Source organism: Clostridium sp. AF34-10BH (assembly GCF_003478095.1).
GTDB lineage: Bacteria > Bacillota > Clostridia > Lachnospirales > Lachnospiraceae > Acetatifactor > Acetatifactor acetigignens.
On the sequence record NZ_QUEC01000003.1, the window covers coordinates 173,015 to 229,887 of the forward strand.

The following is a 56,873-nucleotide window of genomic DNA, read 5'->3' on the forward strand; positions in this document are numbered from 1 at the left end:
GTGGTGACGGTGACGCAGTATCGGATTTGAATACAATGACTTCCGGCGTATAGATGCAGTCATCATTGTGGATCGGATCCTGCGCATATCTGTGTGGAGAATAAAAGCCTGCCCACATTTCCTTCGTATTCAGACAAAAATACAGGGTGGAACAACGGCACAGGCATTCCTCCTGGGCAGAGCTTCCCTTGGTCACGCCGCCTCCGGGATTCGTCGCTGATGCAAAATTGTGCACACACACCCGTTCTCCCGGATATCCCGCAGCCGCTTCATAGCTTCGCTTCTTCGACACTATAATTTCCGCATCCTGCTCATATCTGTCACGATTCTGTATAAGCTCCGGCATCAGATCCATGACTTCCATCATCTCCGGGATCAGCACCTGTTCTGCCACAGAGCGCTTCACTGCCTCCTGCAGTCCCGGATCTTCCTTTACCCGTTTTTCTGTATCCTGAAAAATTTTTACATTCTCATCTCTTGCCATGATCCGTTTCTCCTCCCATCTGTCCCGGTACCGGCACCGCATTCGCATTTTCCTTCTGTTCCAACGGCAGTATCGCATAGTATACCAGAGTGTGCCTGTCATCCGGCTGACAGTCCCGATGATAATGTCCAAAATACCAATGCTGATAATGCAGCTTCTATTCCAAAGTCTCCAGATAATCTGTCAGCAGATCCGGTGCGCCGGAGCGCCCCGTCCCGGCATTGAGCCGTTCCTGCAGCGAGCTGCCACAACAGTGAGTGATCACATAATCTACCTCATAGTGATACCGCTCCAGATTACGCAGCCCCTCCTGTAATTCTCCTTCTGTCGGCAGCTCCTGAGGCCACCAGCTTTCCCGCCATGCCATTCTTCCAGCGGATATTCCCCGATCATATCATAATTCTCATGGTTCCCCTATACCCACAGAATCGTGTAGGGCTTCTCCGCAAAATTTTTACAATAATACTCAAAGGTTTTATCCTTCGCCCAGCACAGTCCAAAATCTCCGCAGATAATGATGTAATCTTCTATTGTCAGTTCCATACCGGTTCTCCGTAATCTTTTCGCGGAAAATCTTGTGAAATCCCCGTGGGTATCTCCCGTTATGTAAATCATACTGCTCTCCCTGTGCACCTTCTCTTCCATTCCGCACTATGCGACATTTCCCCAGATATGACTAGAAGAGGGCACCAGGTCCTCTTCTACCAAAAGCTCCATCGGGCTTACACGATACAAAATAGCTAAAGCAATCAAATTGTCGGCCTGGGGAAAGCACTTTCCGGCTTCCCATTTATACACGGCCTGCGTGGATTCAAATCCCATGTATTCCATGACCTGCTTCACGGAGATCTTCCGCTCCTGACGGATTGCTCTCATCCGTGCGCCGCTGGCCACAATGTCAAAATGCGGTCTTTCCATCATACGCCTCCTTCCGATGCCGTACAGCATCCAGTTGCATATCAGTCTTTCCGTAGACTTTTACTATAACACAAAGAATCTCTTTTGCCTATTAACCGTTGGTTAAATTATCACAAAATTTCCTACCAGTACTGTTCTCCCCAGTATCTGGCCAGAATCCTCTCCATGTTGGCTCTCCCCACCGGGTTGGCCGTATGGATCTCCACCGGATAAAAGGTCTCACGTTCTGCCAGCCAGTCCAGCAGCCGGATGGCATCGCCGCCCTGATCCGCATAATCTCCCAGATCATGATCCAGATCCAGAGCCTCTATTTCGATCCCATTGTGCTCCGCTTCCGGGATCAACTGTTTTGCCTCGTTTACCGATCTTGCACCTTCGTACCCGTAGGGCACCGGGCGAAGGTCATCCAGCCATAGTTTCATAGTCCTCTCTCCCACATCATTTCCAGGTTATCTTCCGTTCCGGGCAACACTGCGCGTATCCTGTCCGGTAACAATATCACGCGTTTCCCGCACTGAGGGCATACCGCCGTATGGAATGTCTCTCCGGTCTCTACAGACCGGTATTTTTTGATCGTCGGTCCCTCTTCGACATCCATCCACATGAAACGATGGCTGCAGGAAGGACAAATCACTTCACATACCTACATTTTTGTTCCTCATCCTATGGGCTCTCTTGCTCTCTCCTTGCTGTAGGATAATATTAGCATACTGCATGGAAAGAAATACTGTTTCAGGTAAAGTTTACAGGAGTTATTCTATCATCCCCTGCTTTTTCAACCGGGCCCGTATGGCACCATAGGTCCTGTCATGCTGTCTTGCAATTTCTGCTATTTTCATCCCGAAACCAAATTCCCGCTTAAGTTCCTCGTCTTCCGCAGCATCCCAGGTGCGGCTGGCTCCCTCCGGTCTATTGTGGGCTCGGTTATATTCTGTGCGATCGAAGGTACCTTTCTGCGATTCTGCTTCTGGTAATCCTGCAGCCTCTTCTGCCGTCTCACAGATCTCCATGTCTCCTTGTTTCTCCCGGTATTCCCTGATTGCTGTAAGAAAACGCTGTCCATATTTCTCATATTTTGCCTGTCCCACACCGGATACGTCCAACATGGTTCCGCGGTCTTCGGGCAATTTTACACACATATCTATTAACGTTTTATCACTGAATATAATGTAGGGAGGCACTGCCTCTTCTCTCGCGATCTCAAGCCGTAGTCCCCGCAGAAGTTCAAACAATTCAAAACCCTCCCCGGTAAGCATATCTGTGTTTCTACGTCTGCTGCCTCTCTGCTGTCTACGGGAAGGTTCTTTTTCCTCATACATTTTCACCAAAATTGTGGCATTTTCAAGCTCTGCTAAGGTCTTGTTGCCGATTTTCAGGACACTGTACTGGTCGTCTGTCTGATATAAATATCCCTCCACGATCATCTGATGGATCAGCGACTTGATTTCTTTTTCGCCCAGATCTTTAAGACTTCCGTAAGATTTGTAATGTATCGTCCCCAGTTCTTTCAGCCGTGCCCTGTTCGCTCCCAACAGTGTCCCGACGACTACCGCCTGCCCGTATCTTCCCTTCGTCTCGCTGACGCAATCGAGTACCGCCTTTGCCTCCGCAGTCATATCCACCTCGTGATACTCTCTATGGCAGTTTCCACAGTTATCACAGGGGGACGTCACCTTTTCTCCGAAGTAGGTGAGAATATAATTTCTAAAACAGGAAGTGGTCTGGCAATATCCCTCCATGATCTGAAGGCGTCTGGCATCCCTCTGCCGGATCGGCTCGATATCCTCCGGTGGAACTTCCGAGAAATCCTTATGTTCCAACAGAAACTTATCGATCATAACATCCCTGGCCGAGAACAGCAAAATGCATTGAGGAGGCTCCCCATCTCTTCCGGCACGCCCGGCCTCCTGATAGTAATTCTCCATACTCTGGGGCATATTGTAGTGAATGACATATCGGACATTGGATTTATCGATTCCCATACCAAAGGCATTCGTGGCCACGATCACCGGAAGTCTGTCATAGATAAAATCCTCCTGACTTTTCTTCCTTGCCTCTGTGTCCATTCCCGCATGGTATTTTGCTACCGGAACCCCTCTCTTCCACAGAAGTTCATACACTTCGTCCACATTCTTTCTTGTGGCACAATAGATGATCCCACTCTCCTCCGCATGCTTTTCCACATATTCTATGATAAAATTATCTTTCTTCCGAATACTTTCGACCCTGTAATACAGGTTTTCCCTGTCAAATCCCGTCACAACGATCTCCGGGTTCTGCAGTCCTAAGACACAGACAATATCCTCCTTGACTTCTTCCGTAGCCGTAGCTGTAAATGCACTGAGGATCGGCCGGGGCTCCAGTCTGTTCACAAAGTCAACTATCTTCAGATAGCTTGGGCGGAAATCCTGTCCCCATTGGGAAATACAATGAGCTTCATCCACCGTGACCATGGAAATCTCTGCTCTTGCTGCAAACTGCCCAAACTCCCATGTTTCCAATCGCTCCGGTGCCACGTAGACAATCTTATATGCCCCTTGTGCCGCATAATTCAATGCCTTGGAAATCTGCGATTCCGTAAGGGAGGAATTGATATATGCAGCCCGGATTCCTGCCGCATTCAATGCTTTTACCTGATCCTGCATCAACGAGATCAGCGGGGAGACCACAATCGTAATCCCCGGCAGCATCAATGCCGGCAGCTGGTAACAGATGGACTTGCCCGCACCGGTGGGCATAATCGCCAGAGCATCCCGCCCACTCAGGATCGTATTCACAATGCGCTCCTGCCCTTCCCGGAAGGACGCATAGCCAAAGTATTTTTTTAAGGTCTCTAATGTATTTTTATTCATTAAACCTCTCAATCATTTTCTATTTCCGTATCGGATAAATAGTCCCGCAATCGTTCATGCACACATTCCTGAATCTTTGCTGCCGTTTTTCTTGCCTTTGCCATTCCAATGCCTATCTTTTTCGCTACCGAAAGAAGATCCTCCATTCCAGGATCTACACCATTTCCATTTACTGTTGTTGCATGCTCTCCACCAATAGAATTGGAATACGTGAGATCATATGCTGGAGAAAGTATCCATCGCTTCTCCCTATCCCTGTATATATAGGAAAAATTCTTGGAATGATCATCTCTGTTATGTGCGAAAACATTGAAACACATAAGACGGTAAAGTTTCTCGCACTCCTCCATGGATTTCGTAAGCTGAAGAGTTAGTTTCATAAGAATATCATAGTCCAGATTGGGAATTCTGTGAGACGTCTCAAGAATTGCCGCTGCCGAAAGGAAGAGAAAATGGGCTGATCGAGAATCCCTCCTGTAACCATTCATCACTATACGCAAACGCCGCAAGCCGGTTTTGATATAATGCCATTGTTCCGACCTTCCGGTCATGATAATATACATCCAGCTTATTCAGTCTGTCCATGAAGTATCTCCTCTATGGAATCAAATGGTACCTCCTCAAATAAAGCTTCCAGCTCTCCCTCCACTCCAAGAGCTATTGCAAGTTTTGTAAAAGACTGCAGTGAAATCTCTCCGGTCTGCTCAAAACGCTTCAACGATCCGAGACTTACACCTGATCTGACCGCAAATTCCTTTTGGGAAATTTTCTTTCTCTTTCGAAGCTGTACTATTCGCTTTGCAAGTTCCATATTTATTTCTGCCCATGTTTTTTGATATAAATTAACCATGCTAATATTTTATCCATTTTCCATCAAAATAGCAAGAAATAGATAAAATATTATCCCTTTTATATAACGATTCCGTTGCAGTGATCTACTTCATGCTGGATGATCTGGGCTGTCCAGCCGGTGTATTTGCCATGCTGTTTCCTGAAATTGCTATCCAGGTAATCCACTTCAATCTCTTCGTATCTCGTGCAGGGTCTCACACCTTCCAGTGACAGACATCCTTCCTCTGTCTGGTACGGACGCAGCTTTTTCGTGATCACCGGATTGATCATGGCAAACTGAAACGGGCCTGCTGCCACTGCAATAATATTTTTCCGAACCCCTATCATATTTGCCGCCATTCCGACACAATGATCCAGATTCGCTCTCAGAGTATCCAGCAGATCTGTCACTACCTGTGCGTCCGCCTCCATGGCATTCTCGGATTTCTGTGCAAGAAACATCGGGTCTCTCATAATTGTTCTAATCATCGTCATATTCCTTCACGTTTCCTCAGTTCCAGCCCTTCCATACCTCCGGGCAGTAACCAATCGTAGACTGTTTTCCGTTTCTGACAATCGGTGTGCGGATCACCGATGGATTCTCCAACACCTTTGCCAGCTTGTCCTCTTCCGCAATGTACTTAATAAGCGCCAAGGTGTCCTGATCCTTCCCTTCCCAGTTGACCATGTTCTCCAGGCCGCCGTTCGCCTGCGCAACGGAAGTAAACTCTCCCTTGCTCATGCCTTTTTCCTTCATGTCGATGAATTGGTATTTGATGCCGCGCTCCTTGAAAAAACGCTCGGCCTTCTTTGTATCGTTGCACTTTTTTGTGCCAAAAATCTGGATGTTCATTTGAATCTCCTGCTATCTTATTCCATACTTCTCCTGCATTGCATTCATTACTTCCGGATCATCTAATGTTGCAATCTTGTCTGCGTCCCCTCCGGCATGGTGATCTTTTCCTTTTTGTTCCAGTATTGAGCTGCCTGTTCAAATTGTTCGTGGGTCATAATGCCATCTCCATACTCCTGAAATTCACACTTTTATTCCAGAAAAACTTAATAAAAACCTGTTCTGTATATTCTTTTAAACTTTTGCGTCAAGTCTTCGCCTTCCGTCTCGAAAGCATGCCTTACGGCCTTATTATATACCAGTTTCCCCGTTTCGACATCATATTTTCGGATTCTGCTGTTATATACGAAGACCAGCCGATTGCCCCTCAATAATATTTTTTGCAAGCGTTTGGTAATCACTCCCTGATGTGGAATAGGTTCCAATTCCCCTCTATATTGCCACTCTCCGTTGGCGAACCGAAATAAAAATACCCCGGCCCTCAGTCCTCTTGCCACCAAAACTAACACCATACCGCTGCAGTCAAAAACAGCCCCGCTCATGTATGTCAAAAACATTCTGGAACAGCTGCAACTGTTTGCTGTTCTATCAATAATATTGACCTTCCTGCCCTCGCGGACAACCTGCCACTTTCCATCCTCAGAGGAAGCCAGTACCTTCCGATGCTTAACATTTGCCTTGGGCTTTTCCCCCTTATTATCCGCCAATAATGTTACAGGAATCGTATCCGTCCGAAAAATCATGACTTGATCTTTATTTATCCCAAAGGTATTGATAAAAGTCTGTACCCGCTCCAGATCTCCGGTTCCATAACAGCCAAAGAACCATTGCATCCGGTTCCTGTCTTTATTACACTTTATGATCTCTGCAAAATAATCCCAGTCCACCGGATACAGCGAATGCCCTATGGTGACTATCTGCCGGATATCCGCTAATCCATCAAAAAAAGGCTGATTGCTCTGAATGATCTCCTTACATTTTTTCGTCAATGTATCATCAGCCTCCACGACCATCTGCAAAGCGATCTGCTGCACATCGTATAATAGCTGGGCATGCTCATCCAGATTATCGACTGCAGAGTAATCATCTTCAAATTCATAGGCCGCATCATTAGCTCCCGGAATATGCCCCAGAATCAACCTTTGCCGTCCCCTTCCGGTCTTCTTCCGACAGCCATGGATATAGCAAATATTCCCGGCATCCGCGCCATACAAATCTTCCACGAATCCCGTATAATTAAAATTTAATACTTTCCCGTCTTTGATCACATTGCATAACGGTCTGTCATTCGTATTGGTATGCAGACTGCCGATCCATTTACGGAACCGGTCCATTAATTCCGTTGACATGGAAATAATCGGCTCCACCACCATTTCTGCGGACATATAGATCTCGGCCGCACCTGCATCCTCATCGTATGCCCCATTTATGTCCAGAAAATTATCTATGATATACGGCTGACACATAGCCTCTATGTTGATTTTCCCCAATGCCCCTTCAAAATCCGCCCACAGGTCATCGGTTTTCAGATATTTTTCCAGATAAAACCGGACCGTACTTCTTTTTCCCAGAGTCCTGCTGAAATCGTAATAGCTGGATCTGACGCCATGTAGCATATCAAATCCGTTGCCAATCACATAAAGAGAACCCTCCTTAACAGATTCCCCCATCTCTTCCAGAGATAACAGATTCCATTCTTTCAGATTCTCTTCAAAATTTTGACTGCTTTGAAATTCTTCGTTGGTCATATATAATTCTTCTTATCCTCAAGACATACAGCTTTTGATCTTATCAATCAGTGTCACATCCGCCGGAAGCCACTGTACGGAATCCAGTTCTTCCTTCGTCAGCCACCTGGCGGCTTCCGCCTCAAAAAAAGTAAATGTCAAATTTTACGCCTTGACTAACTTTTTATGAGTAAGCGCCAAATATTCCCGCGGCTAGCCCAGAACCACCTCTAAATCCATAATTATAGTTAGACTATTTCACTACAACAACTACAATTATGGAGGACAACATCATGGCAAATATCCGTAAACCCCGTGTTCCCAAAGAGGAACAGCTGAAACTTATCAATGAATGCCGCTCCAGCGGCATGACAGATATCGACTGGTGTCGTGAGCACGGCATCGCTGTCAGCACCTTTTATTACTGGATAAAACAGCTTCGCAAGGAATCAGCTCAGATCCCGGAACCAGCTTATGGTCATTCTGAGAATCCCCGTCCCAGACTGGATGTGGTTCCCATTGATATCATACCGGAACACTTTTCGCTGCAATACAACGATCCGTTCCCTGATACTTACCATACTTTAGAGATAATTCTTGGCTCTGCTACGATCCGGGTCTCTGATAAGACGGATCCGGAACTGCTGTCCCGAACCCTGCAGATCCTGAAGGCAGTTGTATGTTAGGCGATATCTCCGGACTGGAACGGATCTACATTGTCTGCGGCTATACCGATATGCGCAAATCCATTGACGGCCTCTGTGCCGTGGTGGAAGATCAGCTGAAACTGGATCCGGCATCCAGTGCGCTGTTTCTGTTCTGCGGCAGGCGCAGAGACCGGATCAAAGCCCTGTTCCGTGATGCTGACGGTTTTGTACTGATCTATAAAAAGCTGACGGTACATGGAGGATACCAGTGGCCAAGGAAACAGTCCGAAGTCAGAAATCTGACCTGGAGAGAGTTTGACTGGCTCATGTCCGGTATCGATATCGACCAGCCAAAGGCTCTGAAACCGGAATAAAAACATGCACAGAAAAATGCCTGTAAACAGCATATTTTCAGCATTTTTCAGGGGTGATTATCCTTTAGGAAAACTGCTTTTTCTGGTATAATAAAGGTATCAGAACCAAGGAGAAAAAGCATGGCTTCCAGTGCAAAGGACATTCAGCTGCGAGAGCTGATGGATACCGTTTCACAACTGAAGACAATGATGGCTGAACAGACAGAGCTGATCCGTTCCCTCAGAACAGTCATTGATGAAAAGACTGCCCATGAAGCAGTGCTGCAGGAACAGGTGGACTATCTGACGAAGAAGCTTTTCGGCACCTCCAGTGAAAAGACACACTCTGACATCCCGGGACAGCTCAATCTGTTCAACGAGGCAGAGGCAGAACAGGACCCTTCCCTTCCGGAAGAAGACTGCATTGAGGAACCCAGCCCCAGAAAGAAAAAGGCGACCCATGCAGAACTTTTCAAAGGTCTTACGGTACATAAACAGGTGATACCTCTGGCAAAGGAAGATAAGATCTGTCCGGTATGCGGTACACCCATGGAACGCATCGGGGAAGAATACGTCCGCAGGGAGCTGGTATTCACACCTGCCAGATGTGAGATCTATGAGTACTATACGGAAAGCTATGGCTGTCCCAACTGCAAGGATGGAAAAGGTGATACCGAAAAAGCTGTGATCATCAAATCCAAAGCAGCACCGGCACTCATTGGGAAAGGTCCTGCTTCCCTTTCTACAGTTGCATGGACGATCTACCAGAAGTATGCGAACGGCATGCCACTTTACCGTCAGGAGAAGGACTGGAAGGAATACGGGGCAGCCATCAGCCGTACGACCCTTGCAAACTGGATCATCTACAGTGCGGAACATTATTTCCGTCCACTGTACGATTACTTCCATCGTCAGCTTCTACAGAGGGAGTTCCTCATGGCAGACGAGACCCGGGTACAGGTCCTGAAGGAACCCGGGCGGAGTGCTGAAAGCCAGTCATTCATGTGGCTGTTCCGCACCGGGGAAGATGGTCAGCCTGTCATTCTTCTATACGGATACACTCCGACAAGAAGCGGAAACAATGCGGCAGACTTCCTGGATGGCTTTCAGGGTTATCTGGAAACCGATGGCTACCAGGGCTACAATAAAGTGTCCGGCATAAAGCGCTGTTCCTGCTGGGCACATATCCGCAGATACTTCGTGGATGCCATTCCGAAAGGAAAACAGCTGGATTACAACCAGCCGGCAGTACAGGGTGTCCACTACTGCGACCGTCTGGCAAGACTGGAAAGCACCATTACCAGCAAATGCGGGACGGATTATGAAAAACGCAAACAGATGAGTCTCGAGAAGGAAAAGCCGGTTCTCGAGGCCTTTTGGGCGTGGGTCGACAGTCAGAATCCCACCCGTAACACTCGCCTGGACAAGGCGCTGACCTATGTGAAGAACCGTCGGGAGACTTCCATGACTTATCTGGAAGACGGACGCTGCAGCTTCACCAATAACCTCAGTGAAAATACCATCCAGCCGTTCACGGTCGGTCGCAAGAACTGGCTGTTCAGTGACTCTGTGGAAGGTGCACAGGCCAGTGCCATTACATACACGATGGTGGAGATGGCGAAGGCACACAACTTAAATATCTACGGTTACCTCAGCTATGTTTTGGAGCAAAGGCCGGATGAAACCTGGAGTGATGAGCAGCTTGCAGAACTGGCACCCTGGAGCGAAAAACTCCAAACTCTAAAAATATGAGAATGAATTTGTAGTAAAGTGTTCCAACTCAAAATGAGTTGGGGCAAATTTATAGCTACCGTTGGATTATTTGGCGCTTACTTTTATGATACACCCTAAAAGGTCCAAAAAATATTAATTTTTAGAGCAATTTAAAGCGCATCAATCATTTGCCTCACACTGACCGCAGTTCTAACCGGATAAACACCATCCAACAGTATCGGAATAAACGAGCAGATACTACAGTCGAACAACGGCTGGCCAAAAATGGCATTTCTAGATGATCATACGTAATCACCAAACAACCATCGCATAATTTAACATTTCCTTAATTTTTCCATGTACATTTAAAATTTTTCTTATGTTTTTACTCTTACAATTATAACCAAGAAACTTGTCAGTGATTTTCGTCCCCCTAACACCTCTCATATATAAAATGCATAAGTAAATATATATATTTTGCTGTATTCTGTAATAAATTTTCTGTATGTAAAATTTCATTTATAATGATACTCTAATGCTGTTGTTTTCAAAAAATCTTCAAGTAGAACCGTGAAATATGTTGATTATATATTTTAGGTTCTTTACCATACAGTCTTCTTCCATGCATAGTTCTCCTTGTTTCTTAACTATATTAATAATAAAAAATCTCCCTCCCTATATAATCAAGTGTTTTTCCTTTAAAATCAAGGAAATTTTTATGGGTTACTCTCAGCAGAATAAGCCATAGGAATGGATATTTTTCCGTATCTGGTACAAAAGTAGAATTATAGGGTATACAAAATAAAACGTCTTCCTTTTTCGCTTTACATGGCCTTGTGTATGCCCTTACTTCTACGGCGACGTACCTCCCGTGTCTACCAGGATCATCTCACACTTTCGGAGAGTCCTAACTTCCTTCGTTCCGCCTATCCATATCCAGGGTGCCGGCTTAGCTCCTGTAGACAGCATTCAAAAAAAGTTTGTCATATTAGCTTCTAACCCCCTTCTCTTTGTCTAATCGTGTTCTTCACATGCTCTCATCTTCTCATCAAAAATTGTTTCTTCAATTACCCTTATGCAAGCATCCGTGTCTTTCTTTATTTCATTGCCCCAGAACCGAATCACAGTCCATCCGAGAAATAATAATTCCTTATTGATTTCGTCATCCCTCTCACGGTTTCTAGATATTTTGCTGATCCAGAAGTCACTGTTATTGCTTTTTTCTAACCGCGGTTTCAAAACTTCCCAATCTTTTCCATGGAAAAATTCTCCATCGCAGAAAACAGCAATCTTATACTTGGTTAATACAATGTCCGGCTTTCCTGGAAGCTCTTTGTAATTTTTGCGGTACCGATATCCTCTCGCCCACAAGGCTTTTCTAAGAATAACCTCTATTTTTGTATCATTCGACTTGATATGCTGCATATTCTTTTTGCGCTGTTCTGGTGTTAATACGTCCGTCATAACAACACTCCCAATGAACAAATGTCAACTGTGTCAAGTTTTATTTCTAACTTAATTTCCTTACATAATTTTCTCCGACAAACCGTCATTTAACGGCGATGTTAACACGGCTGCCCCTTGAACATTTTAATAATCTGCTTCTTCCCTATCAGGCATTATCTTTTAAGCTTCTTCATTCATTTTGGGCTGAGGTCTTATTATCTCTAATAGTCTAAAACTATCCATTTCTATATATTTTACTTTATCAATAATAAAATGTCCGCTTTCCAACTGCATACTAATGAAGTGAAAGAAATCAATACCCAGCAAATTTATTTTCACCTTATGCATGATGAATATAATTTTTTATCAATGCTTCTTTTTCATTTTCGGATGACCAATGCTGTCCCACATGTACAACTATAATTGCATTCTTTCTTATCTCTTCCTTCCCCCACGAAAAATGTAATCGTTTGTCACTATGCTTCTTCTCAATCTTAAAATGCGGAATACATGATATCTCTGTATGAAACTCTCTGTTTTTCTCGTCTTTCAATAATATTTTCTTTTTGAATGTTCCTGATTCATTACTTCCTTTTCCCGAGCACGTAACACCAGACTTTGCCTGTAGTACCTCCAATAATTCCTGTTCCGAATATTGTTTTCTTTCCTCATCCATTAATTCATCTAACGTTTCTAACGCATTTATTATATCAAGTTTATTGTCCTGAAAAGATCCTATTTGTTCAGCATGTATAAATGAATCTTCCGTAAACATAAGATTGGGAAAGCATCTTTCACTCCATTCATACAAATCATTATATGTAAAATCATTTATCATTTGTAAATATACTTTGGGAAGGTCCTCCATTTTTTCTGCACAAAGCATTCTTTTCTCTTCTTGAAATCCACTTTTATCAAACGTTACATAACCAACCTTATCTTGAGAAAACAATTCTGTATAAGATTCATCTACACCTGATGTTTGCAATACTATCTGCCTTAACAAATCTATTTCATGCTTTCCCTGTTCGAACAAGTAGTCATAAATCGTTTTTCCATTTCTGTCCTTTGTTGTATAAAAATCATTCGGAATAAAAAATTTATCACCATTACTTTTGATCCTATCTATAACCAGATCTACATGATTAATATTAACCTCATTTAAACTTACTATATTATTTAGTGGGCTTAAAACGAATTTTACTGTTTGCATAATTTTATCTTTAGTAACTCCCTTAAATCTTCCATCGATTGATCAAAAAACTTAGCAGGCCAACTTGACAGTTCCCCTACATCATTTACTGTAATATTTTCATGCTCATATCTTCCACCCGATCTACTAAAAAAAATAATTCCCATCTCTTCATTATGACCAGTATTTGCCATCTCAATTCTGCATCCATCGATAATATGTTCACTATGTGTTTCGATCACAATTTGAACACCATTTTCTGCAATTAATGCTAAAAATTTTCCTAACATTGACTGACTATAAGGATGAAGATGTGCTTCCGGATTTTCTATTATAATCAATGCATTTTTTTTGGTGGTCGCTATTAACGCTTGGACAATTATAGGGAGCACATATGTTACGCCAAATCCAGTCGCTGTAGCCCCAAAAAAATCTCCCCCTGTATTGTATTCAACAGACGCAATCCCTTGAGATACATTTACTTTTGTAGAAATCTTTGTATCAGGAACAATAATTCCCAACCACTCTTCAACATTTGCTGAGAATCTCTTAATTTTGGCAATTTCGACATCCCTCGGTAATGAAATATCCGGATTGCTCATAAGCATTTTATCCATTTGCTCTATGACATATATTACATTTTCTCCATGTATTCCAACATAACATGAATCATTATATATTTGATTTGCGAGTCTTGGTCCAATTCTTTCTGCATTCAAATAATACAATTCTGTTTTAATTAATTCCTTATTGCCTTGGACATCTAACACCATCTCTTCAGTCTCATTTACAGAGTAATTTAAGATCCTTTCTACACCATCTACCGTTGTCTCAATAGAAAAGCCGCCGGTAACACTTTCGGGAGAAATCAGATTCAATGCGACCCCTAAGTTATTCCCCATAACATTTAACGTATTTATGCTTGACATTTTTTTACCCAACACAAGATATTGCATTAATAATGCCTGTATAACTGATGATTTTCCAGCACTATTTTCCCCTGCCAATATAGTTAGTTTTTTCAAATCCGATTCAAACGATCTATGACATTTATAATTCTTTAGTTTAATATGCTCTATTCTTCCGTTACACATCTATCGATCACCTCTTGAATAATTTCAAAATTTAACAAAACATTTGATCTATCTCCTGTTCCCCCAGAAATTGATTTATCAAATTTTTTATCTTGAAGTTGAACTGCTAAGGTTTTTATTGCACGCTCCCTGCACATGTCTAAATTCATATTTTGATACTTATCATTTGCCAGCACAACTGAAACCGACATAAACAAAGCCTTATTAATTAAATCTTTTTTTACACGAACTTCTCCGTTTTCTTCATAAATTTTCACAAATGCATATTTTCCAAACAATGCTTTACATCGCTTCATAGAAGTTTTAAAAGCTGTAAAAATTTCTTCCAACTGATTATCATCCAGTCTGGCTAATTCTCCTATTTCATCATCCAATAATTTTGAAATTTTGGAATAGTAATAAGGCTTTAAACATCCCTTCTGATAATCATATAATCTGTATAATGCAATAAATCGCAAAAATAGTTCTTGTGAATCCATTCGGATGTCATTTATTTTATGCCTTGTTGCTTCCAAATACTCCGTACTGCTTACACCTGTCTCTAAATAATCTCGAATCCTCTGTGTACAGATAGCATTTCTCATCTCTTGAAGAGTCAGGTTTACTCCTCCAGTGTTAATCCTTCTAAAAATATCATAAATTACCCTATGTGGAGATCTCGCATCCAAAATATTAATTGCAAGCTGAGTCCTATATATTCTTTGTTGATACTTAATATCCAATTCACTAAATTTTCTTTTTCCACATATATCATTCAAATATTCCAAATTGCTAAGCCTAAACCCATCATTTATGTACTCAAAAATCGTCAATAGTCTTTGCTGACCATCTATTACTTGAAATAGACTGTCTTCGTTTTCATAAAAATAAAATGCAGGAATAGGGATTCGTAGCATTAAGGATTCAATTAGTAATGACTTTCTCCTTAATTCGTTCCAAACAGGTTTTCTTTGAAAATTTGGATTCGTATCCAGTAATTTTGATTGATATAACTCATATATGTATTTTACCGATAACATTTGCTGGTCAATTCGAATTTTATCAGCATCAAATGGCTGTTCATTCCCCCCAACATCATCATCTGAATCGTCCTCTAATTCTCCACTTCCTTCAATTCCCAATGATTCCTCTATTAGTTTCTCAACATTCATAAAATTAGCTTTCCACTTCTCTTTTTTTGCAAAACCAAGAATCGGAATAGAATTATCATTTTCTGAACACACGAACCATATATCATCCGGTTCAATGTTATATCTATTTATAATCTCAGATGTGAAATATATAGACATTTCCTCTTTATTGCGTTTAGCATAATAGCATGCTAATTCAACCTCACGGTTATCATTTAAGATTTTAAATTTTATCTTGTGTTTAATTTCATCTTCTGGCGTTGAAAAGTTTCCTTTCCCAATCATTAAAATCAGTAATTCTCTAATGTCTTTTTTTACATTAAAGGTTGCACGCTTTAATTCACTTTCAGTAATAGTTGTATATGCCCCCGCCGAAACAGAATACAAATCACATAAATTCTTAGTAAATACTCCTGTATCACTCATTAATCTCACACCTCTTTTCTTCTAAATGAAGGCACTCGCTTATCATAGAATTAGCAAGTGCTCTTATAACTGGCACTGCCACCGAATTACCAAACTGCTTATATGCCCTTGTATCTGATACCGGAATAATAAATTCTTCCGGAAATCCCTGTAATCTTGCACACTCTCTCGGAGTAAGCTTACGTGGTCTCATCCCCTTTCCTTGGTCTATCAGAATTTCGCTTCCATCTTTGTAATATCTCGCGCTTAATGTATTTGTATACTCCGATTTTGAAGTAAACAATGAGTATCCAAATCCATTGCCCTTCCTTTTGTGTTCCTCTTTTCTTCTTTTGTGTCCTTCATACAGTCTCTCACTAATTGTATATTTAGGATCAACCTTTTTTTCCAATATATCCCCTAAACATGTTTTTGTCTTTGGAGGAACTGGGAATTTAAACTCATATTCACCCCGTATGTTATAATATCTTTTATCGAAACCAACAATATATATTCTTTCTCGATTCTGCGGAACTCCAAAATCACCAGCTCTTAGCACGGCAGAAGAAACCGAATAATCCAATGCTCTCAGATGTTCTTCTATAACCCAGTATGTTCTTCCATTATCATGCCCCTTTAATTGTTTTACGTTTTCAAGAAGGAAGGCTTTCGGTCTTTTTTCACTAATAATACGTTCAATATCAAAAAAAAGCGTTCCCCTTGTATCCGAAAATCCCTTATGCAAACCTGCCTGAGAAAATGGTTGACAAGGAAATCCTCCAAGAAGTATGTCAAAATCTGGAATGGTTTTTTCATCCACTTCAGTAATATCTCCTGCTATTTCTCCCCCAAAATTTATTTTATATGTTTTTTGCGCAAAAGGATCCCACTCTGAAGTGAATACACATTTCCCTCCCAATTCTTGAAAAGGTATTCTAATTCCTCCAATTCCCGCAAAGAGATCAATGTATCTAAAGCAAGGATCTTCTATTTCATTTCTATATGGCGTATATGTTGCAAAATTCATTATCTTCTCATACTGGCTTTTGGGTAATTTCTCATCCCCCGCTTCCCACTTTCTCCAAAGTTTATCCCCTTCTTTTCCTAAGCCTATGGCATCAGACATTTCTTTTACAGAAAGCCCCAACTCTTCTCTATGTGCTCTTATTTTTTCAGCCTGTACCATTTATTTGTCTCCGTTCTGTTGCTTTCTTATTAATTCTTTTAATTCTTCCGGTTTCATAGGCGGATTTGTTCTATGTAACATTGCATGACAATTCGGACACACCGGAATAAGATCCTTCACGGGATCTAGATAATATTCTCTTCCAAATGATGAAACCATTTGTATGTGATGCACATGTATAAATTTATATCCAATTTTTCCATATTTATCCTCAAAATCAAACCCACATATTTTGCATAAATACCCATTTGCTGCCAAGCATAATTCTCTATTAGCCGGATTGCGTTCGTATTTGTTTGTTAAAACCTGTGAAACTTTTCCTTCTAAATATTTTTGTTCATTATCTACGTCCTCCAATGTAAGCAAAGCCATCATTAAGCCCACAGCAAGTTTTGACCATTCAATCAAATAATCTTCAGATGCCTTATCACCTTCATCTAAAATCTGTGTTGCCCTTAATTTAAACTGCTTCCAATCATCCCTCCAGAAATCAGAATCAGCTTCATTACGACGGATTTGATTTAAAATAAAATCCGTTTTTGCTTTTTTCTGAAACAAATGAACATATTCAACAAAAACATGTCTTTTTGCTTCATCTGCATTTTTCATTTCACAAAGCATACGAGCTGCATATTTCTGAGGAAAAATCTCTATAATCATTCTTACTGCCTGTTTTATTGTAATTGTAATCTCAAATAATTCCTCCAAATCATTTTCTGGAATTATTGTATAAACAAGATCTGTAAATACATCTTTACATGATACTTTAAATGGAATATCATACAAGTCCTGAAGCGATTCTTTTATCTTTTGGCAAATATTATCCATTCTTATTCATCATCCTCTTCCGGATCCGGTAGATCAGCGACTAATTTCTTTAGAACCCTCGAAACAATAATTCTCATTTCTTCATAATGTTCCTTATCAAGTTCATTTATTGTGTTTAATTCAGCTTCTGATAATGCCCATAATAAAGCATCCATTCCTGTCACCATAACATTCTGTGTTAAAACAGGAGAATATACCTTTTGATAATATGGATGACTCTGATTTATCAATACGGCATGTTTTCCATCAACTAACGCCGGCATCCACAGCTGTCCATACTCCAGGTCATCCTTCGGAATTACTCGTGTTTGTCCTGTTTTCTGTGAATGGACAACAGCTAACTTATGTGAAAATGTTCCGTTCGGATTTGTAATCTGAACTTCATTTGGAATCTCTGTTTCAGTTACCTTTGCCCCTTCAACTGTTTTTGCCTTTTCCTCAATGTTTCTATTAGACTCAGCATGTGCGTCACGCTTTTCAGCACGTTGCAAAACATTCTTCGCAGTTCCATGTCTGTATCTATCCTCAGCAGCTCTTCTGGGTGCAGGAATAAATTTCGTTTTTATATGATCCACTATTTCTTCAGCCGGAAGAATACGTGATTTTTTTTATATCAACATTAAAAGCAGCATCCAATTCATGATCAAACGAAAACTCCACTCTCAATAATGATCCATGAGGTTCATTAATAAACATTCCCAGCCAATCACCATAGTGAATTAGTCTATTCTCACGATACACATAAAATCCTTGCATATCATTGCTAATACGAGCATCCTTCATCGCCTTCGAAGTAGAAAAGCTATCTTTATTTGGCAGCATAAATGCACGCATTGTGAAACAAGGACATGTTCCATCTGGCATATCAACCTCAACCGTATCTTCTGCTAATAATTCCGTTAATTCTTCTTTCCTTGCAAACGGATCCCACGCCTCAATATTCACATCATTTATAGTTATATTTACATTAGCAGCCCGATTATCATCTTGATCAAGAAATCGTTGATATACCATAGACACATGAAACTGCAATTGGTCAATCTTTCTATTCAATGCATTTCTTGCTGAACCAATCGCATTATAACTTTTTAACAGTCGGTCAACGCGTTCCCATACAATCAGCGTTCCCGTTCCATTCTTCGATGTTGTATCTAAAAGAATCTGTTCTTCTTCAGAAACTTCCGGAAGTTTAAGACTCCACTCATGCGAAGAAGCTACAAAATCTAAATCCCATTGTGCTTTTCTTGTAATGTTATCCTCAGCTCTAGACACTACTGACAGTGCTCGGCAAAATGCCGTAGATGCCGTTTTTAATCCTAATCCAAATTTGCCGAGACTACTTAAATCATCTCTGACCTTAGATCCATATGTCATCGCATTAATGAGTCCCTCCATATTCATACCATCACCATTGTCAGCGATATAAACTGTAATCTCTCCTTTAGGGTTCATATTAATATGAATATCTATTTGTGTAGCATGAGCCGCAATTGAATTATCTATAATATCTGCCATTGCGGTATTAAAGTTATAACCTGTATCTCTAAGTCCTTCAATAACTCTTTCTGGATCTGGAGGACATACAACCGGATCCTGGGTTCCCATACCCCCTATTGGACTTATCGATCTTATAGTTTTGATCATATTTCTATTCTCCCTTCCTCGTTGGTGATATTACCAATGCAGCAATCAAATCTTTTTTATTTTGTTCTCCTTCTGTACCAACTACGGCCACATCAGACATTTCTCTTTTCTTCTCAATTCTTTCATTTACAATTTGCTCAATTGTATTTTCATAAAACAAACGATAGATAAAAACATTTTTTGTCTGTCCCCGGCGATAAGCTCTCGCAGATGCCTGATCCTCCAATGCCGGATTCCATTCCAAATTATAATGAATAACATGATTTGCTGCTGTTATGTTCAATCCGGTTCCCGCAGCTCTTGGATTCAATATCAAAAGAGCGCTTCCCTCATACTCTGTAAACTCATCAATAATAATTTGTCTTTTTTCCACCGAAGTAGAACCATTTATCTTTTTCACAGGAATACCAAAGCGAGCAGGAATATCCTTTTCTAAAATTTCAAACATCTTTTGATATGAAGTAAATAAAATAACTTTTTCTTTTAACTGAACAATTTCATTAACGATTTCACACATTCTTTGATATTTAATTGAACTCCTATATATATCTCCTTTGAAATCTTCTCTGCAAATTGCAGGGTGTGTACAAAACATTCTCAATTTCTGTAAAGTCGCAAGTTCCAATCCACCCGTCGCTGACTGCTCCCATATTTCCTTTCGATAATCTTCATATTTTATTGCTTCTATTTCTGACATACCCAGCGGTTGTGGTATAATTACCTTCTCGGGTAAATCTGTTGCCACATTACATACTCTCCTCCTAAGCATTATAGGAGACAACAACGGTTCCACCTTATCTGCACCACAAATATCATCTGAAATATACTCTTTATATTCCAACTCGCTCCCCAGACTTCCTGGCAGAACAAAGTCCATTAGTGACCAAATATCTGTTACATGATTTTCAAATGGCGTTCCTGTAACTGCTATACAAGTTTCCCTTGGAATTTTTTTGACAAATATTGTTCTATCACTATGTGGATTTTTTATATTCTGTGCTTCATCAAGAACAACAAGTTTCCAATGAATCATTGTTAAAAGAGAATTATCTGTAACCACTGCACTATATGACATAATTACAACATCATTTTTTTGCAGCTCTTTATATCTTCCAGTTCTTGATGGGCCGTGATGAATAGCAACTCTTAATTCTGGAGCAAACTTTTCACATTCTCTCTTCCAGTTTTGTAATAATGATACCGGAGCAATAACAAGCACTGGTGTTTTGCATTGGTGTTTATATTCAAGTATCACAGCAATAACTTGAAGTGTTTTTCCGAGCCCCATTTCATCGCCTAAAATGCACCCACCACTTTCATTGAGCATATACATCATCCAAAAAAAACCTTTTTTTTGATACTTGTATAATGTTGCATTCAATCCATGCGGCAAATCACCTGACATATCAATTGATTTATTCAATGAATCAAAACTAACATTATTCTGCAATGTCGATGCTATCAATGAGTCCGCATCCCTTAGTAATTTTATATACTGAGAAAGCGATATTTTCCCCTTTTCCTTTATTTGACATTTAGCAAACAATTTTTCAATTTGAGGAACTTCTCCGGTAACATAAAACCACTCCGAGTTTGTACAACACTGATCTACAATCACCCCCTGAATGATGTCTACAGACACCCTTTTATTTCTCCTGTAACAATACAATTCCAAAAAAATATCCCCTCTATCATCACTAAAAAGATCCACCCGAATATCGCTCCCAATCGTAGAAAATCTAACATCTGGAAATGCAGAGTGTATATCTTCACACTCATATTCTTCAGAAAAATTGCTAGGAAGACTATTAACTACCGCAAAAAGTTCCTCTGCATTTGGATGCAAAAGTTCATTTTCCGTTTGAAAAACTATATGATTACTTTCTATCTTCCAAGCACCTTTCATTTTTATTTACCACCAATCTTTGTTATACTGTTTTGTGATATGCTAATCTTGCTTCTTGTCGGTCCTTTAACTAATTCCGGCTCTTTATCTTCCCCTTTCCTACTTATAATTTCTTCTTCAAAAGCGATATCATATGTTTCTCCATCCATATTTGTTGTAAACGAACTAAGATTTCTTGTTAATCGTTTAAGCTGATCATCTGATCCATATGCATTAACAATTTCCCCCACATACCCTTGGCTTGCATTTACAAGGTTAAGCATACTCAAAACAACAGACAAATAAAAGTCTCCTCTATCTATTGTTTTTTGACCTGACCACCATGAATAATCTGTTGCAAATCTCCACAGCCTGCTTATTACTTTATCACCTCCGCTTTGATTGCCTAAGTCCTCCGTCAATAGTTGTTTCCCGTTATCAAAAAATATTATTTTGTCAGCAGCCGAAGCATTGTCCCTTAATTGTTTAGCGTACTCATCTCGCTTGTTATTTCCTCTGTCTGCAATGTGTTCAAAATACTCTTTATATTTAAAAAGTTCACTATATACACCGACGGCATATGAAGCCATAGCAAACCATTGATTCGGAACAAATATATTTTTTGAAGTAGAAGTTGTTATTACTGATGTAGCATTAAAAAATTCAATCTTCCAGTTATTACGATCTAAATATTCCTCATACGCATCCTTGAATTCACTTGTAAGTTCAACATCTTGCCACTTAAAATCTTCATTATAATGTATAGTTGTTTGTGTAATCAAAGACGATAAATCTTTTAAAATACAATTGTTTGTATTCAATATCTCTACTCCTTTTATAGATTTAAACAATTTCCTGACTGGCTGTTCAATATCCCTATCTGCTCAAAATTTCAATAGATTATAGACTTCTTTGATAATAGCATCAAACTCTATGATTATTAAAATATGAATCAAATTTATCTCTTATATTTATAATATTATGTCGAGTGATGTCCAGTAGCTTCCCAAGCTCTTTAAAGGCTTTGTTCCACCCAGAATATCCCAACGCTTTACTGCATTAAGATTGTATCCCAAAAGATAATATGACGCAATTAATCCAATTTGTTTTTATCCTTAGAATACAAATCCATTTTCTATTCCTCAATTCTTTCTCTGGCATTTGAAACCTAATAACATCATCCACACCATGTTTGAACTATAAATAATTGCCTCTATTATATTCAATGAAACTTTTTATCACCCTCACATTTTGTAACGATTATAGATCCCATACTATGTCTTTCAATCAAATATTCATTTTTCCATTCTATGGTCTACCATTATTTTCCAAAATCCTCTGTAAAAATTTATCATGCGAGGTCTTTTCCTATATCGTCAATTCAAACTAATACATATTTCATATTATAACATCATATACTTCTTCATAGAAAAAATCTTTATATTTCTAAATACAATTTTCCAGCAAAAGTCCTTATATAACTATTTCTGCGATATCCCAATGCCTAATATTTAAATTATACCATGTTAGAGTAGTATGTTCAAACGGCAATCGTCTTTTCTACCGACTGTATGGATAGAATATGCTCCCTCATAGGACTATCTGACATTTTTATCTTGTCACTCTTCTCAATATTGTTAAATATTATACATCCAACATGACTTACCTGAAATTATTTTCAAAACCGCTCATGGTCGCAAGACCATTACGAAATATCTTACCATGACCGATTTTAATGCTTCTAAACCTGTATCACCGAAAAGATATGTACCCTAAACCAGAACCTTGCAAATCCCTGATTGATACCTCGTCCGTGGCAGACAGAAAGATTCCAAGAAAGCAATAAAACACCGCCAAACGCATCTATCGCAAACTGAATAAAGAAACTAACGGCCTTGATTACTCTTACTGGCTTGTAACACAGTTATAGTATTCCATAAGTTCGAGATGTACCTTTGGTTAATTCTTAAAATCATAGTATCTATCACAGATTCAGCCATTGTTTCAAATTCTTTCCACCAATAATCTGTATTCTCCCCTAATCCATATGTATCTTCCATACGTATACAGAAATCTTTATTTTCTATACTGCCTTTCAAAAATTTACGATAATCAAGATATGCTGTAGGTAATTTATGTGCCACATCAAAACCATTTCCTAAAATATATAATCGTTTCATATTGCCCTTCCTCTATTAATTGTTTCTTTTTACCATTTCCTTTTGCACAATTTCATATATATCATTGTAAAAAAGCTGATCCCTTTTTTGTTCTCTATCCTCTTTTATAATATTCCTTGTCATAAAATATACGAAATACGCAAACATAAAATATGTCACCAACCAATATATTATATCAGCTATTATATTGTCGTTTTCAATTTGTAGATATGATTTAATGCCCTCTACCACAAGTTGACCAACCACTGCAATCAAAAAAGGAATCAAGAAATTATTTAATGTTCCCGATATTGAATCTTCATTTATTCTTTTTAAATTAATATATTTTTGATATTCTTTCAATTCTTCGTTTGATATTCTTAATATCTTTTCTTTTATATATTTTTCCCAATCACTAAAGGTATTGTATTTGGGATTAATATTGTATTTTTTTACTAATTTTTTTGAAATTTTATCATTACACAACATTTTATAGCGTAATATTTCTTCTTCATATTTAAAATCTAATTTATTTTCCCAATATATATCCAGTGAATTTTTCTTCATCTCTTCTCCTAACTCTGTTTTTAAGAATTCGTATATAACATCCTCTTAATATTTTCCGTGGTACTATTTATACTTATTTTACAATCTAAAAGCCCCTCATTATATATATGACAATTTATGACAAAATCTTACAAAAGATTTTTTGGAGATCAGGATAATTAAGCAGAACCTAATTAAGTAGAAATTTCAAGTTGAGTTACCCTATTGTGGGACTATGGGCTGAACTCACCCACCCTTCATCCCAACATCAACTCAGTTCACACAATACCCCTTGCGGCAAAACATATTTCACCGTCCCCTTGGCAGTATCCTCCATGCGGTCATAAAGCCGCCCGGCGCTCATGCTTTCGCCCTAGACCGTGTACGGGCTGTTCGCCACATATCCTACCGTACCCAGTCCTGCCAGTTCCACCCGGATTGCTTCTTTGTCATAGGTGTTGTCCGGTTCTTTGATTAATTTTACTTTCATTCCGGATTTGAAAAAATCCTGTCCGAAATAGTGATTTGTTCCTGCAACCGTAAAATATATCTTTGCCATATTTTAATATCCTCCTCGTCTTATCTGTTAACAAAATGAAATCTCTCTGATTCCTTCTTTGCGCTCGATCATAGTAAACAGGTTGTCCACTCTTCTGGCGCTTTTTCTTGCTTCCCGCTGTTTTGCCGCTTTATAATATGCCTTCTGACGTTTTGTACTCCGAGGCATCTTATGATAATCCTTGGGCATCATCTGTTTAAAATCATCATGTGCCCGAATATACTTCAGATACTTCATAATGGTGGAGGCTTCCGCCATATCTCCCTGCCTGTGATAAGGCACCTTTTCCACGTCTTCCAATGAAGTGCGCCCATTTGCATAATTACGATGCAGCAAAATAAAGTGCTGTTTATCCCGCTTATAAATTATTTTCCAACAGCCTGCATCTGTCCTGACATAGATTTTATGATCCTTTATATCTACATCCAGATGAAACAGATTTTTATAGTTCTCAATGCTGTCTCTCTCCAGTCCATAGAGGAATTCCATCCCATTACAACAGGCACATGGTCGATATCCCTTTGCTTCTGCATTCTCCCACAGCATTTGTTCCCGATTCCTTCTGTAAATCTTCCGTGCATATCTGCATTCCGGGCGATGATATACCTTACCGGCAGATCCTGCGCTTACAATTCTCATATCCATCTGTTGCTCCTTTCCCATCTTTTCGACGTCCTTTAATTCCTTCTGATATTTTTATTATCTATATTTTGCGTCCAATTTTCCGTACTTAATTATTCCCAAATAAAAAACGGCATCGGTTCGTTTCAGCCAATGCCGGTTTTTTGATATAATTGTGAACGCCTCTAAAAATTGTGTGCAAAACAATTTTCCCTAACTCAGTCCAAACTTTTCAAATATGCCTTCATCATAAATGCACAAAAGTAAGGAAAAGTATAAATCCCATTTGCATATCCCACGTTAAAGTCTCCAAGCTTAATTCCATGCTTTATATCGCTGTAATTCTCGTTCTTTATCAATGCTGTCAGAGACTTTGATCTGTCATTGTTAGATTTCACCTCTACCGGAATCAATTCATCCCGGGTTCTTACAAAGAAGTCCTCTTCCAGTGTCGAATTGTCTTTTTTGTAATAAAATAATCCCAATCCCTGTTTAACAAAGGCTTCTGCCACAAAATTTTCATATAGAGCCCCTTTATATACACCCAGGTTCTTATTTACCCTCAGATCTTCCTGGGCTTCCTCATCCAGTGCAGATATCAGCAGGCCGGTATCCGGATAATATAATTTATACTTGCTTTCATCAATATTACCCTTCAACGGCAGTTCCGGGAAAATCAGGCAATTGCATTCCGTAACAACTCCGGCATCTATCAGCCACTCAATACATCCCGTATACTCTCTGGATCTGGCATTTTTTTCAATTTTACTGAACTGAAATTTTTTATTTTCCTTTGCTAGCTGTGCCGGAACACTCCTATATACACTTATAATTTTTGCCTGATCCAGACCTTCTGCATATTTTCTGACATCTTCCTCATAATCCAACCGGATCTGCTCCTGTGTTTCCAGCGATCCGGAGAACGTACCTGTTTCCACATATCCCCTTACTACCTCCGGCATTCCGCCCAACACACAGTAGTCCAAAAACAAAGATTTGTATATATTCAGCTCCGTTTCGCTAAACGGCTTTAGATCAATCATATGTTTCCGAATGCTGTCTATCTGTTCCTCCCCATATCCTTTTGCCCATAGAAACTCTTCAAAATCCATAGAAAACATTTCATAATCTGTCTTATTACCTACACTGTTACTATGAATCTTTTTATAATTGATCCCCAACATAGATCCGCTACAGATAACATCAAATCTCCCATCCTGTCGAAATGCCTTCAATGTCGTTGCAACATCCGGATATTCCTGAATCTCATCAAATATTATAATTGTCTCCCCTGCAACAAACCGAATTGCAGGATTTGCCAAAGAAATATTTTTAATCACGGTAAATAGCAAATTTAACTTCCGTTTTGCAAAGGTAACTTCTTCTTGAATTATTTTTGCAAGATTAACTTCGGGATCAGCACCTTGAAAACAGAAATAAGTATTGCGAAGACAGCGCCAACTGGAAATTAGTATTGCAGGAGTGGACTTTAGTATTACAAACCGCTTGAAATAGGGCTTTTTAGCATGTTACTATACTCTTGAAGTCATATTTTACTGTATGCAAATAAGAAGTCGTCGCTTCGTTTGCATGTTTGCAAGGGAAACTTCCACCTCTGGGATATGGGTGACATGATCAGGAGATGACATTGGCAGTTTTACTTCAGCAGTTCAGGTTTTAGTATGATTTCATTAGCAGGAACAGCTTCCAGGTTAAGCTTAGAGGCTGTATCCGCGCCATAAAAGAAGCTGAATAGTTGATGTGCGGATCGATTATTCAGCTTCTTTCTTGTATAGGAGTTAATGTGACTCATCATCAGGTTGACTTTATCCTGTGTAAGAAAAGCAAATGATGTTTTCTTAGGAACAATCCTTCTGATGAATTCATGAGTTACTTCAATACTTCCTTTTTGATCAGGACGTTGCGGATCACAGTAAAACACATAGGTTCTGCGTCTTCCATCCTCATCAAACTCTATTGCCAGCGGATCCGTAAATTCGCTTCCGCGATCTGCTAAGATGACCTGGAACATCTCACAGAATTGTTCCCGCCCAAGTATCTCATAAAGATGGTTCACCGCTTCTGTTACCGACTTGGCTGTATTCGCTTCCCTAAGATATGCCAGCATAAGGGAACAGTTTCTAAAGAATACTGTAAGCAGCACCTTTGTGGAATCCCTGGTGCCTTCTACCGAATCCATTTCCACCACGTTGAAATCAGGATGTCCTTTCATAAAAGCTTCAAAATCTTCGTAGGTACGCCCGATATGGCATTTCTTATCGACACGTACAACCTTTTTGGATTTGCGTTTTTTATAACGCACTTTTCTTGGAAGATCTATATTTCCAGCAGAAAGTATGCCGGCATCTATGTAGTTATAAATGGTCCTTTCATCTACCATGATTTCTGCTGCATTGTTCATACAAATTTGATGAATCGACTGGCCTTGTCTGATAAGAGGCGAAAGGATGGCATCAAGCCGATCCAGTTCTTCTGGTGTTATATCGATACCCTTACGGGAATCAGAACGTGTCTCTTCGTATGTTTTATGAGCTTCCTTTGCATCATAGAACTGTTTGGCAAGAGTACAGGAACGTACCTGTTTACATGAATTGCAAACATAGGGTGCTTTCTTTAGACTTGAACATTTTTCCTCTTCAAAATCAGGACAATTGACCATGCACAAAGCACACTCAGAACAGTATGTTTTTCCGTGCCATAACCGATTAATAAACCCACAGCTATCTTCGCCACAGATATACTGCTTAGTGCATCTCTTTCTGTGTCTGCATGGATTATAGCCTCTGGAACGCGTACCAGTATTTCGATAATCAAGATGGGCTTTCACTTCTTTAGAAACAGTTGATGGATCCTTGCCTATCAGAGCGCCTATTTCAACGAACGTCTGCCCCTCTTTTAAAGCTTTCTGTATGGTAATGCGATCATCCAGTGTCAGATGCTTATATTTATAGGATGACATGTATTTATCCTCCTTAGTCTTGCTGCCATCTCCTGACACTACTGAAGTGATTACCATTATTACACAAAAAAGAAAAGGAAGATCATCTATTTACAAGACTATCTTCCATCTTCATGTTTGTATGACTTATTTCTGTTTTATAAAATATAAAAACCTTAGTAACTGGAAGTTACTTTTTCAATTGAGTTTTATCCGGTTTTATCCGGTTTTATCCGGTTCATATCTTCCAACAGATCTTTTAATATATTCTCCTGATACCCCGCCTTTTTCTTCTTTCTTACCTCTCTTGCTGTCTCGCGTAGAACAGGATTCTCTACAGCGTCCAGTTTTTTCATGGATATTTTCCCAATCTCTTCTTCCGAAAGACTTTTCGCATAATCCTCCTCCGACATTCTCCACACATGAATCCGGTCACCGTATTTTCTCCAGAGTCTGTCGGCAATCCGGATCCCGTCCGGATCGATGTCTCCGCTATAGTAGATATCCGCTCCACTATTCAGCAGAAAGGGAATCAGTTTCACAGCGGCGCTCCGCAGCTGGCCGGAAGTACATAGTAACGTCACATTCCTTTGTTCCAGATGTTTCAACAGGTAGCTGAACACCATCTCATTTTCTACAATATAGACCCTATCTCCTGTCGGGTGTACCGCTGTCAGCTCCTGCAGATTTTCCATGGTGACCGCACAGGGCTCCTGTCGTCTACAAAAAGCGTCGTATGCCGGGTGCCAGTCACCGTCAACCTGTAATCGCAATCCATAGATATGCACGATAGAGGAAATATTATCCGGTACGATTCCGTTGGACAACAGTAATTCTCTCCACTGATGGGCATTTGCCGGATAATCTTCTTCCGTGGCATAACACATCCCGTGAACCAATAATTGTCCTCCGGTTGTTCCCTGATCAAAGTAATGGGGATTTCCAGATACTTCCGCGGAAAATACCGCCAGGGGATATTCCTCTTCCGTCTCTCGAATATCTTCCAGCAAAAGGATCGCCTTTCCCACAGTTTTCAACAGTTTTTCTGTCTTTTCTCTGTCCCTTCCATATTCTCTAATTACTGTCTGATAGCCATACTTTTTTTGAGAAAACATATCCTGTAGCCAGGAGACCGCAATGGAATCCGGACCTTTACACTCTGTCAGATAGCTCTCTACAGTTTCAAAAAAATCTGCCTTTCCCCGCTCTGCCTCCTTCTGTCTCTCCTGCGTGGTCAGCGTTTTTCTGCCGAAATATGCTTCCAGTACTTGTTCAAAATCCACAGGAGCAAATTTTGTGTATTGCAATCCCTTTTCAAATTCCGCAAAAGGAAAACGTATGGTATTTTCATAAAATGTCTTTCCAAGTATCCCACCGATGGCTCTCCGCTCTTCTTCGGAAGTATTTTTCAGTGTAATGATCCCTGTTACTTTTCCGTAAGTTTTCCATTTCTTTTCAAATTCCGAAAAGCATCTCCGGTACGCAGAATTTCCTCTAAAATATTCCGCACATGCTTCATTATTGTTCATCTAAAATCCTCTCATGTCCGTTCCACGTATACCGGATCACCGATACCACCTGGGAGTTCTCCGGACGATGCAGTTCCGCAATCCGAAGGCCTTTGACCGTCTCAAAGCATCCCCACAGCGCCTGGGAATTCATGATATAGTCGAAATCCAGCTTATGAACCAGTTCAAACATACTTTTGATATTCTTGTCGTCGACACCGGCAAATGCCTCATCCAGTGCAATAATTCTGGGATGATCTTTATTGTCTGCCTTTTTATACTGTGCATTTACCGCTCCGAACAACGGCACATACATGGCCATTGCTTTTTCGCCTCCGCTGAAACGGTTAAATGCGGCATTTGTCAGTGGCTTTTTCGTCTCTTCGCCGCGCCGGAAAAACATCTGGAATTCAAACCATTTCCGGTAATCCAGGGCATCTCTTACCAGTTCCATGTAATTGATGATCGTTCCCGTTTCTTCCAGTTTTACCTTTTCTGCACGTATTTTACTGCGGAAATGCCCTGCTACTTTTTCAATATCATCCAGGGTAAGCAGCTCCCGGTCACGCAGAAGAATCTGCTCCAGATCCGCTGTATCCAGTTCTTTTTCGTTGTCAGCTTTGCAGGGCTTCCATTCTAGAGAAAAACGAAGTCCCATGGATGTATCGATCTCCTGCATGAGCTTTGACATGTCTTTTGCCCACTTTCTGCTCTCTGCTATACGGTCCGTAAGCTGCTGGCTGATCGTCTGGGATAGAATGTCTTCAAAAAGTTCCCGATCCTTTTTCTGTATCAGCAGTTCCGTCTCTTCGATTGCGGTCTTCAGAATATTGTAAAATTCCTCCAGATATACCTTTTTCCCGTTCCAGGTAGAAATAATACGTACCCGTTTACGCACAGCATCGATGTCCCCAGTATCACCGAAGCATTCTTCCATGGAAGTTCCGTAGCTTGCAAGACTTCCGTTATGCTTCAGATATACTGTATGCAATGCCTGCAGCAGTTCTCCGGGCTCTCTGTTCTTATCGCTTTCCCGCAATATTTTTAAGGCTTCTCTGGCACATTCATAGACTGTCCGTCCTTCCCGGTTCAGAATCAGTTTCAGATCCAGTTCCTCTTCAAAATAGTTTCTGAGCGTGGTTTCTTCTATAATGTACTGTTGCAGCTTTTCTTTTTGTTCCGGCAGTTCTTTCTGTAATGTCTGTAACCTTTCTTTGAGGGTGGCTCCCAGAAGTTTCAGATCCTCCAGTTCCTTGTCGATCTGCGAAAGTTCTTCCTTCAAACGTTTCAGCCGGTTTGCCTTTTCCAGCAATTCCGGACTCCTCAGATACTCTTCCAGCTGACGGATCTGAATCTCACTGGCTTTTGCCCGGGTGCTGTAAGTTCTTTTTTCCGTATAGGCTTCTTCCAGATTCTCCCGGTATTGCTCTATCCGTTCTTTTCTGTCCAGACAGCCGATCTGTTCCGTCTGTATATGCAGCAGTTCCTGCCTTGCGCTCTGCCATATCCTTCCGTATTCTTCTGCTGCACCGCAGGCTTCCTCATAAGCCGCCACTGTTCTGCTATAGGGCAGCATTTTACAAGCTTTCAATACCTCCTGATATTGCCGGTTCTTCTGCTCGGAAAGTCTGTGTTCCTGATCCTGTTGTTTCAGATATTCGTTTTCCAACGTCTCCAGAATACGTTCCAACTCCCGTTTCTCCGACAATGCGATCTGAATCTCCGAAAAGTCAGGAATCTCCTGATATTCCACCTGTAATCTGTCCATACGTCCCTGCAGTTGTGCAATTCCGGTGTTCCACTCTTCTATGGTCCTGCTGATGCTTTCTATCTGCTCCTGCAATTCCCGGATCTTTTGCTCTTTTCTCCGTTTCCTCGCCAGATATCCCACATATTCTGCCGCCTGCTTGTCCGCTTTACCGGCTAAGATTCCCTGCCGGAAGCTGCCATCTGCACCGAAACAGATTCCCTGTGTCTTTCCTTCCTCTTCATAAATATTGCTGAGGATTTCCAATACCGGAGTTCTTAATTCCTGCGGTAGATCGTCACTTACTGTCAATCCGGAAAAATGGCTGTTCCCCGGCCCGTCCGTCTGCAGGACAGCATCCAGGAACTCCGGATGGTCTGCTTTTATTTTCACAAAATCTTCCGGTGTCACCACCAGGGCATCCAACATTCCGGTCATTTGCATTTGTGCTTCCAGTCTCGCACAGGCACTCTCCTCCAGATCCTTGGCAAACTCTACCGTTCTGTAGAACGGAATGGCTGTGATTCCTGCCTGTGCCAGGGATACTCTGGATTTTTCGACTGTCTCATCCCGTTCTGGCTCCAGTTCCTGCTGTTCCTGCACCTTTTTAAGCTGTTCCCGGACATCTTTTAGGATTCCTTCCTGAATTTCCCTCTGATACTGTTTCCCATTCTTTGCGTCTGTAAGCTGTTGACGCTGTCTTTCATAATCTGCGCGGAAATCCCCCTGTATCTCCACGCCATCCGCTACGGTATCGTATCGTCTTGCTTTCTGCTCCGCCTGCAGGAGAACCTCACGTTCCGGATGCCATTCCTCAGATGTTTCCGCTCTGTGAAAGACTTCCGTGATCCATGCATCGATTCTGTCGGCCACCTGTTCTTCTGCCATCTCCAGCCGTTGCTCTTCCGCTGCTTTTTTCTTCTTCGTCTCCTCCAGTCGGCTGGCGGCTTCCTCGTATTGTCCGGATATCAATTCATATTGACTGAGTGCTGTTCTTCCTGTCGTCAGATGATTTTTCCATATTTGCAGATGCTCCGCAATCTCGTCTCTTTCTTCATATTCCTCCAGTCCGATTTTCTCTTTTACCTTCTCATGATGTTCCCATTGCAGAATTTCCTGTTGTTCTTCCAGATCTTCCCGCTTTTCCTTTAAAGTATCACGACGCAGTTCCAGCTGTTCCTCCAGCTTTTTCAGTACAATCTCTTCTTCCCGGATCCGCTCCCTGCCATCTTCGATCTTTTTCTCCCAGCGTTGCTCTCCATCCACAGCCTCCTGATGCTCTGCCTTTAATTTTTCCAGTTTCCGGTCCGCATCTTCGAGTTCCGGATCCAGAAGAGCGTTGCGTTCCGTTTCTTTCAGCTTTTTCTCTGCTGTAAGTCTCTCCGTATCCTGCACTGCCCGGTTCTGCTCTTCCAATGCCTCGCTCTGCCGCTGTTCCTGATCTGCCAGTATTGCCTGTTCTTTCTCCACTTCCTGCTTCTTGCCCAGATAACCCTGCGCTTTCTTCGCAAGCATATATTGGTTATATCGGGTATATTCGTTGCGGATGATCTTCACATCATCGAAGGCACGGTTGAGCATCTCCAGACTATCCTGGATCTCGTCCATCTTTTCCATGGCATCTACCATGGGCCGCAGATCCTCGTCCGTCAAAGTCTGCAGGGAATCATTCAGAATATCATACACTTTGGTCGGTTTAAACTCTTTGGAAAGCTTGGGAGCACGCACCTTCACCAGCAGTTTGATGAACTGCTCATACTGTTCTTCTTTTCGGAAACCGAAAATATATTGGTTGACATGCTTTTTGTATTCCGACGGACTGTCTGTGAAAAAATTGTCCTCCCCCAGTTCCGCCTTCATCTCCCGCTTATCCCGGGGAATTTTATTCGATCCCACTTCCTTATACAGCCACAGATCATATCCTACTCTGCGTCCGTCCAGAATCACGAAGCCCCAGAAATCCATCGGTTTCCCACGTTTTGCCTTCTGACCGATTCCTATGGTACGATATTCTCCGGAATCCTCTTTCCAAAATTCCAGAAACAGATAGCCGGTAGACTCCTCCTTGCCCTCTTCTCCCAGAAAATAATATTCCATCCGGCGGTCACTGGAGCCAAAAGGATCCAGGCGGCTCGGTGTACGGTCTCCATCCAGTACAAACGGGATAAAACTCTGTGTCGTAATGGATTTTCCAGAACCGTTTTGTCCACGCAGAAGTAACTTTCCGTCTTCAAATTCGAAGTCCTCTTCATCATATAACCAGAAATTCACAAAACCGATCCGGTTCATTTTCCAACGTTCGCTCATTCTTCTCCGCCTCCTTTGTAGTCCGCCGGGTACTGCCCTGCCAGTCTCCCTACTGCCGGCAATATCACGATCTGATTCTCCCTGCGGTCAGCCATCATCCAGTCTTCCATATACTTCAAAATGGTTTCCACAAGCCTGTCTTCATCCATTTCGCCGTATTCCTTGCTCCATGCATCCTTCCATTTACGTCTGCTGCCCACGATGATATCCCTGAATGTCGATTCGGACATGGCAATACATTCATCTTCCTGTAATTCTATGTTTCCTTCTTCCAACCGCCTCTGTATCTCTGCACAGATCAGTAATACGCTTTCCGAAATCTGGGCATCCCGGGGATGTACGGTTCCGTAGCAATCGTCTGCTTCCAAAGTAAAAAATGCTGCATTCCGGTAGATTTCCAGATTTCCTCCCATGTTTTCCCGCAGATATCTGCCGACCCACTGCCTTTGATTCTTTAAATACAATGCATCTGCATCCTCTGTTCCATTCCAGTAGAATGCCGGGCATACTGCCAGTTGTCTGTATACACGGTTAATTCGCAGACTGCCTCTGTTTTCCTCAAATTCTTCGAAATCTGTCTTTTCAAAATCCTTCCAGGATTCATATCCGGATATATCCGTAGTAAAGCTGCTGGTGAAATATTTGGAATATCCTGTATTTTCATACAGTACTTCCTGTCCAGCTTCCTGACTGAAGGTTTCACTTTTCCCTTCGTATACCCGGAGCATCTGCAGCCGTTCCATATACTGTAATACCCGTACCAGTGATTTTCGTTGTGTAAAAGAAGTCCAGTCCACCGGCATGTAATTTTTCAGCTGCGTTTCCACATAGTCGATCAGTTCCGACAGCAGGAACTGTTTGCCCTCCTCGGCATCCTCCAGATACATCAACACCACACATAGTATGCAATAATCCCGGATGTCCGTAAATTCATTGATTCCCATAAATGCTTCCGCATGGGCCGGTCTCTTTTCCAGTTTTAACAGCTTCTCTGTATGTATCAGCTTCCATCCCAGTTGTTCTCTGATAAATCGCTGAAAATTCGGAATATCCCGTTTTACTTTATAAAAAGTCTCCTTGTCACTGTCCCGGCAGATCCAGAATTTTTCCATTAAGGTTCTGATTTCATTCATTTTTATTTAAACTCCAATGTATAATCCGGCATTTTCAAGTCGCCATCTTCGCATTTCAGGACACAGCTGCCGTCTTTTCTCTTCAGCTGATACTCCTGTCCGTATTCCGTCCGCCCCGTCTTTTCTGAGCTCATATTGGCCTGAGCGATCCACTGCAGGAAAATGGCTCGTGTGTCTTCGGAAACCACTTCGTCAATCTCTGCAAACCGGATCTTATGCTCCCTGATATACCGAAGTACTACTTCCTTCTGCTTCTGTGCCTGACGTAAGTAACTTTCCCTCTGTGCCATTTTTTCCAGTGTTTTATCGGCAAAACCTGTTCTGTCTTTTCTCTCACGATACCCTCTCGTGTGAGGCTTCAATAAAAATATTGACGGTTCTTCCTGATATACGCTGTTATTAATGCTATCCTCTTCTCTCGGAAGATTCGTCTTATAATGTTCGATCTGCTGCACTCCGAAGACATGGGCCGATAATTTATGGGCTTCCTCCAGATCCTCACATTTCAGAAACAGCTCCAGAAATTTTTTGTAGTCATCCTTTCTGCTGATACCCCAGTTCTGGACCTGTACGATCAATGCCGCATTCTGAATAATGTTCCGTATGATGTCACTGGTAATCTTTAATACTTTTTTGGCTTCACATTCCTGACCCTGTCCATCCACGAACCAGTTTTTCAGAGAATACCACTTTCCATATACATTTTCCCGGATACTCGGCTCGGCATTCCCATGTATTTCCAACAGAGCATGGGGAATATCCAGTTCACTCTCTACGACCCGTTCCAGAATTGTATTTTCCATACGCTCTGAATTTTTTTCCAGTAATTGTTCCATCCGTTTGGAATGCCGCTGCAATTCCTGTACAAATTCATTCAGATATTTGATAAATTTGTCCTTATGAACCATGAATTCCACGGATTTCATCAGTTTTTCCGTTTTCCCGGAATAGAAATCCCGCAGATAGTCCTGATAGTTCTGGTTGAGTCTCTTGAAATCTTCCTGTAATGTCTGCCACCATTCGTTCACCGTGCGAAGTTCCGCGTTTTCCATCTCCTCCGTCTCATCCAGACTTCTCTCCAGACGAACGAAAAAGTTTGTCGACAGATTTCCCGATTCCAGAAATAAATTTTCCAGGCGTACCGTCAGACGCTCGATCTCCACGGCATATTCCGACATGGTATAGCGATATTGCTTATTTTTATAGTCCGCTATCGTGTACACTTTTCCGGGATCCTGTATCGGTGTAAGATTTTTCCACTTTACAAGTGCTTCCAGATCCTGAACCAATTGTTCCATGGAATACAGTTCAAACGCGTCATCTTCTTTTAAAAATTGAAAGATATCCTCTTTATATAGCTGAAAATGCATCTTTTCATATTCCCGATAAAAGCACCTCATAATTTTTCGATATACAGGTGCATTCTGTACGGATAAATAGGAAGTTTCATTGATCTGTTCAAAATGATCCATCCGTTTGTTCCCCTCTCAAGTATCTTATTAAGTACTATTATCTATATTTTATGTCCTATTTTCAGTACTCTATTGTGTTGCCTAAATAAATGCAATCATATACAATGGCAATGTCACAATCCCCTCTTCGCTCACACCTATGTTGCCATCCACAAATTTGTATCCATAAGATATATCTTTGTTATTTTTCATCAACCATTTTAATGAATTTGCCCGGGTATTTCCGCTCTTGACTTCAATGGGAACCACGCTCCCGTCTTTTTGGATGATAACATCGATTTCTCTTTTCGTTGTCTCATTTTTATAGAAATAGATCTGATATCCCTTCTTATAAAGAGCATCCGCTATTGCACATTCATAGATACCACCTTTTGAATTTCCTGCTAATGTGTTTTCCACAATATGTTGCTTTAAAGAAAAGTCCTTCATCGCCATCAACAGTGATAAATCTGTTGTATACGCCCGGAAAAAGTCGTCTCTTGCATAATCATCCAGATCAAATCTGACATCTGTAACCAGTTTACATAATTGCACCATATCTGCCCGAAGCAGCCATTCCACACTTGAATAATATTTTTGTGCCCTTCCACCATGCTCGATTTCTTTATATTGAAATTTATGATTTTCCTTATCTAATAGCTGCTTTGCCAGTGAAAGATAGCACTTCTCTGCCTTCACCTTTTCTTCAGCGGTTGCATAATATGCTATGTCATATTGATATCCCTGTAAGAGACTTCTTTGGACCCTGTCAACTTCTCTGAAATCCTTCGTATCTATATACTTCTGTACCACTTCCGGCATACCGCCTGTTGCAACATACTGTCTGTAGTAATTCATCATCTGTGAATGAATTGCCTCCGGTATTACTGTCTTTAAATGCAGATACCCGCAAAGATTCCCTATCATTTCTTCGGAAATCCCAATTCCCCAAAGAAATTCTTCGAAATCCATCCCGTACATTCTCAGATAATCAACATACCCTACAGGATAGGAAGATGCTCGTTTATAGTCGATTCCCAGAAGTGATCCCGAGGTAATGACATCATATCTGTTGTCTGTTGCCCAGAACTTGAGCGATGTGATCGCTTCCTGACATTCCTGAATTTCATCCAGGAAAATCAAAGTTTTCCCGGGAACAATTTTCTTTTCCGGAAAACGAAAACGCATAGCCATAATCATATTGTCTACTGTCAGATCTCCAGCAAAAATATCCATTGCAGATGGCATCTGCTTAAAATTAATTTCAAGCAGTTCCTCAAAGTTCTCTTCCGCAAACCGCTCGATGATATATGTTTTCCCCGTTTGTCTGGCTCCCTGGACAACCAGGCATTTTTTGTCCTTTGTATCCAGCCAGTTTTTAATAAACGTTGTTGCTTTTCTTTTTAGCATAATACACCTCAAATTGATAGAATTTATTACAATTAATGTTTATTATCAACATTTTAGAACGATAAAATGTTTTACTTATCAACATTTCAGAAAATTATATCATTCTTTTTGAGCTTCGACAAGACGCAGATGCATACATATTATTATAAAAAACAGCTCATTCCATGTTCTTCCACATTTCATGAGCCATTTTTCCATATATTCCCACATTTTATAAACTTTTATTTATTTTCACTTGTGCCCGAGCAGTCTTCCTCCCCCATTGTAAACAAAGATTTCCCATTATAGCAATCTGGACTGAACAGTCCCTGCCTATGGGTGACTGGGGTAAATACCTTCGTCTCCCCTGGAGCGATCTCTTCATGATTGAAGATCAGGCTGTGTCCCCTTTGATTTTTGATCACGGCCTGCTTAATATTATCGGACCAGTTGTAGGTCTCCATGACATCACCGAATCCCTTCGGAAAATACCGGAAATCCAATGCGCTGGGATCTTCTTCGGTGGCATATTTCATGTATAGTACACTGTCCTGAAACATTCCAATGTGAACTCCCGGTTTCACAATTCCCACAGCATCTCCCAGGTGGTATACCAGTGTGCTTCCACTCTGAACGCTGGATACTTCGATATAGACGCAGTCTTCATATTTCCCGGCAATTTCGAACAGGCGCTGTTTCTCCTGTTCTTCCATCTGCGCAATCTCCCGCTGTCCTCCTGTTTTTACTGAAAGTATACCAGATTCGGAGAATAATGTCATTCTACCGGTGGTTGATTTTTATATTCCGTATTTTTTTCTCAAAACAGCATATACTTTCTATTATTTATATGCAAGTCAATTTGTTGCATTTCTTGTCTTGCATGCAAGACAATATTTGTATATAATTGTTTCATATAAAGGAGATTTTCATATGAATCGAGACACACTGAAGCAAATAATGATCGACCAAAAAGAAAGCTACCTCAATAATCCCTTGATTCCCCGGAAGTATTTTCTAGAGGAGAATGTAAATTACTGTTTTGTGGGAATCAGAAGAACCGGTAAATCTTATATGATGTATCAGAAAATCCAATCTCTGATAGAAAAGGGGGTTCCCGTCTCCCAAATCGTATATGTCAATTTCGAGGACGAGCGTCTCCTGGAAATAACCTCCGACGATCTGAATATAATTTTGGAAATCGGAATAGAACTTTCCGGCACAGCCAATCGGCCTTACTTGTTTTTTGATGAAATTCAAAATATTGACGGATGGGAAAAGTTTGTCCGCAGAATGGCAGATATGAAATACCGGATAGATATCACGGGCAGTAACAGCAAAATGCTTAGTAATGAAATTGCTTCTACTCTGGGTGGGCGTTTTGTGATTCTTAATGTTTACCCCTATTCCTTTTCGGAATATCTTGTTGCTAATCACAAAGATAAAAATTATCTTAACGTGATCAGCACAAAAGACCGGGCAGAAGTTCTCAGTTTGTATCATGAATATATAACTTATGGAGCTTTCCCTGAGCTGGTCGATATCAGGAATAAACGAAGTTTTCTAAATAGCATTTATCAAACGGTGTATCTGGGGGATATTATCACAAGAAATAAGATTACAAATGATTTCGCAGTGAGACTGATTTTGAAAAAAATAGCAGAATCCGTTACCAAACCTTTATCTTTCAGCCGACTTACCAATATATTAAAAAACGCAGGAGCATCCCTGGGAAAACAAACCGTTATAAATTATGTTGGTTATATGACTGACTCCTATCTGCTTTTTACACTCCGGAATTATGCGGCAAAACTTATTGAAAAAGAAACCTCACCAAAATATTACTTCATGGATACCGGTCTTCTTGGTCTTATGCTGTTAGACTGTCAGTCCGCACAATTAGAAAATCTCGTAGCTATTGAACTGGTTCGTCGCTACGGAATAGAAAACGTTTATTTCTTCGAAAATAATGTTGAAATTGATTTCTATGTTCCCTCCGAGCAGCTTGCTATTCAGGTCAGTATGCAGATTCTTGACAACATTGATACGAAAGAAAGAGAAACCAAAGCTTTCACTAAACTCAAGAACTTTATTCCTGATATTACATGCCTTCTTATCACTAACAGTGAAGAAGCAGTTCTCGAATGCAATGACATTGTCATTGATGTTGTCCCTGCCTGGAAATGGCTGTTAGACGCAGCGGACACCTCCTCCCACTGATCACATGGCATCTTTCTAAATAAACCATAACCACCGGCTGGGCCGGTGGTTTTTTCTGCCCCTATAAGGGGCTGTTACCAGCACTGGGTGTTTATGATACACTAAAATTACCAGAAAAAAGCGTCAGAATTTCCTGAAATCAGCAAGGGATTTTCCTCAAAAAAGTCCGGCACCGCCGGTTGTTCAGGCACAGCCATCCAAGCTGGATCCGTTTAAGCCGGTTATCCAGGAGTGGCTGGAATCCGCGCCCACACGGTTGATATCCTTACCAGTACTCCTCTCCCCAGTACCTCGCCAGCACGCTCTCCATATTCGCTCTGCCCACTGGATTCGCGGTATGTATCTCCACGGGGTAAAAGGTCTCCCGCTCCACCAGCCAGTCCAGCAGTTTGATGGCATCGCCGCCCTGATTTGCAAAATCTCCCAGGTCATGGTCGAGATCCAGCACCTCAATCTCGATGCCGTTTCTCTCCGCCTCCCGGATCAGTGTCTTGGCTTCATTCACGGATCTGGCGCTCTCATATCCCCAGGGTGCCGGGCGGAGATCATCTAACCATATTTTCATTCTTTCTTCCTCCTCGGTATATCTCCATCAACATTTTGTAATTTTTCACTTCCATTCCTGCAGGCTGTCGATTTCGGTCCCGCAATATTCACACACGCCTTTGGTCACATCAATATTGGCGTCGCATTTGGGGCATTTGATCACGTGGATCCCGCTGTCCAGGGTCATGACTCTGTCGTTGTGGCTGAGGGAGAAGGTATCCTTCTGATATGCGGATGTGATCCGGCCACCTCGCAGATACACCAGTCTGACCTGTAACTCCACATCCACGCACAATATGCCGTTCTCCACATGCTCCTGCAGACCGGTATAGTCCATAATATCGTAATCAATGACATCCGGCCGGGAATAGTAGCGTCTGCCGGCTTCGTAGTTCAGGTTATTATAGAACCGCTTTTTGTCGATGCCGGTGCCGGTCCAGAATTCCTGCTGCCGACGGTTCTGTTTTTCTTTGTAGCGTCTGACAGGCCCCAGTACCGCATAAGCATCGCACAGGTAGAAAAAGTAATAGAGGATCATAGACAGGATTGTGCTGTAGATGAAAATCTTGCCCACATCATAGCCGTTGAAGGTCCTGGAGGTATTTATGATCCACAGGCTGCATAGCAGGAATGATACGATGTAGTCTACCACTCCCGTGATGATCCGGTAGACCGGGCTTTGCAATACCAGGTCATAATGGTGCTTGCTGCCCAGCTCCTTGTCTGCGTAGTCAATGTTGGAGGCCGCATCACAGCAGGGACAGCCGTTCACAAATTCCTTTACTTTGCCGGTAAAGCCGCAGTTCTCACAGGTATGCTGTGCCTCTTCATCCATTCCGGATACATAGGTATACTCCATGCGGGAATCGAAGATTTTCTCTGTATGGAGCAATTTCCCCTGCCGGAAATACTCTTTGCGGCAGCGGATACCACTGTGCACATCATCCTGACAGGTTCCGTCTGTGGACCGGTACCTCAGGGTGCCATCTACGATGTAGGTAGTCTTGATATTGACGCCGCTTTCTGTAAGCCTGCGCATTTGAAGTGTTTCGGATATGAATGCCATTGCTTTCGTGTCCTATCTGTTATTGTTGTTATTATTGTTGTTATTGTTATTATTGTTGTTGGAAGAGGAACCACCGCTGCTGCCGGAGCCTGAGGATGGTGTGTAATGAGGGAACACTTTGAATTCTGTCCGTGACAGCAGGATTCCGTCAATGCTACTGTCGGTGCAGTTCGCCATGATCACCTTCTGGGTCGTTGCAGTATTCTGCCCGATGATGAGGGACAGATTCTGTCTGCCTCCCTTGATGAAAGCCTCCGGCTCCTGCTCCAGGAAATGATAGATCTCCCAGAGCTCCTCCTCTGTTACTTCATAATATTTCGTCAGTTCCACGCAACGCTTCATGCGGATCAGTTCTTCATAGGTCTGCGGTTCAAAATTCATGGAAAGCCTCCTTGTCATTCTTTTGATCCAGTGTCAGATAGTAAAATTCAATGTTCTGAAAGGGGAGATTGATGGCCTGTATATGGTAATAGGCATTATTTTCCTGCTTCCGGTAATGGCAGTCTCTCAGCTCCGTGGTGGTAACAAGCAGATTGTTCGGGCTGTCCGTGGCATATTCCTTTGCATATTCGCGCAGGAGCCCGGAAATATCATATACATACCATTCTTCTTCGTTGTCCCCGGAATGGTCCAGCACCCCTTTATAAATCTGATGTGTGGCAATATGCCGCTGCTTTGTTCTCCCTTCATCCCCGTAAGTCACGAGATCTCCGGACAACAGCATCAGGTACAATGCGTTGTTCTCCGGATAATCGCATTCTTCCTGCAGCATATGCTTTTTCATACGCAGCTTTACCGTACTGATGGGTGTCAGATATAGGATCTCCCTGGACTTTCTAAGGATCTGGGAGATCAGCGGATATCTGTCTCCATCCACGTCCAGTTCGAACACACCGCTGTCATAGATATATTTCAGCTTCGCATCTTGTGCAATGATCTGTTCCAGTGCAGGATATTCTGCAGATGCTTTTGCAGGCAGATACTTTTCCGGCTCCTCGAGGCGCATCTTCGTCACATATTCATATGTCGTCTCGTCAGCAGAAGCATCCGGGGCATAGCCGCGGTCCCGGTACATCTGCTGTTGCAGCAGGCAGGTGTAGCTTTTGCCAGAGCCATATACATTTTTCACAAAAGGGCAGCCCGTTTTACACAGATACAGGTAAGCGCACCTCGCACATTCCTCGGGAAACGGTTGTCTGTTATGGTTTTGGAAGATCTTCCGTGCAGCGGTTTTCAAAATGGTGTCCACCGTGTCACGGTAGATATTGCCATAGTAAAAATCTTCGTTCTTCTGCCCTCTGACACAGGAATAGATGTCTCCGTTACGCTCCAATAGGAAAAATTTTTCTCCGCAATTATCGCAGTTGGTGCAGTATTCCGGTCCGAACTCATCGAACCATGCACCGTTGACCCCGGCATCCAGATTGGTCCCGTCAAAAGCCTCATGCATCCGTCGGTAAAAGATCAGCTGTTCCTCTTCACTCATGTGATGCAGCAGGCCACAGGAATTGTAGTCAAACCCTATCATGAAATTAAAATCATTCATGTCCAGGCACGTGTTCCGGTCCAGGAATCTGATATCCTCGATGATCTGATCCAGCTGTTCAAAATGCTCCCGAAAGATCGTGGCAGATACTTTTTTCTTGTCAGGGATCTCCTCCAGCAGTCGGATATTATCCAGTATCCGTTCCAGTGTGCCCTCTCCGCCCTTGGTCACCCTGTATTTTTCATGCAGGGAAAGAGGCAGATCCAGGCTGCCCGATATGGACACGTTGAACTCCCGGACGGTCTCGATATGTCTGTCCAGTCCGTACAGATTCGTCTTGATGTGAGGATGCCCCACCCTGAAGCCGGCATCCGTGATGAGTTCACGCATGTCCTGATAGTATCTGCTGATATATTGGATCAGGTCGTGGAATTCCTGCTCCGGCAAAGTGGTCACCTCGCCGCCGTGCAGGGAAATATTAAAGGGCACCACATCCGCTTCACGGAATTTCGCGATGGCATATTGCAGGGTCTCCAGGCAATCTCCGCCTCGCAGGGTATCTACGGTGTGGTCCTCCAGATAGCAGTACCGGCACTGCATGTTACATGCCATGGTCGGCACATATAACAAATGAATAAATTTAGTATTCATAGTAATCGATCCTTACAGGTGTCTCCTTGAAAGCACGTTCATTGACAGATACGCCCCGGGGCAGTGTGATCTCCCGCAGAGAATCACAGCACCGGAAAGCGGAAGACCCGATCTGCTGCAGCTTGCTGTCCGGGGAGATCACCACCTCCTCCAGACTGGTATTTCCATAAAACGCGTGTCCGCCGATCCTGGTCACGTTATCCGGGATCTCTATGCGCAACAGGCTGCTACATTCTTCAAAGGTGTTGCCGCGGATCTCCGTCAGTCCCGCCGGAAGATTTACCTCCTCCAGGCTGCTGCAATGGTAAAATGCTTCCCCGCCCAGATACGTCAGATGCTCCGGCAATGTGACACGTTCCAGGCTTCTGCAGTTTTTAAATGCCTGACCGCGGATCTCTGTAATGCTGTCCGGCAGCGTTACCTCTGATAAAAAGGGCATATTGGAAAAGGTGTTGCCGCGCAGGCCCACTACCTTCTCCCCCTGATAGGTATCGGGAATGGTCGCCGTAGTCATATTCGTCAGACCATAGACATAAAATCGCACATAATATCCGTCATCTGCCTGCTCATAGAAGATCCTGGGCTTACTGAACAACAGCAGTGAGCCTGCCACAGCCACCGCCATGAGAGCCCATTTTAACTTTTTGCTGTAATCCTGCACCATGGATGCCTTCACATTCATGACAATATTCGAGATTTTCTCCTGGGATCTGGATCTGATCTCCTTTTTCAAATATTTTATCAGCTGATAACGGCTGGTCAAAAATGCATATACCACCAGGATGATAAGTCCGATCACATAAGTTTTCATCGGAAAATGAAAGAAAAACAGAGATATGTATACGAATAACAGAACCGCCAAAACGGCATTCAGTATGTTTTTTCTGCGCAGCATATCCTCCGGGATCAGATTCTGTTCTTCCGTGATCCCGGCGCGCTGCATTTCACGTTTTATAAACCCTTCGACACAATCCTCCTCGGACATGGCAAACAGCGGATCAAAATCCTCTGCATGCACTATCCTGCCCGTTACCGTTTCGTCAGCTGCAGGTGCATGGATCACCGCCTCAGCTGCTGTCTGCACCTTTTCCTCCATAGATAAAGTCATTCCCATACCGTTATTTTCCCTTCTTTTCTACTGTGCATCGCACCTTTTTCGTCTCCAAAGGACTACGATACTCTTCCATTTCGCGATTCTGTCGTTTAATATTCAGAGCTTAACAGGAAGTCCGCTATATGCATCGTCTTGATGCCTTCGTAGTTTCCTCCCGAGAACTCATCCGTTGTGAGAACATATTTGGGGTAGTTGTCGTGGATTTCCAACAACCGGTCGAATTCCCGTTTTTCCGTTTTCAGAGAATGAAGCTCCTGCGTCACCTGCACATAGAGCTTTTCATTTTGCCGTACTGCGACAAAGTCGATCTCGCTGCTGCCGGATTTGCCGACATTGACAGTATAGCCTCTGCGGCAAAGCTCCAAGTACACGACATTCTCTAAACTGGATGCCACGCTGTCAGCGTTATAGCCGAGAACGCTGTACCGCAGGGCGGTATCGGCAAGATAGAATTTCTCCTGTGTTTTCAGGATCTCCTTGCCCTGTAAATCAAAGCGGGAGCATCGATGAAGCAGGTACGCCTTCTCCAGCTTCTCCAAATAACTGTAAACTGTTTCATTGTCCAACGCACGGTGTTCCGCTTTCAGGTAATCCGAAATGGACTTTGCCGAGAAGGTATTGCCCACATTGTTGAAGGTGTACTTGACCACTCGTTCCAACTGGTCGATCTTCCGCACCTGATTGCGCTTGACAATATCCGAGAAGATCGTGGAGTTGTAAATATCACGCACGATAGTGTAAACCTCGTCCTGAGAAAACTCCTGCAAATGCGTTGCCGGGAAACCGCCCAAGCGTACATAGTCGGCAAGCTCCGCCTTCGGCTCTCCCACCTCGGTATATTGGCTTTTGAACATCAGGTACTCGCCAAAGGACAAAGTGAAGATGCGGAAAGATACATATCGTCCCGTCAGATAGGTTGAGATCTCAGAGGACATCATGCGAGAGTTGGAACCTGTCACATACAGGTCAACATCAAAGTCAGATGCCAGCGAATTGACAACCTTTTCCCAGCCCTTGATTTCCTGAACCTCATCGAGAAACAGATAGGTTTTTCCATCGGGCGAAAGACGCTCTTTAAGCTGTGCATACATCTGCTTTGCCGTCATATCCTCATATTCCATTGAGTCATAGCGGCAACTGACAATGCGCTCCTCCGAAATGTTATGCTGCGTTTTCAATCTCTCCATAATCATTTTCAGGATCGTTGACTTTCCGCAGCGACGTACTCCCGTAAGGATTTTTACAAATGGCGTATTCACATAAGCCATGATCTTCTCTACATACAAAGGTCTGTAAATCATCGTGATCACCTCCGTTTGTAGATAGTATATCGCAATTCTTGTCAAAATGCAATTCGTTTTGCGATTACAAACCGCAAAACTTATATCTCTTCATGATTATTCGCTCCTTTCGCTAGTCCTAAAATGTATGAGCAAAACTAAACTTCGCAAAAAATCGGCATCAAATCCATTTCTGAATTCAACACCGATTCTCTGCTTTTCCTTTTTTCTGTTGTAAGCCTTTCCACTCGGAACTGATCTTGTGACCGGATTCAGTTCTCCCCATGTTGTTCGCTGCTTAGCATAATATTCCCTCTGCGCTTTCTTACTTCTTTTATCAAGCGTTACATATTGCTTCATTTTCTCATCCTCGCTTTCATGTCTTCTTCAATCATCTTTGCAATTTCACCGCAGGCGTCAGGATAATCTTTATGTCCCAATAAGAGCATTTTATCTTTAAGTCGTTCTAGAGCTTCCTCAAATCTTGCGACGTCCTTCTTTAGCACCTTACAGAATACAATGCAGTACGACGAACCATCCTTGACCATCTCTCCCTTAAATTTCATAGTTATCTTATTCTGCACAAACAATTGATCTGCCAGATAAGAGCTATGATCTACATAAGCATAAGGAACCGCAAATAACGAAAAATCACTCATTTTCCAATAATTCTTCATTCTCATCATCTCCAACATAAAGATAGCTGCAGAAGATCCGAAGACCTCCCACAGCCTGTGCTTATAACCGAACCTCCACACGCAGTTTCCTGCAGGTTTTCTACAAGGCCGCTGTTAAGAAATCTTGCATCAGATTTTAAAACCTACAATGAACATAAACCGATAACACATAACCCATAACAGACATACCCTTACCATAAACAAAAACTTCTGGGATCACCATCAATCTCATAAAGCCTTGTACGGAAAAATTCTTAGATGTCTACTTCAAACTGTACTGTTTGATTGTACTTATCAAGAGCCATCTGCATTTCCATAATGGTCTTGGATACAGTCTCATACTCCTTCTTAATCAGCTCCAGGTCATAGTTAATATACCTATATTCCGGAACCGTATTTCTGGACATATAAGAGCGCTGCTCCTCTCTGGCTTTTGGTAGCTGCTTACGCATCTGATCAAGCACTGATTTTCTCTTGTTCAGCTGAGCCATCTTTATAAGAATTGTATCAATGCTCATTTCTGCATCGCCCACCCGAACCTTTTCATTAGAATTGGTTACATTAAGCGCATGCTTGATAATTGCAATTTTCTCATCAAGAGATGTAATAGTAGCTACAACCTCCGTATAATCATATTCTGGTACGACAGGTTCCTCATTGATAGCTGCAACATAGGTACTGGATGTTGCCTCTTTGTTTACCCAGAAGGCCTTATCTTCTTCCAGGCTCTTAAGCATTTTATTTGCATATGCTGATGTCATTGTCTGCATTTCCTTACGACCTCCATTTTGTTTTGTTTTTTGTTCTGATATTAGCTTACTGCATGACAGATGCTTTGTCATTGTACCAACGGTTTAATACCATAGAAAATCCGCAGTCAGATTTTCTATAGTCATGAATAATTCCCCATAAACGAACAACATCCCCGTCAACGACGAGGATATCTTCAATACTGGTATGCAGTAATCTGCTTAAGATTACAAAATTGTCTAAGCTTGGTAATGATCTGCCGGAAATCCATTTGTAGATTGCCTGCGGATTCTCAAATCCCATAGCATTCTGCACATCTTTCACAGTATAACCATTTTCCATGAGCAGTTTCTTAATTTGCTTCCCTGTCTCCTTTTGCTGGATTGACAAATACATTGGTTCCATCTCTCTGTACCTCCGTAATTTTCTTCCATCCCGAATCACAATCTCTATTTGTAGACTTACATTATATCGGATGTATTCACAAAATGCATTAAACTTTTAGTTTAAAATGTCTGTGCGAGCTTCCCTATACTCACTCCCTGTTACAGTACCTTGCAAGTTCTCATTGCTACAGTTTTTTTACATGCCATAGGCTCGTAATAATCAGGATTCGCAATTTATGTATAGAGAGGATTAGTGGAGTCCGTCTTGTTTCCCGGATATCGCTGCCGTGAGCTCTTTATGGTTACTAACGCTTAATCATATTCCCTATGGCAATATAATCTCACCAACCTGCTCTACTCTATGAGATTAATAGATCGCAGCCTTACTTTAACGTCCTGCCGGGTCATTTACAGCAACTCGCAGACTTCCACTTCTTTCAGTGCGGACGGGTTTATAGTTTTCCTTCTAAAGATTAAGCTTAACAGAATCTCCTCATACTTGCATTTAACCAATAGTTTAATTGCTATCGTATTCATCTTTTATCTTAAAAATGATACTCATCCTTAACACCTAACAACTGGCTCCATCTTGCAGAAATCAGCTTAGCATAATATATATCTGCCAATCCATATGCCCCCAGGGAATACGCATCGTTGAATTCTACGAGTAATGTCCTGCCATCTTTAGTTACGCAGATATCCATACTGCAAGCCATAGGCCTATCTTCCCAAGAGACAAAACTTTCCATCATAGAATTAAGCACCTGCGCGTCATAATGATATAAATAACCCTTCCTTGACTTATCAATTATCATGCCATATGGGCGCACATCAATTATCTCATCATATGTAATAAAGCAACGCCATTCTGCAGCGATATCTAATGATTCGCTTACCAATACCTCATAATCTTCAGCATGATTACCGCAGCCCATAAGATCTTTTATACTGGAAATTGTCTTGCCGGTAAAAGCCTTGCTTCTTACTGCTGGTTTCACAAAATATCCCGCCGACCACTTGTTCTCATCTCTTGAAATACTGTTGATTGTATCTTTCCATATTTTCCTTCCCAGAAATGGCTTAAGCACATCTGGATAATCAGGAATATGCGGTGTCACCCCAAACTTGTTAAACAGCACATTGCACTGATCAATATAATCCAAGGCAATATCTTCACGCTTAAAATCATCATAGATATCATCTATCAAATGGTAAGGAACTATTTCCGCAGCCATCTCTCTGAAACCAAACATAGCTGAAGCAAAATTATGATTGTGAGGTATCTCCATTTTCATTTCATTGTCATATTTTGTTTTTAAATATACCTTTCCCATAATAATCACCTGTTAAATATAATAGCGTTTGCGGAAGGGCGCTATGTGCCAGTGGCACCTTAAACCAACTCGGACACGCAAACATAAGTGGGCAGGGCCAGACTCGAACTGGCGTAGACTTAAAGTCGGCGGATTTACAGTCCGCTGCAATTGCCACTATGCGACCTACCCATAAGTGACCCCTGCGAGACTTGAACTCGACATTTGCAGCTTGAGAGGCTGCCGTCCTAACCTTTAGACCAAGGGGCCATTCAGTGATCCCCGCCGGACTTGAACCGAGCATTTTAGCCTTGAAAGGGCTATGTCCTAACCTTTAGACTAGGGGACCATAATGCTCATATCAGGATTCGAACCTGAATCAATCGGTTCTACGCTCCGCTTCGGTCCGTTCAGGGCAATCGTCCCCCGGACGATTTGAACCGTAGCCGATCATTCTATCCATTGAACTATACGAGCATATGCGGGCTAAATATATTTCAACTCAGCCCTGTTTATTCACTTTTCATGCGCTAATCTGCTTTGTTCTATTTACATCGATTACGATAATCTCATCCATCGGAACATCCAGCACTGCTGCCAGTACAACCAGATTATCGATTGTAGGCATGGCAGTTCCGTGCTGCCACTTGTAGATGGCCTGAGGAGTAGCAAATCCAAAGATATCCTGCAGGTCTCTTACAGTCAGACCTGCCACCTCTCTCAGTCTCATGATATTCCTTCCGGTAGCTACCATATCGATGGTAGGTATAGTAAACATTTCTTCCTCCGTTTCTGCTTTTGCAGGTGAAGGAAGAATGCCCTCCACCTTAATCAGAAGCCTTAAAATTGTATATAGGTTTCATCACATCGATTACATCTACAGACTCTCGGATCACATCAATGATGTCCTCCAGACTCTTGTATGCCATCGGTGCCTCGTCCAATGTATTTTCATTAATCGAAGTGGTATAAATACCCTTCATTGTCTCTCTGTATTCATCCATGCTAAGATTTGCTTTCGCCTTTGTTCTGGACATAAGTCGTCCTGCTCCGTGAGGTGCAGAATAATTCCACTCCGGATTTCCTTTTCCAACAGCAAGCACACTTCCATCTCTCATATTTATTGGAATCAGCACTTTCTCTCCACCATGGGCTGCTATTGCGCCCTTTCTCAAAATCATTTCATCTGTATCAATATAATTATGAATTGTATGGAAGGCTTCTCTGCCAGCCATCCCGGTTCTCTCCAGAATAATCTCAGCCATTTTCTCTCTGCTTCGTCTTGCAAAAGCCTGGCAGATTTCAACATCGTGAAGGTAGTCCTCAAGATATTTTCCTGATAAGTAGCACAGATCTTCAGGCATACTTGTCTCAGACTCATATACCTGCCAGTGAAGCTGTTTTAACGCATCCTGAATCTCACTTCTACGTCCCTGCTCCTTATAGGTTCTGATAATCTCATCACGCTTCTCAAGATAGTCCCCATAGCCTCTGTCCAGGTTAATCGCCAGCTTCTGATAAAGCTCTGCAACCTGCTTACCCAGATTACGTGAGCCTGAATGAATCACAAGATATTTGGTTCCATCACCCGCTTCATCTATCTCTATAAAGTGGTTACCACCACCAAGGGTTCCAAGTGAACGCTCTAATCTCTTTGTGTCCTTCAGTTCTCTGTAGCAAGCAAGTTCTGTCAAATCAAATCTCTCCTGGCGACCTTCCCACACGTTCATTCCCGATGGAATAAAATGTGCAGCCTCATCAACCTTTACAAAATCAATATCAACCTTGCCTAAGTTCACGGTATACATACCGCATCCGATATCAACACCCACTACATTTGGAACAGCCTTATCAGTAATTGTCATTGTGGTTCCAATAGTGCAGCCTTTACCGGAATGAACATCAGGCATGATTCTTATTCTTGATCCTTCCGTCATCGGATAATCACACATACGTCTGATTTGTTCTATCGCTTCATCCTCTACTACTCTTGCATAGCAGATGGCTGTATTTATTTTTCCTTTGATTTCAATTAAATCCATGCTTCTCTTACCTCATTTCTGTGATATTTATCAGGTACTCTGCCATTGAGCTAACGGAGCATAACGCAGAACTGCCTTACCAATCAGGCTTATATCTGCAAAAAAATACCGCCTACCATGTGCATCCACACAAGATAAGCGGTTCAAAATCTATGTATCCGGTTGTCCTCTCCTGTCCCTACGACAGGCCTACATCCATCACCACAGCATTTCCTTCAAGCTTATTCTTATCTGAATACACAAAGCTAAAGCCCCACTCTTTTTCATAATCGAGTGCTGCATTTTTCAAACTTTCCAGATATAAATAACTTGATCGAATAGCTGTGAACATTCTTTTTTCCTTTCCCAGACCCATCGCTTCGGATCCGCTTTTCTTTCTTTGTTATCAACAGAATACCACAGCAACATTAGTTTGTCATTATACTTGTGGTATAACTTCGACGCATCATAGTGCAATCAGCCTAGTCTGAAGTACTTTGGCTATCTCTGCCAGACCGCTGGCTCTCATCTCCTTCTGATCATTCTCGTAGTAGGAGATTATAGACTTCTCTACATATAATGCTTCATCAAAATCTTCCCTGGTTGCCTTTGGATCTCCTAAAAATTCAAGATCAACCGGTTCACTACTGTTAATTGTTTGCATTTTCCTTGTTCTTTGGAATTTTTTACCATACTCTGCGCTCTCAGTCTTCCTTCTCCCCATCTTCCTCCCCCATTGTAAACAAAGACTTCCCGTTATAGCAGTCCGGACTGAACAGTCCCTGCTTATGGGTGACCGGGGTAAATACCTTCGTCTCCCCTGGAGCGATTTCTTCATGGTTGAAGATCAGGCTGTGTCCCTTTTGATTTTTGATCACGGCCTGCTTAATATTATCGGACCAGCTGTAGGTCTCCATGACATCACCGAATCCCTTCGGAAAATACCGGAAATCCAATGCGCAGGGATCTTCTTCGGTGGCATATTTCATGTATAATACGCTGTCCTGAAACATTCCGATGTGAACTCCCGGATTCACAATTCCCACAGCATCCCCGAGATGATATACCAATTTGCTTCCGCTGTGAACGCTGGACACTTCAATGTAGACACAGTCCTCATATTTCCCGGCAATTTCGATCAGGCGCTGTTTCTCCTGTTCTTCCATCTGTGCAATCTCCCGCTGTCCTGTCTCCTGCAGAGCACGGATCTTTCTCACCATTTCATCCGCCGTATCCTCCGGCTCTCCCAGTGACATTTTTGCCGCCGCGGCAATGATCCGGTCCAGTGCATTTTCCGAGGTATCAAGACGAGCCAGTTCCTCCCGGTATTCCTGTACTACATTCCCATACGGCGATACCATCATATATTTCAGCGGGCAGTGATAGACCGTATTTCTGGTCTCATAGATCAGAACATCCTCCTCCAGAGAAGCCTTGACCAACGTGGACGTCGTGGCTACATAGACATTTCTTCCCAGCCGTGGATGTACATCCGCAGTCCCCGACAGATTGTACTCTCCGTCATATACATAGGGCTCCCAGTTTCTCATTGTTACTTTTGCCTTTTCCATCCCGGATACCTCCTGTTTTTACTGAAAGTATACCAGATTCGGAGAATAATGTCATTCTACCGGTGGTTGATTTTTGTATACAGAGCAATTTATTAAAAAATGCGCCAGAAGACTTATCTGCCTTCTGGCGCATTCATTATTTTTCTCTTAGTACAGCTTCGCGCCTGCCGGAATATGGTTGTCCACCATGAGCAGGTTCAGCTTCTCTTCGCCGTTCTCCTCGCATACTGCGGACAGCAGCATACCACAGGACTCAATGCCCATCATGGCTCTGGGGGGGCAGGTTGGTGATGGCGATCCGTGTCTTTCCAACCAGTTCTTCCGGCTCATAGTAAGCGTGGATACCGGAGAGGATGGTGCGGTCGGTGCCGGTGCCGTCATCCAGAGTGAACTGTAACAGCTTCTTGGACTTAGGTACTGCCACGCACTCTTTTACCTTAACAGCTCTGAAATCGGACTTGCTGAAAGTCTCGAAGTCTACGGCTTCCTCGAACAGGGGCTCAATCTTCACGTTGGAGAAATCGATCTTGCTGTTCGGAGTGAAGAATCCGTTGTTATCACCGGCGGTCTGGGCACCTTCTGACTTGCCGTCAGCTTTCTTGGAAGCGCTACTGTCTAAGCTCTTCATTGTCGGGATGGGATTGGTCAGTTCTTACGTCCTATTCCGTCTTTGTCCCCTTGGCTCCGTCCAAAGGCATTTCAGGGTCTTTGAGGATTGCCGTCCTGTTCCGTGCTAATGTCTTAGCGTGTGGTACTGGGATGTCCTTGTGTCCCATCACCGTCTGAATGACCTTGAGATTCGTTTCGTTCTCGCAAAGCCTGGTACAGAAAGTATTCACTCCTTATAATGTTTCCCTGAAATAAGGGACTGTTCTGTTGACCGGTAGTCAACTCAAAAAAGTAAAAAAGAAAAGACGTATGAAACCAAATGTCTCATACGCCTCATAGGATTTATGATTATAACTTTGTAAATTCATCAAGCTGCTTATCTACATCTCTTCCGGAATACATAACCCGAATCACTGTAACCAATTTCTTTGTCTTATCGGGGATATAGAAAATAGCATAATTATCAACAGGCACAACTCGTGTATTTCGACTCTTCCAGGGCTCTCTTTCATATTGTCGGAACTTCTCCGGATACTCTCCCAAGGAAAGGATTTTTTCTTCGATCCGGTCAAGCTGTCCGGCTGCATTCTCAGGCGAAAGAAGATCAAATGCTATATACTCAAAGATACCGCGAAGATCGTTCTCAGCCTGCTCCGTAAAGGTAACATCATATTTCATACATTATAATCCCTTCGGATATCCGCAAAAACCTGAGCTGCAGATTTGGTACGCCCTGCCTGCATATCCGCATATCCTTTCTCAAGTTCCATGTCCAAAGTCTCTACGTTCATTCTCGAAATATCAACAGGTCTCGCAGTTGGAATCTTTACCTCAAACGGAAGCCCCCTATTTAGAATGATCTGCTTATAAAACATATTGATAGCATTAGATGCCGGGATCCCCAAAGTAGCCAGAATTCCCTCAGCCTGTTCTTTAACATCCGGCTCTATTCTTGCATAAAGATTTGCTGATTTAGCTGCCATATCATCACGCCCCTTTCTTTTACCCATATTATAAGTCAATGTGCGGACAAAAGCAATACATTTTTCAAATCAGTGCCCTGATCTGCTTCAAAAGAATCTCTCTTACAGACTGATACTTCACATCTCGCAACAAACCAAGCGCTTCATCCGCAAATCCATCATTATTATCTGCAAAACCCAGCAGATAATTCGGCGTAGTCTGAAGTACTTTGGCTATCTCTGCCAGACCGCTGGCTCTCATGTAAAATTTCTTTTACATAGCTTAATTGCGGTCTATTTAGCTTGTTTCCTGACTACTCAGGAAAAATATTTCTACCCTCGCCCCACCTGTATTTTCAGAATTTGAAAGTTTAATACCTCCACCATATTTTTCAGCCACAGTTTTTGCAAAAAATAGTCCCATCCCATAATGGGCTTCGCCATTTCTACTTGTGTCATCCATAAAAAACTGCTCTGTGCCATGCAATAATGCTTCTTTTGTAAATCCTGATCCGCTATCCTCCACAATGAATGTCAGCCGGCCATCCTGCTCCTTTGCGTCAATATAAATGATTCCATTTTCTTTTGTATGCTCCACTGCATTCTGAATCACATTCATTACGGCTCGGAACATTGGATCATAAGCAATCGTTACCTTTTTATCACTTTGTTCCGCCTTCCAATCTATCTTCTGGTGATAGATTTCTACCAGTCCGAGTGCCTGTTCCTTTATATCTGCGAAAAAATCTTCTAACCTCACCGTTGTATAGGTAACATCACTGCAATTCCATGATTTTGTGACATCTATCAACTGTTTTACATAACTTTGTATCTGTGTTGTGCCGTTCAAAACATAAGTGATATTTTTCTTCTGTTCTGTGGTCAGTTCAGTCTCTGAAAGTAGTTCTGCATTTCCCCGTACAATCGTAAGAGGTGTTTTAATATCATGCGCCAAAGCAGACATCTGTTGTTTCTTTTCCTGCTCTGTTTTCCACTGCTTTTCTAAAGATTCTCGCAATGCATCTCGCATATCATCGATTGCCGATAAACAGTCATCAAACTCTTTGATACCGGAACAGGATGTCTCATATTCCAGATTTTGATCCTTTATTTGTCCGATTGCGTCTAATACAGGCTGCATCTGCTTTTTGATTCTTTTTCCAAAACGTATGGACGGAATGATGATAATCGCTACCGCTCCAATCACAGACATAATACTCATCACATTCTGTGGTCCTATAAAATGCTCCCTCAAAAAAGCTGAATGATATTGAGGTGTCAGGCGATATTGCAATACAACATATTCATTTTCCCTTACAATTACTTTATAAAAATATTTCCCGGATGCGTTTCCGTACTTTGCAACATTCCATGCTATCTGTTCGTATTGTTCTGACAGATCTCCACCTATTTTCTCTCCATTCTCTGAAAAGATTACATAATCACAAAGTGCGGGAATCATCTCAGCAGTCACTTTATCTGCACGTAGAATCGTATCATATGCTTCATTAATCTTTTGCTCTGCATAATTTGCCGGATAAATACAGCCCACACTAATCAAAAGGCACAGCAGCAGCCAAGCAACAATCACCAAACCAACTAATGATCCAAGCATGACCAGTACATATCTCATAAAAATCCTGCTGAGTGCATTGCTTCTCTTTACTCTTCCCATTTATATCCAATCCCCCAGACTGTTTTTATCGGTGTATAATCATAATCCGCAAATTTTGCTCTTATATTTTTGATATGCGTGATAATGGTACTGTCATTACTCTCATTGTCAAAGCCAAAGACCGCTTCCAATATCTGTTCCTTCGAGAAAACCTGTCCTCCGTTTTTAGCCAGAAATTCACAGATTTCGTACTCTGCTTTCGTAAACGGAAGTTCCTTATCATCCATCAACAGTTTCTTTTGAGACATCTGAATGCAGACTCTCCCCAAAACCATCCGGACAGAATGTTCCCTGTGCTCTCTTCTAAGATGTGCATTGATCCTTGCCCGAAGTTCCATCACTCCAAATGGCTTTGAAATATAATCATCTGCTCCTAAAGAAAGTCCGTTTACCAGACTGTTTTCCTCCGTTTTTGCCGTAAGAAACAAAATCGGACAATCCACAAGTGCCCTGATTCTTTTGCATAATTCGAAGCCATCAATTCCAGGCATCATAATGTCCAGTAAAATCAGGTCATAACGATGTAATTCTTCCATATGAATTTTTAGTGGATTACTTACTTTGGTAACCAGATGTCCATCCTTATTCAAAATGCTTTCTATCATTTCCAAAATTGCCGGTTCATCATCAACTGCCAGTATTTTTGCCATAGTTTCCCTCGATTCTATTCCGATATTCTGTTTCCTTCCCAGTGGTTTACCCACCAAAAATAGTATACCATACTTATCCCTGTAAATATTAAGCAACCTGGTATGAATGACAACCATTCACCTACACTAGTTTCTCCCAATACAGATTGCAGATAAGTATATGGTACTCTACCCGTCCAGCAGACAAATACATATTTCCACACATAATCTCCAAGTCCGGTAAGCATCAATGCACTAATTAGTCCTGATATAATCCCTGCTCCAATGGATACCCCTTTTCCAAACTGAAAAGCCAGAATCAGCTGCCACAGATAAAGTGGAACACTGCTTCC

At 41.9% G+C, this 56,873-nt stretch carries 62 protein-coding genes, 4 tRNA genes and 2 pseudogenes (2 of these 68 running past the window's edge); 4 read left to right on the plus strand and 64 right to left on the minus strand.

The window, feature by feature from the left end; translation table 11 throughout:
- The 14 genes from DWZ61_RS03875 to DWZ61_RS20355 form a co-directional block, all read right to left on the minus strand.
- Positions 1-484, minus strand: partial view of a TIGR02452 family protein gene (locus DWZ61_RS03875; RefSeq protein ID WP_118537456.1) — the 5' portion only. 383 nt of this gene lie to the left of the window's left edge; 484 of the gene's 867 nt are visible here — the first part of the coding sequence; the start codon lies at positions 482-484; its stop codon lies off the left edge, out of view.
- Positions 485-641: 157 nt separating this feature from the next.
- The gene (locus DWZ61_RS20080; RefSeq protein WP_243026343.1) at positions 642-851 is read right to left on the minus strand and encodes a hypothetical protein; all 210 of its coding nucleotides are present in this window, start codon (positions 849-851) and stop codon (positions 642-644) included.
- Positions 852-898: 47 nt separating this feature from the next.
- On the minus strand, positions 899-1,099 hold the full coding sequence (locus tag DWZ61_RS20085; RefSeq protein ID WP_243026344.1) for a hypothetical protein: 201 nt from the start codon (positions 1,097-1,099) through the stop codon (positions 899-901).
- Between the two features lie 36 nt (positions 1,100-1,135).
- Complete coding sequence (locus tag DWZ61_RS03885) at positions 1,136-1,405, minus strand: helix-turn-helix transcriptional regulator (RefSeq protein ID WP_172594696.1); 270 nt, start codon at positions 1,403-1,405, stop codon at positions 1,136-1,138.
- A gap of 119 nt (positions 1,406-1,524) precedes the next feature.
- Positions 1,525-1,824, minus strand: a complete 300-nt coding sequence (locus tag DWZ61_RS03890) for a cyclic-phosphate processing receiver domain-containing protein (RefSeq protein WP_118537458.1) — start codon at positions 1,822-1,824, stop codon at positions 1,525-1,527.
- Positions 1,821-2,006: a hypothetical protein gene (locus DWZ61_RS03895; protein WP_118537459.1), complete on the minus strand. Its 186-nt coding sequence runs from the start codon at positions 2,004-2,006 to the stop codon at positions 1,821-1,823. The genes DWZ61_RS03890 and DWZ61_RS03895 overlap by 4 nt, the downstream gene beginning before the upstream one ends.
- 148 nt (positions 2,007-2,154) lie before the next feature.
- Positions 2,155-4,254, minus strand: coding sequence for a DNA helicase RecQ (recQ, locus tag DWZ61_RS03900; protein WP_118537460.1), 2,100 nt, complete (start codon positions 4,252-4,254; stop codon positions 2,155-2,157).
- 8 nt (positions 4,255-4,262) lie between these two features.
- A complete protein-coding gene (locus DWZ61_RS03905; RefSeq protein ID WP_243026352.1) occupies positions 4,263-4,742 on the minus strand; it encodes a HipA domain-containing protein in 480 nt (159 codons plus the stop codon).
- Complete coding sequence (locus DWZ61_RS20090) at positions 4,675-4,839, minus strand: HipA N-terminal domain-containing protein (RefSeq protein WP_243026345.1); 165 nt, start codon at positions 4,837-4,839, stop codon at positions 4,675-4,677. The genes DWZ61_RS03905 and DWZ61_RS20090 overlap by 68 nt, the downstream gene beginning before the upstream one ends.
- Positions 4,823-5,065: a helix-turn-helix transcriptional regulator gene (locus tag DWZ61_RS03910; protein ID WP_243026346.1), complete on the minus strand. Its 243-nt coding sequence runs from the start codon at positions 5,063-5,065 to the stop codon at positions 4,823-4,825. Before DWZ61_RS03910 ends, DWZ61_RS20090 begins: the two co-directional genes overlap by 17 nt.
- Positions 5,066-5,163: 98 nt before the next feature.
- Entirely contained in the window at positions 5,164-5,574 is a 411-nt protein-coding gene (locus DWZ61_RS03915) for a peptide deformylase (RefSeq protein ID WP_118537514.1), read from the minus strand.
- Between the two features lie 22 nt (positions 5,575-5,596).
- On the minus strand, positions 5,597-5,938 hold the full coding sequence (locus DWZ61_RS03920; RefSeq protein WP_118537462.1) for an arsenate reductase family protein: 342 nt from the start codon (positions 5,936-5,938) through the stop codon (positions 5,597-5,599).
- 206 nt (positions 5,939-6,144) lie between these two features.
- Positions 6,145-7,686, minus strand: a complete 1,542-nt coding sequence (locus DWZ61_RS03925; RefSeq protein WP_118537463.1) for a bacteriophage abortive infection AbiH family protein — start codon at positions 7,684-7,686, stop codon at positions 6,145-6,147.
- An 18-nt stretch (positions 7,687-7,704) separates the two neighbouring features.
- On the minus strand, positions 7,705-7,827 hold the full coding sequence (locus DWZ61_RS20355) for a hypothetical protein (protein ID WP_279220472.1): 123 nt from the start codon (positions 7,825-7,827) through the stop codon (positions 7,705-7,707).
- Between the two features lie 131 nt (positions 7,828-7,958).
- On the opposite strand from DWZ61_RS20355, the gene DWZ61_RS03930 reads away from it, so the two are divergent.
- The 3 genes from DWZ61_RS03930 to DWZ61_RS03940 all read left to right on the plus strand — a co-directional run bounded on the left by DWZ61_RS03930 (position 7,959) and on the right by DWZ61_RS03940 (position 10,417).
- A complete protein-coding gene (locus DWZ61_RS03930; RefSeq protein WP_118537464.1) occupies positions 7,959-8,351 on the plus strand; it encodes a transposase in 393 nt (130 codons plus the stop codon).
- Positions 8,345-8,686, plus strand: a complete 342-nt coding sequence (gene tnpB, locus DWZ61_RS03935) for an IS66 family insertion sequence element accessory protein TnpB (RefSeq protein ID WP_118537465.1) — start codon at positions 8,345-8,347, stop codon at positions 8,684-8,686. Before DWZ61_RS03930 ends, tnpB begins: the two co-directional genes overlap by 7 nt.
- A 120-nt stretch (positions 8,687-8,806) precedes the next feature.
- Positions 8,807-10,417 (plus strand): IS66 family transposase, encoded by a 1,611-nt coding sequence (locus tag DWZ61_RS03940; protein WP_118537466.1) that lies wholly within the window; start codon positions 8,807-8,809, stop codon positions 10,415-10,417.
- A 975-nt stretch (positions 10,418-11,392) separates the two neighbouring features.
- On the opposite strand, the gene DWZ61_RS03950 is transcribed toward DWZ61_RS03940, so the two are convergent.
- The 22 genes from DWZ61_RS03950 to DWZ61_RS04050 form a co-directional block, all read right to left on the minus strand.
- Positions 11,393-11,842 carry a very short patch repair endonuclease gene (locus DWZ61_RS03950; protein WP_118537468.1) on the minus strand — a complete coding sequence of 150 codons (450 nt, stop codon included), beginning with the start codon at positions 11,840-11,842 and terminating at the stop codon, positions 11,393-11,395.
- A 322-nt stretch (positions 11,843-12,164) separates the two neighbouring features.
- Positions 12,165-13,037 (minus strand): hypothetical protein, encoded by an 873-nt coding sequence (locus tag DWZ61_RS03955; RefSeq protein WP_118537469.1) that lies wholly within the window; start codon positions 13,035-13,037, stop codon positions 12,165-12,167.
- Entirely contained in the window at positions 13,025-14,110 is a 1,086-nt protein-coding gene (locus DWZ61_RS03960; protein ID WP_118537470.1) for a DUF3696 domain-containing protein, read from the minus strand. The genes DWZ61_RS03955 and DWZ61_RS03960 overlap by 13 nt, the downstream gene beginning before the upstream one ends.
- On the minus strand, positions 14,092-15,666 hold the full coding sequence (locus DWZ61_RS03965) for a DUF262 domain-containing protein (protein WP_118537471.1): 1,575 nt from the start codon (positions 15,664-15,666) through the stop codon (positions 14,092-14,094). Before DWZ61_RS03965 ends, DWZ61_RS03960 begins: the two co-directional genes overlap by 19 nt.
- The gene (dcm, locus tag DWZ61_RS03970) at positions 15,659-16,831 is read right to left on the minus strand and encodes a DNA (cytosine-5-)-methyltransferase (RefSeq protein WP_118537472.1); all 1,173 of its coding nucleotides are present in this window, start codon (positions 16,829-16,831) and stop codon (positions 15,659-15,661) included. The genes DWZ61_RS03965 and dcm overlap by 8 nt, the downstream gene beginning before the upstream one ends.
- Positions 16,832-17,659: an HNH endonuclease gene (locus tag DWZ61_RS19905; protein ID WP_207664170.1), complete on the minus strand. Its 828-nt coding sequence runs from the start codon at positions 17,657-17,659 to the stop codon at positions 16,832-16,834.
- A 2-nt stretch (positions 17,660-17,661) separates the two neighbouring features.
- Positions 17,662-18,234, minus strand: a complete 573-nt coding sequence (locus DWZ61_RS19910; protein WP_207664171.1) for a hypothetical protein — start codon at positions 18,232-18,234, stop codon at positions 17,662-17,664.
- A 7-nt stretch (positions 18,235-18,241) separates the two neighbouring features.
- Positions 18,242-19,303: an ATP-binding protein gene (locus DWZ61_RS19915; RefSeq protein ID WP_207664172.1), complete on the minus strand. Its 1,062-nt coding sequence runs from the start codon at positions 19,301-19,303 to the stop codon at positions 18,242-18,244.
- Between the two features lie 4 nt (positions 19,304-19,307).
- Positions 19,308-21,209 carry a DEAD/DEAH box helicase gene (locus tag DWZ61_RS03985; RefSeq protein WP_118537473.1) on the minus strand — a complete coding sequence of 634 codons (1,902 nt, stop codon included), beginning with the start codon at positions 21,207-21,209 and terminating at the stop codon, positions 19,308-19,310.
- A gap of 2 nt (positions 21,210-21,211) precedes the next feature.
- Positions 21,212-22,009: a hypothetical protein gene (locus tag DWZ61_RS03990; RefSeq protein ID WP_118537474.1), complete on the minus strand. Its 798-nt coding sequence runs from the start codon at positions 22,007-22,009 to the stop codon at positions 21,212-21,214.
- A 1,065-nt stretch (positions 22,010-23,074) separates the two neighbouring features.
- Positions 23,075-23,368: an AbiH family protein gene (locus tag DWZ61_RS03995; RefSeq protein WP_118537475.1), complete on the minus strand. Its 294-nt coding sequence runs from the start codon at positions 23,366-23,368 to the stop codon at positions 23,075-23,077.
- Positions 23,369-23,383: 15 nt separating this feature from the next.
- A complete protein-coding gene (locus DWZ61_RS04000; protein WP_118537476.1) occupies positions 23,384-23,914 on the minus strand; it encodes a hypothetical protein in 531 nt (176 codons plus the stop codon).
- A gap of 352 nt (positions 23,915-24,266) precedes the next feature.
- Positions 24,267-24,452 (minus strand): HIRAN domain-containing protein, encoded by a 186-nt coding sequence (locus DWZ61_RS20445; protein ID WP_207664173.1) that lies wholly within the window; start codon positions 24,450-24,452, stop codon positions 24,267-24,269.
- A gap of 27 nt (positions 24,453-24,479) precedes the next feature.
- On the minus strand, positions 24,480-25,097 hold the full coding sequence (locus DWZ61_RS04010; protein ID WP_145985584.1) for a hypothetical protein: 618 nt from the start codon (positions 25,095-25,097) through the stop codon (positions 24,480-24,482).
- Between the two features lie 194 nt (positions 25,098-25,291).
- Positions 25,292-26,395 (minus strand): ATP-binding protein, encoded by a 1,104-nt coding sequence (locus tag DWZ61_RS04015; protein WP_243026347.1) that lies wholly within the window; start codon positions 26,393-26,395, stop codon positions 25,292-25,294.
- A 335-nt stretch (positions 26,396-26,730) separates the two neighbouring features.
- Positions 26,731-28,053, minus strand: coding sequence for an IS30 family transposase (locus DWZ61_RS04020; protein WP_118537478.1), 1,323 nt, complete (start codon positions 28,051-28,053; stop codon positions 26,731-26,733).
- 188 nt (positions 28,054-28,241) lie between these two features.
- A complete protein-coding gene (locus tag DWZ61_RS04025; RefSeq protein ID WP_118537479.1) occupies positions 28,242-29,561 on the minus strand; it encodes a TIGR02679 family protein in 1,320 nt (439 codons plus the stop codon).
- A complete protein-coding gene (locus tag DWZ61_RS04030) occupies positions 29,551-33,594 on the minus strand; it encodes a TIGR02680 family protein (RefSeq protein ID WP_118537480.1) in 4,044 nt (1,347 codons plus the stop codon). The genes DWZ61_RS04025 and DWZ61_RS04030 overlap by 11 nt, the downstream gene beginning before the upstream one ends.
- Positions 33,591-34,727, minus strand: a complete 1,137-nt coding sequence (locus DWZ61_RS04035; RefSeq protein ID WP_118537481.1) for a TIGR02678 family protein — start codon at positions 34,725-34,727, stop codon at positions 33,591-33,593. Before DWZ61_RS04035 ends, DWZ61_RS04030 begins: the two co-directional genes overlap by 4 nt.
- Positions 34,728-34,729: 2 nt before the next feature.
- Positions 34,730-36,199, minus strand: coding sequence for a TIGR02677 family protein (locus DWZ61_RS04040; RefSeq protein ID WP_118537482.1), 1,470 nt, complete (start codon positions 36,197-36,199; stop codon positions 34,730-34,732).
- An 81-nt stretch (positions 36,200-36,280) separates the two neighbouring features.
- A complete protein-coding gene (locus DWZ61_RS04045) occupies positions 36,281-37,588 on the minus strand; it encodes an ATP-binding protein (protein WP_118537483.1) in 1,308 nt (435 codons plus the stop codon).
- Between the two features lie 221 nt (positions 37,589-37,809).
- Positions 37,810-38,280, minus strand: a complete 471-nt coding sequence (locus DWZ61_RS04050) for a hypothetical protein (protein WP_118537484.1) — start codon at positions 38,278-38,280, stop codon at positions 37,810-37,812.
- 217 nt (positions 38,281-38,497) lie between these two features.
- On the opposite strand from DWZ61_RS04050, the gene DWZ61_RS04055 reads away from it, so the two are divergent.
- Positions 38,498-39,784 (plus strand): ATP-binding protein, encoded by a 1,287-nt coding sequence (locus DWZ61_RS04055; RefSeq protein WP_118537485.1) that lies wholly within the window; start codon positions 38,498-38,500, stop codon positions 39,782-39,784.
- 265 nt (positions 39,785-40,049) lie between these two features.
- On the opposite strand, the gene DWZ61_RS04060 is transcribed toward DWZ61_RS04055, so the two are convergent.
- The 28 genes and pseudogenes from DWZ61_RS04060 to DWZ61_RS04180 form a co-directional block, all read right to left on the minus strand.
- On the minus strand, positions 40,050-40,349 hold the full coding sequence (locus tag DWZ61_RS04060) for a cyclic-phosphate processing receiver domain-containing protein (protein ID WP_022152768.1): 300 nt from the start codon (positions 40,347-40,349) through the stop codon (positions 40,050-40,052).
- Between the two features lie 45 nt (positions 40,350-40,394).
- The gene (locus DWZ61_RS04065) at positions 40,395-41,396 is read right to left on the minus strand and encodes a hypothetical protein (protein WP_118537486.1); all 1,002 of its coding nucleotides are present in this window, start codon (positions 41,394-41,396) and stop codon (positions 40,395-40,397) included.
- Between the two features lie 12 nt (positions 41,397-41,408).
- Positions 41,409-41,777 carry a hypothetical protein gene (locus tag DWZ61_RS04070; protein WP_118537487.1) on the minus strand — a complete coding sequence of 123 codons (369 nt, stop codon included), beginning with the start codon at positions 41,775-41,777 and terminating at the stop codon, positions 41,409-41,411.
- Positions 41,767-43,533, minus strand: coding sequence for a radical SAM protein (locus DWZ61_RS04075; protein WP_118537488.1), 1,767 nt, complete (start codon positions 43,531-43,533; stop codon positions 41,767-41,769). The genes DWZ61_RS04070 and DWZ61_RS04075 overlap by 11 nt, the downstream gene beginning before the upstream one ends.
- Positions 43,523-44,647 carry a leucine-rich repeat domain-containing protein gene (locus DWZ61_RS04080; protein WP_118537489.1) on the minus strand — a complete coding sequence of 375 codons (1,125 nt, stop codon included), beginning with the start codon at positions 44,645-44,647 and terminating at the stop codon, positions 43,523-43,525. Before DWZ61_RS04080 ends, DWZ61_RS04075 begins: the two co-directional genes overlap by 11 nt.
- Before the next feature lie 89 nt (positions 44,648-44,736).
- The gene (locus DWZ61_RS04085) at positions 44,737-45,948 is read right to left on the minus strand and encodes an ATP-binding protein (RefSeq protein WP_118537490.1); all 1,212 of its coding nucleotides are present in this window, start codon (positions 45,946-45,948) and stop codon (positions 44,737-44,739) included.
- 96 nt (positions 45,949-46,044) lie between these two features.
- On the minus strand, positions 46,045-46,287 hold the full coding sequence (locus DWZ61_RS04090; protein WP_118537491.1) for a hypothetical protein: 243 nt from the start codon (positions 46,285-46,287) through the stop codon (positions 46,045-46,047).
- Positions 46,284-46,604: a hypothetical protein gene (locus DWZ61_RS04095; protein WP_182426978.1), complete on the minus strand. Its 321-nt coding sequence runs from the start codon at positions 46,602-46,604 to the stop codon at positions 46,284-46,286. The genes DWZ61_RS04090 and DWZ61_RS04095 overlap by 4 nt, the downstream gene beginning before the upstream one ends.
- Before the next feature lie 254 nt (positions 46,605-46,858).
- Positions 46,859-47,374: a hypothetical protein gene (locus tag DWZ61_RS04100; RefSeq protein WP_118537492.1), complete on the minus strand. Its 516-nt coding sequence runs from the start codon at positions 47,372-47,374 to the stop codon at positions 46,859-46,861.
- A 46-nt stretch (positions 47,375-47,420) separates the two neighbouring features.
- Positions 47,421-47,759, minus strand: coding sequence for a helix-turn-helix transcriptional regulator (locus tag DWZ61_RS04105; RefSeq protein ID WP_118537493.1), 339 nt, complete (start codon positions 47,757-47,759; stop codon positions 47,421-47,423).
- Between the two features lie 526 nt (positions 47,760-48,285).
- The gene (locus DWZ61_RS04110; RefSeq protein WP_118537494.1) at positions 48,286-49,074 is read right to left on the minus strand and encodes an ATP-grasp domain-containing protein; all 789 of its coding nucleotides are present in this window, start codon (positions 49,072-49,074) and stop codon (positions 48,286-48,288) included.
- An 88-nt stretch (positions 49,075-49,162) separates the two neighbouring features.
- Positions 49,163-49,245 (minus strand) — tRNA-Tyr (locus DWZ61_RS04115).
- Between the two features lie 5 nt (positions 49,246-49,250).
- A tRNA-Glu gene (locus DWZ61_RS04120) sits at positions 49,251-49,323 on the minus strand.
- A 6-nt stretch (positions 49,324-49,329) separates the two neighbouring features.
- Positions 49,330-49,402 (minus strand) — tRNA-Glu (locus DWZ61_RS04125).
- Between the two features lie 4 nt (positions 49,403-49,406).
- Positions 49,407-49,530, minus strand: a tRNA-OTHER gene (locus tag DWZ61_RS19575).
- A 46-nt stretch (positions 49,531-49,576) separates the two neighbouring features.
- On the minus strand, positions 49,577-49,831 hold the full coding sequence (locus tag DWZ61_RS04130) for a helix-turn-helix transcriptional regulator (protein ID WP_118537516.1): 255 nt from the start codon (positions 49,829-49,831) through the stop codon (positions 49,577-49,579).
- Positions 49,832-49,880: 49 nt separating this feature from the next.
- Positions 49,881-51,095 carry an RtcB family protein gene (locus DWZ61_RS04135; protein WP_118537495.1) on the minus strand — a complete coding sequence of 405 codons (1,215 nt, stop codon included), beginning with the start codon at positions 51,093-51,095 and terminating at the stop codon, positions 49,881-49,883.
- A 178-nt stretch (positions 51,096-51,273) separates the two neighbouring features.
- The gene (locus tag DWZ61_RS19580) at positions 51,274-51,450 is read right to left on the minus strand and encodes a hypothetical protein (RefSeq protein ID WP_022152777.1); all 177 of its coding nucleotides are present in this window, start codon (positions 51,448-51,450) and stop codon (positions 51,274-51,276) included.
- Between the two features lie 90 nt (positions 51,451-51,540).
- The gene (locus DWZ61_RS04140) at positions 51,541-51,798 is read right to left on the minus strand and encodes a hypothetical protein (protein ID WP_118537496.1); all 258 of its coding nucleotides are present in this window, start codon (positions 51,796-51,798) and stop codon (positions 51,541-51,543) included.
- Positions 51,779-52,645 (minus strand): hypothetical protein, encoded by an 867-nt coding sequence (locus DWZ61_RS04145; protein WP_118537497.1) that lies wholly within the window; start codon positions 52,643-52,645, stop codon positions 51,779-51,781. Before DWZ61_RS04145 ends, DWZ61_RS04140 begins: the two co-directional genes overlap by 20 nt.
- A 147-nt stretch (positions 52,646-52,792) precedes the next feature.
- Positions 52,793-53,174 (minus strand): annotated as a pseudogene (locus DWZ61_RS04150) (methionine--tRNA ligase subunit beta); the annotation flags it as partial.
- 229 nt (positions 53,175-53,403) lie between these two features.
- Positions 53,404-53,481: pseudogene (locus DWZ61_RS20100) on the minus strand (site-specific integrase); the annotation flags it as partial.
- 121 nt (positions 53,482-53,602) lie between these two features.
- Positions 53,603-53,932 (minus strand): type II toxin-antitoxin system RelE/ParE family toxin, encoded by a 330-nt coding sequence (locus tag DWZ61_RS04160; protein WP_118537498.1) that lies wholly within the window; start codon positions 53,930-53,932, stop codon positions 53,603-53,605.
- On the minus strand, positions 53,929-54,237 hold the full coding sequence (locus DWZ61_RS04165) for a type II toxin-antitoxin system RelB/DinJ family antitoxin (RefSeq protein ID WP_118537499.1): 309 nt from the start codon (positions 54,235-54,237) through the stop codon (positions 53,929-53,931). The genes DWZ61_RS04160 and DWZ61_RS04165 overlap by 4 nt, the downstream gene beginning before the upstream one ends.
- Before the next feature lie 64 nt (positions 54,238-54,301).
- Positions 54,302-54,478 (minus strand): hypothetical protein, encoded by a 177-nt coding sequence (locus tag DWZ61_RS19585; protein WP_172594695.1) that lies wholly within the window; start codon positions 54,476-54,478, stop codon positions 54,302-54,304.
- Positions 54,479-54,514: 36 nt separating this feature from the next.
- Complete coding sequence (locus DWZ61_RS04170) at positions 54,515-55,891, minus strand: HAMP domain-containing sensor histidine kinase (protein WP_117464696.1); 1,377 nt, start codon at positions 55,889-55,891, stop codon at positions 54,515-54,517.
- Positions 55,879-56,541 carry a response regulator transcription factor gene (locus DWZ61_RS04175; RefSeq protein ID WP_118537500.1) on the minus strand — a complete coding sequence of 221 codons (663 nt, stop codon included), beginning with the start codon at positions 56,539-56,541 and terminating at the stop codon, positions 55,879-55,881. The genes DWZ61_RS04170 and DWZ61_RS04175 overlap by 13 nt, the downstream gene beginning before the upstream one ends.
- A gap of 14 nt (positions 56,542-56,555) precedes the next feature.
- Positions 56,556-56,873, minus strand: partial view of a lantibiotic immunity ABC transporter MutG family permease subunit gene (locus DWZ61_RS04180; RefSeq protein ID WP_005330844.1) — the 3' portion only. The gene runs 423 nt beyond the window's last position; 318 of the gene's 741 nt are visible here — the last part of the coding sequence; the start codon falls outside the window, past its right edge — the gene reads right to left on this strand; the stop codon is at positions 56,556-56,558.

Excerpts from the sequence above, each read along its gene's own strand:
- DWZ61_RS03955 (WP_118537469.1), bottom strand. The coding sequence starts at position 13,037 with ATGCAAACAGTAAAATTCGTTTTAAGCCCACTAAATAATATAGTAAGT.
- DWZ61_RS03940 (WP_118537466.1), top strand. The coding sequence starts at position 8,807 with ATGGCTTCCAGTGCAAAGGACATTCAGCTGCGAGAGCTGATGGATACC.
- DWZ61_RS03925 (WP_118537463.1), bottom strand. The coding sequence starts at position 7,686 with ATGACCAACGAAGAATTTCAAAGCAGTCAAAATTTTGAAGAGAATCTG.
- DWZ61_RS04080 (WP_118537489.1), bottom strand. The coding sequence starts at position 44,647 with ATGGGAATGACTTTATCTATGGAGGAAAAGGTGCAGACAGCAGCTGAG.
- dcm (WP_118537472.1), bottom strand. The coding sequence starts at position 16,831 with ATGGTACAGGCTGAAAAAATAAGAGCACATAGAGAAGAGTTGGGGCTT.
- DWZ61_RS04100 (WP_118537492.1), bottom strand. The coding sequence starts at position 47,374 with ATGCAGACAATGACATCAGCATATGCAAATAAAATGCTTAAGAGCCTG.
- DWZ61_RS04110 (WP_118537494.1), bottom strand. The coding sequence starts at position 49,074 with ATGGGAAAGGTATATTTAAAAACAAAATATGACAATGAAATGAAAATG.
- DWZ61_RS04060 (WP_022152768.1), bottom strand. The coding sequence starts at position 40,349 with ATGAAAATATGGTTAGATGATCTCCGCCCGGCACCCTGGGGATATGAG.
- DWZ61_RS19585 (WP_172594695.1), bottom strand. The coding sequence starts at position 54,478 with ATGAGAGCCAGCGGTCTGGCAGAGATAGCCAAAGTACTTCAGACTACG.
- DWZ61_RS20445 (WP_207664173.1), bottom strand. The coding sequence starts at position 24,452 with ATGGCAAAGATATATTTTACGGTTGCAGGAACAAATCACTATTTCGGA.
- DWZ61_RS04030 (WP_118537480.1), bottom strand. The coding sequence starts at position 33,594 with ATGAGCGAACGTTGGAAAATGAACCGGATCGGTTTTGTGAATTTCTGG.
- DWZ61_RS03895 (WP_118537459.1), bottom strand. The coding sequence starts at position 2,006 with ATGTGGATGGATGTCGAAGAGGGACCGACGATCAAAAAATACCGGTCT.
- DWZ61_RS20080 (WP_243026343.1), bottom strand. The coding sequence starts at position 851 with ATGGCATGGCGGGAAAGCTGGTGGCCTCAGGAGCTGCCGACAGAAGGA.
- DWZ61_RS04140 (WP_118537496.1), bottom strand. The coding sequence starts at position 51,798 with ATGGGGAGAAGGAAGACTGAGAGCGCAGAGTATGGTAAAAAATTCCAA.
- tnpB (WP_118537465.1), top strand. The coding sequence starts at position 8,345 with ATGTTAGGCGATATCTCCGGACTGGAACGGATCTACATTGTCTGCGGC.
- DWZ61_RS04135 (WP_118537495.1), bottom strand. The coding sequence starts at position 51,095 with ATGGATTTAATTGAAATCAAAGGAAAAATAAATACAGCCATCTGCTAT.
- DWZ61_RS04085 (WP_118537490.1), bottom strand. The coding sequence starts at position 45,948 with ATGATTTACAGACCTTTGTATGTAGAGAAGATCATGGCTTATGTGAAT.
- DWZ61_RS04175 (WP_118537500.1), bottom strand. The coding sequence starts at position 56,541 with ATGGCAAAAATACTGGCAGTTGATGATGAACCGGCAATTTTGGAAATG.
- DWZ61_RS04170 (WP_117464696.1), bottom strand. The coding sequence starts at position 55,891 with ATGGGAAGAGTAAAGAGAAGCAATGCACTCAGCAGGATTTTTATGAGA.
- DWZ61_RS04025 (WP_118537479.1), bottom strand. The coding sequence starts at position 29,561 with ATGAACAATAATGAAGCATGTGCGGAATATTTTAGAGGAAATTCTGCG.
- DWZ61_RS03890 (WP_118537458.1), bottom strand. The coding sequence starts at position 1,824 with ATGAAACTATGGCTGGATGACCTTCGCCCGGTGCCCTACGGGTACGAA.
- DWZ61_RS04010 (WP_145985584.1), bottom strand. The coding sequence starts at position 25,097 with ATGGATATGAGAATTGTAAGCGCAGGATCTGCCGGTAAGGTATATCAT.
- DWZ61_RS04165 (WP_118537499.1), bottom strand. The coding sequence starts at position 54,237 with ATGGCAGCTAAATCAGCAAATCTTTATGCAAGAATAGAGCCGGATGTT.
- DWZ61_RS04040 (WP_118537482.1), bottom strand. The coding sequence starts at position 36,199 with ATGGATCATTTTGAACAGATCAATGAAACTTCCTATTTATCCGTACAG.
- recQ (WP_118537460.1), bottom strand. The coding sequence starts at position 4,254 with ATGAATAAAAATACATTAGAGACCTTAAAAAAATACTTTGGCTATGCG.
- DWZ61_RS03995 (WP_118537475.1), bottom strand. The coding sequence starts at position 23,368 with ATGAAACGATTATATATTTTAGGAAATGGTTTTGATGTGGCACATAAA.
- DWZ61_RS20090 (WP_243026345.1), bottom strand. The coding sequence starts at position 4,839 with ATGGACAGACTGAATAAGCTGGATGTATATTATCATGACCGGAAGGTC.
- DWZ61_RS04000 (WP_118537476.1), bottom strand. The coding sequence starts at position 23,914 with ATGAAGAAAAATTCACTGGATATATATTGGGAAAATAAATTAGATTTT.
- DWZ61_RS03965 (WP_118537471.1), bottom strand. The coding sequence starts at position 15,666 with ATGAGTGATACAGGAGTATTTACTAAGAATTTATGTGATTTGTATTCT.
- DWZ61_RS19915 (WP_207664172.1), bottom strand. The coding sequence starts at position 19,303 with ATGATCAAAACTATAAGATCGATAAGTCCAATAGGGGGTATGGGAACC.
- DWZ61_RS04090 (WP_118537491.1), bottom strand. The coding sequence starts at position 46,287 with ATGAAGCAATATGTAACGCTTGATAAAAGAAGTAAGAAAGCGCAGAGG.
- DWZ61_RS04065 (WP_118537486.1), bottom strand. The coding sequence starts at position 41,396 with ATGGCATTCATATCCGAAACACTTCAAATGCGCAGGCTTACAGAAAGC.
- DWZ61_RS03920 (WP_118537462.1), bottom strand. The coding sequence starts at position 5,938 with ATGAACATCCAGATTTTTGGCACAAAAAAGTGCAACGATACAAAGAAG.
- DWZ61_RS04020 (WP_118537478.1), bottom strand. The coding sequence starts at position 28,053 with ATGTCATCCTATAAATATAAGCATCTGACACTGGATGATCGCATTACC.
- DWZ61_RS03915 (WP_118537514.1), bottom strand. The coding sequence starts at position 5,574 with ATGATTAGAACAATTATGAGAGACCCGATGTTTCTTGCACAGAAATCC.
- DWZ61_RS04145 (WP_118537497.1), bottom strand. The coding sequence starts at position 52,645 with ATGGAAAAGGCAAAAGTAACAATGAGAAACTGGGAGCCCTATGTATAT.
- DWZ61_RS03985 (WP_118537473.1), bottom strand. The coding sequence starts at position 21,209 with ATGAAAGGTGCTTGGAAGATAGAAAGTAATCATATAGTTTTTCAAACG.
- DWZ61_RS19905 (WP_207664170.1), bottom strand. The coding sequence starts at position 17,659 with ATGGATAATATTTGCCAAAAGATAAAAGAATCGCTTCAGGACTTGTAT.
- DWZ61_RS04070 (WP_118537487.1), bottom strand. The coding sequence starts at position 41,777 with ATGAATTTTGAACCGCAGACCTATGAAGAACTGATCCGCATGAAGCGT.
- DWZ61_RS04050 (WP_118537484.1), bottom strand. The coding sequence starts at position 38,280 with ATGGAAGAACAGGAGAAACAGCGCCTGTTCGAAATTGCCGGGAAATAT.
- DWZ61_RS04045 (WP_118537483.1), bottom strand. The coding sequence starts at position 37,588 with ATGCTAAAAAGAAAAGCAACAACGTTTATTAAAAACTGGCTGGATACA.
- DWZ61_RS03910 (WP_243026346.1), bottom strand. The coding sequence starts at position 5,065 with ATGGAACTTGCAAAGCGAATAGTACAGCTTCGAAAGAGAAAGAAAATT.
- DWZ61_RS03885 (WP_172594696.1), bottom strand. The coding sequence starts at position 1,405 with ATGATGGAAAGACCGCATTTTGACATTGTGGCCAGCGGCGCACGGATG.
- DWZ61_RS03950 (WP_118537468.1), bottom strand. The coding sequence starts at position 11,842 with ATGACGGACGTATTAACACCAGAACAGCGCAAAAAGAATATGCAGCAT.
- DWZ61_RS04075 (WP_118537488.1), bottom strand. The coding sequence starts at position 43,533 with ATGAATACTAAATTTATTCATTTGTTATATGTGCCGACCATGGCATGT.
- DWZ61_RS04160 (WP_118537498.1), bottom strand. The coding sequence starts at position 53,932 with ATGAAATATGATGTTACCTTTACGGAGCAGGCTGAGAACGATCTTCGC.
- DWZ61_RS19580 (WP_022152777.1), bottom strand. The coding sequence starts at position 51,450 with ATGGGTCTGGGAAAGGAAAAAAGAATGTTCACAGCTATTCGATCAAGT.
- DWZ61_RS04095 (WP_182426978.1), bottom strand. The coding sequence starts at position 46,604 with ATGAAGAATTATTGGAAAATGAGTGATTTTTCGTTATTTGCGGTTCCT.
- DWZ61_RS03960 (WP_118537470.1), bottom strand. The coding sequence starts at position 14,110 with ATGTGTAACGGAAGAATAGAGCATATTAAACTAAAGAATTATAAATGT.
- DWZ61_RS03930 (WP_118537464.1), top strand. The coding sequence starts at position 7,959 with ATGGCAAATATCCGTAAACCCCGTGTTCCCAAAGAGGAACAGCTGAAA.
- DWZ61_RS04105 (WP_118537493.1), bottom strand. The coding sequence starts at position 47,759 with ATGGAACCAATGTATTTGTCAATCCAGCAAAAGGAGACAGGGAAGCAA.
- DWZ61_RS03905 (WP_243026352.1), bottom strand. The coding sequence starts at position 4,742 with ATGAATGGTTACAGGAGGGATTCTCGATCAGCCCATTTTCTCTTCCTT.
- DWZ61_RS20085 (WP_243026344.1), bottom strand. The coding sequence starts at position 1,099 with ATGATTTACATAACGGGAGATACCCACGGGGATTTCACAAGATTTTCC.
- DWZ61_RS04035 (WP_118537481.1), bottom strand. The coding sequence starts at position 34,727 with ATGAATGAAATCAGAACCTTAATGGAAAAATTCTGGATCTGCCGGGAC.
- DWZ61_RS04055 (WP_118537485.1), top strand. The coding sequence starts at position 38,498 with ATGAATCGAGACACACTGAAGCAAATAATGATCGACCAAAAAGAAAGC.
- DWZ61_RS04130 (WP_118537516.1), bottom strand. The coding sequence starts at position 49,831 with ATGTTTACTATACCTACCATCGATATGGTAGCTACCGGAAGGAATATC.